Source organism: Mycobacterium sp. IDUB_39 (genome assembly GCF_055419205.1).
Genome location: NZ_JBVAXF010000003.1, coordinates 283,760 through 338,582, shown reverse-complemented (window position 1 = coordinate 338,582; position 54,823 = coordinate 283,760). Strand labels below are relative to the sequence as shown.

The following is a 54,823-nucleotide window of genomic DNA, read 5'->3' as shown; positions in this document are numbered from 1 at the left end:
GGTCCGCGGCTGCGTGACTACGTGCTGGCGGTGAAGGCATGTTTCGCCGCCTTCCGGACCGGCAAACTCGACCATCACGGCGAGTTCTACGACCTCGACTTCATCACTCCCCAGTGGAGTCCCGGGCCCATCGACGCACCCGATCCCAAAGTCGATGTCGCAGCGGTGAATCCATGGATGCTGCGGATGGCAGGTGAGGTTGCCGACGGCGTGCACATTCATCCGATCGGCGAGCCCGGCTACATCGCCCGCCATGTGCTGCCCAACGTCGCCGCAGGTGCGGCCAAGTCGGGCCGCTCCCCCTCCGATATCGCGAAGATCGTTCCCGTCATGACGATCGTCGGCGACAGCGATGAGGAACGCGCCAACGAGCGCGAACTCGTGCGGGCCAGCATGAGCTTCTACGGAAGCACACCGAACTATGCGTTCATCTGGGACGAGGCCGGCTTCGAGGGGACGACGGCCCGTCTGCGAGAGAAGCAGAAGGCAGGTGACTTCACAGGTATGGCATCGCAAATCACGGACGATCACATCGCCACCTTTGCCACCGAATCGACGTGGGATGGCTTGGCGGACGCATTGATCGCCAAGTACGACGGAATCGCCACTCGTATCGTGTTGTACAACGCGGGCAGCGAGACCGAGCGTCTCGACAAGTACGGCGAGATCGCGCGCCTGATAACGGCGCGGCACGCCGCGGCGGGTTGATCGGCCGCTGGTCCCCGACTGCAGGAGCCCCGATGATGCGGTACACCCCGATGGCAACGTCGATGCACACCCAGCGCCTTCGCCTGCAGTTGCGTGACGAGTGCGACGCCGTCTGGAATCACGAACTGCTTGGTGAGCATGAGGGTGGGACGACTGAATCAGTGCAGAATGTCCGACTTCGACTGGCCGAGCAGCGAAAAATGTTCCACGACAGCGGTATCGGACTGTTCACGATCCGCCGCAGGGCCGACGATGAACCCTTGGGGTACTGCGGGCTGATCGTCGGTCGATGCAGCCTTGATGAGCCGGAGATCGCTTGCGAACTGCTGAATCGATTCCACGGCTGCGGTTACGCAACCGAGGCCGCACACGCTGTGATGGATGCGGCACTCACGACAGGCCGCAGCCGAATCTGGTCAACCGTGGGGGCATGGAACGAGCCGTCACTACGGGTCTTGGACAAACTTGGCTTCCAACACCACCACGAGACCATCGACGATCGCGGCCGGCCGCTCATCTACCTGGTGTGGCAAGCCCCAGGACGCGAGTCGGCGAGGTAACGCATCGAAACCGCCACCAAAAGTGCGACAGTTGGCGTGACATCGGTGGTGCACTGGCGCGACGACCGGAGGGGCTTCCTTGTTGGGCTCGGCTGACGGTGGGTTCAGGAGTGCGACCGCACGACGGCACTACCTGGCGGCGTATGAGGACTTGCGCGCATTAAGTCCCCGGCCGGATGTCGTGCACGATGTTCCAACGAAGTTCGGCACCGTCCGGGTTCTTGTCGCGCCCGCGTTCCGTGCGGGCTGGACGTGCCGCGGCGTGGTGGATAGCGGGTCACCCCTGCGAATGCCGCCAGCGTATTTCCCTAGTGATCGTCTGCTGCGTTCGGTACGTCTCCCGGTCCAAGTTCTTTTGGCCGGCAACACTGTTCACGACTCAACAAAAGGGCTTCGGCGGATGCAGTCGGTGGTGCCGACATGGCGGTATCACCTGTGGCCCAACACCTCACATGCCTTGCAGGTCGAGGTTCCTGACGCGGTGAATGCTGCTATCCGTCAGTTCACGATGGAACACCGCAACGGTGCGTAGCCGGTTGCGGTGCTCGCTCTCATCCTCGACAGGCCGAGTTCTTCACGGTTCCCGGCGTTCTGCTGCGGCGACGAGTTTGCGCGACAACGTTCCCAGGACGAACCGCAGGACGAGCCAGTACCCCACACCGATTACCCGCGAACGGGTCTGGTACCCGCCGCGCCACGTCACGAGAGTCCCGTCGGCGTCTTCGGTTAGCGTCACGTCGGCCTGATAGTTCTGGATTGGGCCGTCGGCCAGGATCGTGTAGCCGTGCCGGATTCCGGGTTCGTGGGCGGTTGTCATCTCGCGGGTCTGCCGTCCCTTCGCGCCCACAGCACGAATCGCGCCGACTCCCCCGTCGCCCGCTGGTCCCAATGAGTCCCACGCCGAATAGCTGATCAGCGGTGAGGCCCAGTCCGACCAGTTGGCTCCGTCGGAAACGATGGAGAACAAGACTGCTGGGGACGCCGTGCTATGGCGTCGGATGACACATTCGTACTCACGAGGCATGACCGGCACAATAACAGAACAGTGTTCTATTATCGTGGAATGCCAGGACCGAGTGCACCGCTTCCCTTCGCCCGTGCGCGCACCGAGGCGCAGCGGGAGGAACGCCTGACCCAACTGGCTGCAGTGACCCGTGATCTTCTACAGCGGTCCCGCGCAGCGACGCTGACGTTGGGCGATATCGCGGCGGCAGCCGGCCTGGCGAAGTCGGGCATCCTGCGGTACGTGGGCTCTCGCGAGGCGTTGTTGCTACGGGTGATGTACGACGAGCACCTGCAGTGGATCGACGCGCTGGACCGCGAGCTTCCGGACGTCAGGGCGGCCACGGCAGTGGCCCGCACGCTCGCGGCACGGCCGGTGCTGTGTGATCTGATCGCCGTGTCGCCAGTGCTCCTCGGTCGGCTTGGCCCCGACGAGCAGCGCGTTCTCGCATCGCAGGCGACGGATGCCCAGCAGCGACTCGGCGCGGCGCTGCAGCCATCGCTCCCGCTGACCGATGACCAGCTCAGCGCGCTGACGGCCGCCATCCACGCATTCACCGGGACCGCCTGGGCCTGGGCGACTCCCGACTCCACCAGCAGCAATCCGATGGTCACCGACTTTGAGTCGACCCTGGGCCGCCTTGTCGCCACGTTCATCGCCGGCCTGCAGGCCGAGGGCGGCTGACGTGCGGTCCTCGGGCCATGCCCGGGCAGCTCTATTGCGGGTAGTCCGCCAGGTAGTCGTGGACGGGAATCGGTGTCGTCGCGGCATACCCGACGGGCAGTAGGACGTCACCGGCTGCCGTGCGGTAGTAGATGTCCCACCGGTGATAGCCGGCGAATGCGGCGGGGTCGGCCGCGAGCACGGCTGCGTAGTCGTTGACTCCCTGTACGTACTTGTTCGAGTTGTTGTAGCGGAAGATCGCACCATCGCGGTCAGCGGCGAATCCGTTGGCAGCGAGGTGGCGACCTGCGGCCATGATGCTGTCGTGCAGCGAGTGGATATCGCCACCGTCGCCGTACTCGGCGAACGTCGAGGGTAGGAACTGCATGGGACCCTGGGCGCCGGCCGAGCTCGTGCCAGCAATTCGGCCGAGCCCGGTTTCGATCAGATGGATCGCGGCCAGGTAGTTCCAGCCGACGCCCGTGGCCGCCTCTGCTTGCCGGTAGTAACCCATCAACTCATCGGCCGGTGCCGGTGGGTCGATGCGCCAGGCGGGCAGGGTGTCCTTGATGTCACTCGCGCCCAACACGGTCAACTGCCGGCGCGCGTCGATGTTGCGGTCGTAGACGTCGAGAAGTGCCGCCGGGATCCGTGCGCGGGCAACGGTGTCCCACTCCGGATGCCTGCCGAGGACGCGGTACGCCGCCTGCTGGCCGCGAGCCGCTTCCGCCAGCACGGCTTCCGATGAGGCAGGGTCACGAAGCGCCTGCTCGTCGGCGACCAGGTCGTCGGCGAGCTGTTCGGGACTGGGTGCCAGCCGCGGCTGCGCTGGCGGGCGCGGCAGCGCTGCCGGGGATGGCACGGCGGACGGCGCCTGGGTCGACGTCGGTGCTGTCGATGTCGTCGGTGCTGTCGGTGGCGTCGGCGAATCTGTGCAGGCCACGAGGGCGAGCACGGTCGTGACGATCAGCGTCGTGCAGCGGCGCATCGCACGGCGTCGACAGGCGGAATCGGTTCCGGCGCGCAAGGCCACATATCAAGTAGAGCACGCGAACTATGTCCGGCTACTGACCGGCATCGCCGCGTTCGTCAGACTCGTTATGTCACAGCGCTTTTCCCGACCGTCTCAGGCGTACACCCCAAGCCGAGGTAGATCCACCCGCAGCGCCAAGTGCTCATCGAGTATCCGACGCAGCGCGGCGTCCATCGGATGCGCTGATGTGAGGTCACGGCCGAACCGGCTGTCCACTGCGACTACCGCGTCCTCACGCGGATCGGCGGTGTCCACCTGATCGACGAACGCATCGAACAACGCGGGTGGCGTGGCCAGGTAGTACAGCGCCCGGTGTGACTCGTTCAATCCGGCGGCGTATATCAGTCCGTGTTGGGTGATGACGATGGCTTCCGAGGTGATCCTGGCGTTCGGGTTCTCTGCTTTGCCCCACGTCACTGCTGCGCGCCGGGTCTCTGTCAAATGATCCGGGATTTCGTCAGTCAGCGTGAACAACCTTTTCACGAGGACTCCACCCATTTGCGGATAGGCGTCGATGGCGGATCTGAAGTACCGCTGGAGGATCTCGCCGAAGAAGTCGTACAGTTGCTCGCTCATCGCGGCTCCCCAGGTTTCGGACGGACACCACAATTGTGCGCCCGACGCAGCAGCTGAGCACGAGTTTGTCTGAGCCGGCAACCGTGTTGATATCGATGTCAACAGCCCCGACGGGTAACACAAGCGTCTTTTGCCGTCATCTACGACTAGATCGAGCCCGCCGAACTGACGTCGCACCGCCCCACCAGGAGAAACCAGGCCTCGGGGCTGCGAACGGCCTCCCTCGTCGGGTCTGACACCCCGTTGACAAGTGTTCTGTTGTAGAGAACACTTGGGCCGGTGTTCATTCGTTCCGAACAAATGGAGGATGCGTCGTGGCATCGCGGATAGCTGTTCTTGTCGCCGACTACTTCGAGGAGTCGGAGGTGTTGTACCCGATTCACCGGCTGGCTGAGGATGGACACACCGTGGTCCTCGCCTCACCAGGTGCAACACCGGTGAAGGGCAAGAACGGTTTCGGGCCGCTGCCGGTGGATGCTGACGTCAAGGACATCGACGCCGCTGAACTGGACGGGCTTCTGGTTCCGGGCGGCTTCGCACCCGACCTGTTGCGCCGCCATGACAGTGTGCTCGACCTCGTCAGGGCAGTTGACACGGCGGCCAAACCGCTCGGCTTCATCTGCCACGGCGGGTGGGTCGGAATCTCGGCGGGAGTGCTGTCCGGCCGGCGAGCGACCAGCGTGCCCGCCATCCGCGTCGACATGGAGAACGCGGGAGTGAACTGGGTCGACTCGGGCGTGGTCGTAGACAACCACCTCGTGACCGCTCAAGTACCCAACGACCTCGGCGCCTGGCTGCGAGCATTTCTCGCCGCGCTGTCCAAGTAGACCACCAACCTCGACGAGAAACGACAGGACCTTTGATGACCGCCTTGCCCGTTGATATCGAGAAGTTCGCTGCCTCGAATACCGATACGGCCCATGCACTTTCGCTCCCCCCGGAGGTGTACACCTCCCCCGAGTTCTTCGACTTCGAGATGGAGGCCATCTTCGCCCACGAATGGGTGTGTGTCGGCCGGGTCAGTGACATCCCCAAGACCGGTGACTACTTCACCACCGCAATCGGCAAAGACCCCATCATCATCCTGCGCGGGCGCGACGGCCAGGTCCATGCCTACGCCAACGTCTGTCAGCACCGGGCGATGCCGTTGGTGGAGGGGTCCGGGAACACCCGCAGGTTCCGCTGCCCCTATCACTCCTGGGTGTACGGGCTCGACGGTTGCCTGCAGTCGGCTCCCGATCTGAACGACGCGGACTACTTCGACAAGTCCGAGATCAAACTGCCCGAGGTACGTGTCGATGAGTGGCTCGGCTTCGTCTTCGTCACCTTCGATGACACCCTGCCGCCGGTATCACAGCGGCTGGGACGTCTGGCTGAACAATTGGCGCCCTGGAACATTGGCGAGCTGGAACCGGCCGGACCTTTGACGTTCGACGAGTACGACTTCAACTGGAAGCTGCTAGGCGACGAGTGCTACCACTGCGCTCACCTCCATTCCCAGTCCTGGGTGCCGATGTATCCCACATCCAGTGAGCGCATCGACTTCCAGACCGACTTCAACGACGAACCCAACGGTGTGGTTGCCTACGAGCTGATCAGCGTTGAGGAAGGCGCATCGCCGACCAAGACGGGCAGAGTCCTGCAGCCCTACCTGCCGGGTCTGAACAGCCTGCAGCGCTCGCGGCTGGTCTACGTCACAGTCGCGCCCAACATGCTGATCATCGCGATGCCCGACAAGGTGAAGTACTTCCTGTGGCTACCCGACGCGCACAACAAGACACGGTTCGCCGCAACGTGGATGTACCCGCGCAGCACCCTGGACCTGCCGAACTTCGAAGCGGAGTGGAAGCAGGAACTCGAGGATCTGGCACAGGTCATGCGCGAGGACGAACAGGCCTGGAACGGGTGCCAGCGCGGTATGGCGTCGCGCTTCGCACCGCGCGGACGCTACGCGCCCAGCGAGGAGGTCCTTGTCCGCCTCAACCGGTGGCTGATTCAGAAGTACACCACAGAGCAGGGCCGCCGGGTATGACAGCGGTCTTGACCAGCCAGGCTGAATCAACCGCCCACGTGGACGATCTCACTCTCACCGTCGTCGATCGAACCGACCTCGCCGAGCGCGTCATCGGTGTCACGTTCGAGTCACCCGACGGATCGGCGCTCCCGGAATGGGAGCCGGGTGCGCACATCGACATCACCGTCGTCGACGACGGCGAGCGATATGTGCGGAACTACTCACTGTGCGGGGACCCGACTGATAGTCATTGCTACCAGATCGCCGTCCTGCGTTGCGTCGACGGGCGTGGTGGGTCAGAAGCCGTCCATCGCCGTCTGGGACCCGGAAGCGTCGTCACGGTGAGCCGACCGCGCAACCTGTTCGAGTTCCGGCCCGACGTCACCAAGCCGGTGTTCTTCATCGCCGGGGGTATCGGGATCACCCCCATGCTTCCGATGGTGAGGCAGGCCAGCCAGCACAACATGAACTGGCAGGCACTCTATCTCGGCCGCAACTCCTCGACGATGGCACTCAGCGAGGAGCTCTGCGCCCTCGGCGAGCAACCCCAGCAGGTTCGTCTCCACCACAGTGAGGACAACGGGATCCTCGACCTGGCGCAGCTGACAGCGCAGTTCCCGGTCGGGACACAGGTTTACGCGTGTGGCCCGGAGCCGCTGCTCGCCACGCTCACAGAACTCCACGCCAAGACCTCGGCGTGGGATCTGCAGCTGGAGCGATTCGCAGCCCCCATCACCGAGACAGTGGACACGGCGTTTGAGGTCGTCGTCGACAGCACCGGTGACGCCTACGAGATCAAGGCGGGCTGCAGCATTCTGTCAGTGCTGCGCGAGAAGGGTTTCAACGTCGACTTCTCCTGCGCGACAGGTGTTTGCGGAACCTGCGAAACGAGCGTGCTCGATGGAGAACCCGAGCATCGCGACGCGGTACTCACCGATGAGGAACGCGAATCCAACGAGACCATGATGATCTGCGTGTCACGGGCGAAGTCCGCGCGAATCGTCCTTGACATCTAACAAACACGTGAAGGTACTTCAATGACAATCAAGAAAGTAGTGGTGACCGGAGGGTCGGGCCGGGTCGGCCGAAGTGTGGTCGCAGAACTGGCCTCAGGGTTCGACGTCACCGTTGCCGATCTCGCCGCCGGTGAGGCTGACGTGGAGTTCGTGCAGGCCGACGTCATGGATCTGGACTCGGTGCGACGTGTTCTCAAGGGGGCCGACGCGGTCGTGCATCTGGCTGCGTTGGACTACGACTGGAACGCTGCGCCGGAGGAATACATCCGAGTCAACACCTTGGGCAGCTGGCACGTGCTGCAGGCAGCTGCGGAGAACAACCTGCAGAAGGTCGCGTTGTGCTCCAGTATCTCGGCGTGCGGACTCTCTGAGATGCGGCCCGACTGGACCCCGCAGACCCTTCAGGTCGATGAACAACACGAGCTTCGACCTGTGCAGGCCTACAGCGTCAGCAAACAGATCATCGAGACGATGGGGCGCAGCTTCGCCACCGGCACGAACATGGATGTGCTGTGCCTTCGTCCGCTCGCGGTCGTGCTGCCCGAAACCTTTGGCGAATACCTAGAATTCGTCGAGGACCCGCAGCGGCACTGGCTGTTCTACTACGTCGCGGCACACGATGTCGCCACTGCCTTCCGCGCGGCGGTGGAGTCGGAGGGGTTGAAGTACGGCACGTTCTTCCTCAGCGCCGATGACACGTCACGGCCCGAACCGACGCTCGAGTGGTACCGCGACCGCATCGGCGACCTACCCGAGATCCACAACCCGCGAATGTTCCGGTCCAACCCGCGTGCGTCGATCTTCAGTAACCAGAAGGCACGTGACCTTCTCGGCTGGGAACCGACGACGAACTTCATCGAGATGCGCGATCAGCACCACGCCAACGTTGTTCGCTGATCGCGTCAATCCTAATACCGACAATTCGAAACTGAAAGAGGAATACGTTGACCGAAACCGTTCGCCCCGGCCAAGTGGACTGGACCGGCGATAACCCGTTCGTCTACCTCAAGACCGATCCCGAGGCCGACTGGTCCTCGCTGTCGCTCTTCTTCCGCATCACGGCCTCGATCCACGGCCGAGGCCATCTCATCCTGGTCGTCGACGATCCATACGGTGACAGCAGCGAAACTGCAGTGCGCGTCGCCTTCACTGACAACGCTCCCCTGGCTCGTTTCCTAATCGACGACTTCGCTAGCAAGTTCGCGTTGTTCCGTCCGTCCAAGGTGATGGGTGACATCGAACTCATCGAGGGCGCGGAGTTCTACCAAGAGGTCAACGGCGACACCTCATGGGTCGAGGCGTGCCGCGTCGGGGGTCGCTCCGCCGAGATGCGTTGGGAGAACATCGGACGCGCATTCGCCGTCGACCAGCCGCCCCACGAGTCGGGCACCGGAAAGCACGAGATGTTCAGTGTGTTCCGGCCGGCCGACTCGGCATCGGTGAGCGTTGACGGCAGGGCACTGTCCGGGACGACCGTCGAACGGGCGTTCTTCGGTGGCATCGCCCAGAGCGCAGCGCTGGCGTTGTCTGAGACCTGGGTTCGGGAATGACGTCAGAGGCTGCCGATATCGAAGCCGGCCGGCGGGTCGCTGCGGTCGTGCCGATCTGGGATGGCCAGGTGCGCGCACGCGAGCTGCTCGGTGACCGTCGTGTGGTTCTGCACGCCGGACCGCCCTTCTCGAGTTGGGCAGACGTACCGCAACCCGTACGGAACTCCCTCGTATTCGGTGTGATGTACGAGGGCTGGGCGACCAGTTCCAGCGACGCCGAACAGCTCCTGAGCTCTGGGGACGTCTCTTTTGAAGCCGCCCAGGACCACGACATCGTCATACCGTTGTCGGGGGTATGTGCACCTTCGATGGCCCTGCACCGGATCAGTGACCGAAACAATCCGGTCGCGGTGAAATACGCCGTGATCAACGAGGGCATGAAGCACATGACCCGGGTCGGAATTGTCGACGATCAGTTGTTTGACCACCACAGGTGGCTCAACGGTCACTTATCCGAACGCCTCGCCCGAATCTGTGACCAACCACTTGAGTTGCTGCCGATGATGGAGGACTCCCTCTCCCGCGGCGACGACTGCCACGCCGCGACCGCGGCCGGTTCACGGGCAGTCGGTGAGGCCGCCAAGGTTCGGTGTGCCCTCGACGACGCAAGCGCGCAGTTTCTCGACGAGTCGCCGGCATTCGCCCTGAACCTTTGGATGGCGGCATCCGCTCTACGTCTCGCCGCCGCTGAGGGTGTGTCGGGCTCGAGTTTCGTCACGCGCGCCGCAGGCAACGGGCACCACTTCGGTGTCCAACTAGCTGCCCGCCCCGGTGTGTGGCACACGGTGCGTGCCACACCTCCCGTTGGAACACCCGATGCCGGGCAGGAGGGCTTCGTGCCCACCGGGGCATTGGGAGACAGTGCTGTAGTTGAATTCGCCGGTTATGGCGGCATGGCAATCGATGTCGTCCCCGAACGTGCGGCTGCATTGAAGGACAACCTGCCGCACGGTGCAGTCACCAGGGCGTCGACGTTGCATGCGGCGGCATTCGGCGACGCCATTCCGGTGCGATCAGGTTTGACCGCGGCATCAGTGGTGAGAACTGGTGTGCAGCCCTATGTGCTTCTCGGCATGATCGAGTCCACCGGCGCGCGGGGACGTATCGGCGGCGGCGTGTTCGAAGTACCAGCCGAGCTGTTCTCCTCGGCGGTTCTCTCAGACGCCGCTGCCTCTGGAGTCGTGACCTGACGTCCCGAGCCCCTTCGGAGGATTTGTGGTCGCGCCCCGGCATGTCTGACATGCCGGGGCGTTTCCGTGTCACGGGCGGTGTCGCAGTGTCGCTCCCCTACCGGCGACACCGACGACATCGACACGTCAACGACGAATGCGCCAAACGGGGTGTGGTGCTCCCCATTTGGCGCATTCGTTGACAACAGCAGCGCCGGCTAGCCGCTTTTACGTTGGGTCTGGCGAAGGTGTTGTGCCCGAAGTTCCTTGAGTTCCTCGCGCGAGTACCGGCTCGGATCGCGGTAGAGGATCACAGTGCCCGTGAGCCCGACGACGGTGAGGATGGCGACATAGACCGGGTACGCCATCGCGGTGTGGAATCGGTCGTTGAGCCAGATGGCGATATAGGGAGCAAAGCCCGCCAGGATGGTCGCCAGGTTGTAGGGAAGGGCACCGGCGGTCGCGCGCACCCGCGCCGGGAACAGCTCGGGCAGCGAGGTGAGGACGGGTGCGCCGATGAATGCGATGGCCAACGAGAACAATCCGCTGCCCAGCATGGCCGCCCACATCGTTCCGAACTGCGTCGGAAGCCAGAACATCGGGAAGATGGTGGCGCCCAGCAGGAGGTGGCCGATGATGAGGGTGGGCTTGCGGCCGATCCGGTCAGAGACCGGACCGAACACCAGGACACCGCCTGTCATCAGCGCCAACCCAACAAGGTTGGCGTTCAACGCTTGGCTGGGTGAGTAGCCATGATGAATCAGGAACGTGACATACAGCGCAGCGTTGGTGTAGACGCCGGTGATGTAGGTGATGGTGATGACGAACAAGGTCAACATCGTCCGGTGGTACTGCCCGAATGCCTCTCGCAGTGGCGAGGATTTCTCCGCGAGCTGTTCCTTCTCGCGCTGCACAGCCAGGAAGGCCGGGGACTCGTCGACTCGGCTGCGGATGTAGAGGCCGACAGCGCCCAGCGGCAGTGCCGCCAGGAAGAGGATGCGCCATCCCCAGGACTGGAAGGCGTCCTGTCCCAGAGTGAGGGCGAGGATCGAGCCAAAGCCGACACCGCCGAGCAGTCCCGGGTAGGTCGACGCGGCGAGGTAGGAGATCCAGCGTGCGCGTTTGGTCGACGGCGAGTGCTCGAACACAAAGGACACTGCAGACGACCACTCGCCGCCGGCGGCCGCGCCCTGGAGCAGGCGCAGGGTCAGCAGCAGCAGTGGGGCGGCAATGCCTATCGCGGCGTAGCTCGGCAACACACCGATACCGAAGGTCGTCAGCGACATCGCCACGATGCAGAACGACATGACGGCCTTGCGGCCCAGAGTGTCGCCGAACCGGGAGATGATGATTCCGCCGATCGGGCGCGCGACGAAGGCGAGCCCGAAGACGGCGTAGACGCCGAGTAGAGCGGCCACCGGGTCATCGGGAGAGAAGAACTCCCGAGCCACGAATGCCGCCACCACACCGTAGGCGGCGAACTCGTACCACTCGACGAAGTTTCCGGCCAACGCAGCGAGGACGACCTTGCGGCGAGTGTCGGCTGACACGGAGTCGCCATGGTCACCATGTCGATTCCTCCGAGTGTCAACCTTTCCGCTGGCCAGCAGCGGTAATCCCGTCTCAGCACACTCCTGTGGCTGAGCCGGGTTTGACGCGATTGCCCTCATCATTCTTCTTTCAGTCGACCATGGATCTGCAGCCGAAGCTCGGCGAGCTCCAAACGGCACCGGGCGCGCGTGACCCCGGATCACAATGTGTTCTGTGACAACGACCACATGTTTACACCCGGCGAACAGATGTGGTCAAGACAAAGATGCGGGACTTGTGCGATTTCACGAGACATTGGCCGCACGGCGACCCCTCTACGGGCGTTCACAGAACCTGTCTTGACATGTGTAGATGTGGGTTTGGCGGCGCGGCCATGCACCGCACGCAGTGGCTTGGCGGGCTGGCGCGTTGACTCTCGTCCGCCAGTGCTGTTTTCTGTTACAGAACACATGTCCTGGCCCCACGACGATCGAGGAAACAATGCCGACCTCCGCGTACTCCGACGTCTCGGCGGAGTACGCCCTGCTGTCCACGCTCGCCGAGTTGAGAGCGGGTGAGGTGTCCGCTCGGCAATGCGTCGAAGCCGCTATCGCGCGGGCCGCACTCGTCGACGGCGATGTGCACGCCTGGGTGGTCCTCGACGCAGCCGGTGCGCGATCGCAGGCCGATGCGCTCGACCGCCTTCCCGCGGGTCGACGTGGACCTCTTCATGGTCTTCCTGTCGGGGTCAAGGACATCGTTGATGTGCGCGGCCTTCCGACTCGCTGCGGGTCATCGGCAACCGCCGACAACATCGCCACGTCCGACGCCGTCGTGGTCCGCGCATTGCGGGAGGCCGGCGCGGTGATCCTGGGCAAGACGGTCACCACCGAATTCGCCTATTTCACCCCCGGGCCCACCAGCAATCCGCGGCGTCTCACCCACACGCCCGGCGGGTCGAGTTCGGGCTCGGCGGCCGCCGTGGCCGCCGGTATGGTGCCGCTGGCCATTGGGACGCAGACCGCGGCCTCGGTGACACGTCCCGCGGCGTACTGTGGCGTCTTCTCTGTCGTTGTTCCGCACGGCGTGCTGGCAACCGCCGGAATCGCGGGACTGGCCGAATCTCTCGACGCACCGGGATTTCTCGGCAGCGATGCACTCGGCCTTGCCGCCGTTCTCGACGCAGTCCTGCCGCCGGCCTTGAAAGACACTCCGGTCCGGCCGATTTCAAAGCTGTTGGTCTGGCGCCCAGGGCCCCAGTTCGAGGTGGCGGCCGACATGCTCGATGCGGTTGACCGCATCGCTGAGCGCGCCGGAGATATCGGGTTGGTCGTCGAACTCCTTGACTACGACGCGACGGCAATCGACCTAGTAGCGGCGCACGGCCGCATCATGGCCTTCGAGGCGGCCCGGCACAGCACAGCGGCCACCATGCCTCGGGACAGGCTGAGCCCGGCACTGCTCGACTTACTGGACACCGGAGCCGCAGTCGACGACGAGGCCTATCGGGCATCGCTGCGGCGGGTAGGCGTCATCAGGACCGAGCTACACGGTCTGCTTGACGACCCGGAGGCGGCGATCCTCGCCCCGGCCGCCCAGGGTGCCGCCCCCCAGGGGCTCGCCGCCACGGGTAATCCCGTCATGAGCAGGCCCTGGCAGGCGCTCGGGTTGGCAACCGTCACCTTCCCCGCCGACACCGACAGGGAGGGGCTGCCGCTGTCGACCCAGCTCGTCGGTTGCGGCGATGGCCGTGCGCTGCTGGAACTCGCCGCGATCCTGTCCGCGGCGAGGGAGCGTCGATAGTTCTCTGGCAGAGAACACGCCAGCCTCGTATCGAACCGCGACTCGCGCCAGTCACATACACTCGGCTTCGTGACAGAATCGCAGGTCCGCGCGACAGACAACGGTCTGAATCCTCCGTGGGGGGCCCGTCTGCGCGAGGCCCGGCAGGCGCGCCAGATGTCCTTGCGTGAGCTGTCCCGGCGTCTGAACGTGTCCGCCGGCCATCTCTCGCAAGTCGAACGCGACATCGTCGCCCCATCGCTCAGCCTGCTGTACGCAATAACGTCCGAACTGCAGGTTTCGATGGACTCACTGTTCAGCGACGGTGACCGACCGGAGCCCTCAACACCGCAGTCGGACGCCCCGCTGACAGCGCCACGAACCGAGGGCGAAGCCAGGTACGTGCTCAGGGCCGACGAGCGCCAGGTGATCGAAGCCAGCCCTGGCGTGCGCTGGGAACTACTCACACCGTCGACTGCCACCCCGATCGACTTTCGTGAAATCGTCTATGCCCCAAGCACCAGATCCCCGAACAACGATGCGTTCATCCGCCATGAGGGTCTCGAGTTCGGTCTGATCCTCGAGGGACGGCTCCACGTTCAGGTGGAGTTCGACACATACGTGCTGGGAATCGGTGACACGATTACCTTCGAATCCTCTCGACCTCACCGCTTTTGGAACGAGGGGCCAGGCCCAGCCCGCGCCGCGTGGGTATCGAACGTCTCTCAGTAGTATGGAGAACGCCGAACCCAGTCGGACAGCGCTCGCTACTGCCTATGCCCGTGCCTATCACCAGTACGCCGACCGGCCGCCGATCTTCGCCGATCCCCTGGCAATGCGCATGCTCGGCGTGACTGCCGATGAGCTGGCCGACTTGAGCACGCGCACAACCGATCACCCAGGTGCCACGGCAATCGATCGGCCCCGGCGGCTCTTCTTCGCGGCGCGCGCCCGCTTCGCCGAGGACGCCGTGGCCGCGGCGGTGGCCACCGGTGTGCGGCAGCTCGTGATCCTCGGCGCCGGACTGGACACGTTCGCCTACCGCAACCCGCACCCGGAACTGCGCGTCTTCGAGGTCGATCACCCTGCCACCCAGGCGTGGAAGCGCGAACGCCTCGCCACGGCCGGGATTGATCACCCAGAGACGCTGACACTCGTGCCGGTCGACTTCGAAACACAAGTGCTGGCAGCAGAATTGGAATCCACCTCGTTCACGCGCACGGAACCGGCGATATTCGTGTGGCTCGGCGTCGTCTTCTATCTGACTCCGAGCGCCGCCCACAGCACCCTCGAGTACATCGCCGGACAGGCCGAACCCGTCGAGGTCGTCTTTGACTACCTGCAGCCTGCGGACACCGACGAGGATCGCGCGCACCTGCGGGCCCGAGCTGAACGCCTCGCCAGCGCCGGCGAGCCCTTCTTCAGCTACTTCACACCTGACGACATCGCCGGGCAGTTACGCGCCCTCGGCTTCACCGCGGTCGAGGACCACACGGCCCGAGACATCATCGGTAGGTATCTCGATGAATCCCCAGGTTTCGATGAGGACCCGCCCCGCGCACTTCGTGCAAGCCGCATCGTGCGGGCGAGCCGCTGAACCATGACACAACCGGGATATGACGTGCTCGCCGAGCGCTACGCCGCGATGTTCCCCGGCCCCTATCAGTCGCCCATCGAACAGCACGCCGTTGCCGCCTTCGTGGAGAAGATCCACACCGCGGGTGTCGTTGTCGATGTGGGGTGCGGCATCGGACACGTCACCGCCGACCTCACTCGTCGCGGACTCAATGTCATTGGATGTGACCCCAGTCCGGCGATGCTCGCCATCGCCCGCACCACCTACCCGCACCTGACCTTCATCGAAACCGACGCAACTCTGACAGATGTAACCGAACCCATATCGGCGGTCCTCGCCCGGTTCAGTCTGATACACGTCCCGCCTGATGAACTAAACACCATCCTTGGGCTGTGGGCAGATCGACTTCGCCCCGAAACACCGGTACTGATCGCTTCTCAGTCATCCGACATGCCAGGCCCCGCAACACCGTTCGACCACGCCGTAGCCCCGGCTTGGCGCTGGCACCCCGACGAGTTGAGCCGCGTCCTCGCTGACAGCGGCTTCGTTGAGGACTGGCGGATCGTCAACCGCCCCGACACCGTCCACCGCTTCCCCGGAGTCCATCTGCTCGCACACCGCCGCTGATTGCGCAGTTACCAGCGCGACGCCCGGTGATTGAAACTCTGCGATATATTGGGCCCAGGCGAGCGTCTTGAAGGCCTGAGCTGCACTGCGGACGCCATCCCGCCAGGTCGCGCTCAGCGCGGCCCGCGAATCGCATCTCCCCATCCCGGTAGTTCCCTGATGCCCGACATGTCGTCGCCCTCTCGCGATCGATCGCGGCACCGTCGCCTCGTGCCATTCACCACGACCCACGCAGTCAAACAGCGCCCACGGCGCACAACAGAGTGGAGTGAAAACTGATGAGTACCAACCGCACAACCACCGGCACCGAGCGGGCCGTCATCGAGAACATGCTCGACGGCAACCGCGAAGCTCTCATCGAGACCGTGCGCGGTTTGTCTAACGCCGACGCCCGCCGGCGACTCGTTGCGTCGCTGACGACACCGATCTCCTTGATCAAGCACGCCGCTGCCGCGGAAAGGATCTGGTTTCAACGATTCTGGGCGGGACTCGACGAATCCGAATGCGATGGATACTCGCGCCGCGACGAGGGCACCTTCGTCGTCACGGCCGACGAGTCGCTGGCAGACGTTATCGCCGAGTTCGAGCGTGCCAGTCAACGGTCGCGTGCGATCGCCTCCCGCTTCGACCTCGACGACATCAAGGTCAATCCACGCGAGGGAACGGTCAGCATGCGGTGGACCCTCCTCGCCATGATCCAGGAGTTCGCAAGGCATGCAGGTCACGGCGACATCCTCCGCGAACAGATCGACTCCCCCCGCAGTGTCACAAAACGCGCCATTGATCGGTCCTACCTGTAGACGGAGCCCAAACCGTCCAATTTTCGCAACGCCTTTGGTTAAGGCGCTCAGGAGGAGAAGAACATGAGCTTGGACACCACCTCACACATCGTCACGCCCGACGAGTTGGTTCCGTCGCGCTACGCGCTGCGAGTCGGCGATATCGACGTCATGGTGATCAGCGACGGGGTGCTACCGATAACCACCGGCACGTTGGCCACCAACGTCGCTCCTGCCGACCTGTCAGCCTGGCTCACGGACATGTACCTGCCGCAGGAGGTGCTGGACTGGCCGTTGAATGTGGCCGTGGTGCGCAGCGGTGGCAAGACCATCCTCATCGATTCCGGGCTGGGCACAGAGTTCCCGGATTTCCCGCGGGCCGGGCAGCTGGCGATGCGCCTCGTCGCCGCCGGGATCGATCCGTCCTCGGTGACCGACGTGGTGCTCACGCACCTGCACATGGACCATATCGGTGGGCTACTGGTCGACGGGCTCAGGAATCAGTTGCGCCCGGACCTGCGGGTGCACCTGGCGGCGGCCGAGGCCGAGTTCTGGGAAGCGCCTGACTTCTCCCGGACCGTCATGCCCGGACCGATTCCGGACGTGCTTCGGCGGACTGCCACGCAGTTCCTCGACGTGTACCGCAGCCAGCTGCGGCCGTTCGAGAGCGAGCACGAGGTGGCACCCGGTGTGTTGCTTCGCCGCACCGGCGGTCACACTCCCGGTCACAGCATCGTTCGCATCGAGTCCGGCGGCGAGGCACTGACGTTCGCCGGTGACGCCGTGTTCCAGGTCGGATTCGACAACCCCGAGTGGCAAAACGGATTCGAACACGACCCCGAGGAATCCACCCGAGTCCGGATCCGCCTGCTGCAGGAGCTTGCGGCCAGCGGCGAGGCGCTAGTGGCCACCCACCTGCCGTTCCCGTCGGTGTGCCACGTGGCGGCCGCCGGCGACGCCTTTCGCTTCATACCGGCCAACTGGGACTACTGACCGCCTGGTGGAAGGGCCGGCTCAGACTTCGGCCCTTTCACCGCGGCTCTCTCCGGTCGGTCCTGAACCAACCCGATCAACGAGCCGTCCCGCGGCAAGGACCGCGTACCGCGGCTGTAGCGTGGCAACCGTGAACTCCTCTCGCGTGTCCTCCTCCGTTGCGATCGCGGCCTGTGCCGCGTCGCTCGTCATGGCGCTCGCCGCGTGCGGCTCCGATACGGATACCTCATCGGCAAGCTCGTCGCCCGTCTCCGACGTGTTCACGCCGCCAAGCATCACGGAGACGGCAACCGAGGCCAGCACCTGCCCAACGGCAGCACCGGCGGACGGCGCCGCGCCCGAGTGGACGCTGCCGGGAGCCACTGGCAGCGTTGCAGTCAGCGGATCCACGGATACGGCAGCGCCGAACGTCAAGGTCACTGCACCCTTCAGCGTGACCGAGACCCAGGTGCACACGCTGCAGGCCGGTGACGGTCCAGTCGTCGCCGACACTGCCACGGTTTCGGTCTGCTACATGGGCGTGAACGGCCGTGACGGATCTGTGTTCGACAGCAGCTACCAGCGCGGCGAGCCGGTTGAGTTCCCACTGAACGGAGTCGTGCCGGGCTTCCAGAAGGCCATCGCAGGACAGACGGTCGGGTCCACGGTCGGTGTCGCGGTGGTCTCTGCCGACGGTTACCCCGACGGTCAGCCCGCCGCCGGAATCGAGCCGGGTGACACCCTCATCTTCGCGATCAAGATCCTCGACGCAACCAGCTGAGTTCGGGGTCCGAGCCGGGAGCCTGAACTCACTCAGCAGTCCCACAGCGCCAGCAGATGGTGATCTGAATCAGTCAGGGTCCCGCCACGGCGCACCGTCACCAGGCGAGGGTCCCTGACCTTCGACAGGATCATGATGGCACTCCTTCTGCTCGCGTCCGCCCAACCCGTCAGGCGGCGTCGATACGCACCTTGTAACTCTGCGGCCATTCCTTACCGCTGATCAGGAACTCCTGGCCGGTGATGTGGGCGATGCCGCTGACTACCTGGCGAGCCGTGCGTTCACTCGGGTTCCACAGGCCGGACGTGTCCACCACCAGGTCAACCACGCCGGTCGCGGGGTCCACGCGAAGGAACTGGTCGTTGGGCCACGCTGCAGCCCAGACGCGGCCGTCCACACAGTCGAGCTCGTTGAGCCCGCTGACAGGCTGGCCGTCGCGCGTCACGGTGATCCCGCCGGTCACGGCGAAGGTGTTGACATCGTGAAACGACAACCGGCCGGTGCCGTCGCTGCTGATGAGCCGATCACCGTCGAAGCACAGCCCCCACCCGCCGACATCGATGGGAACTTCGCGAATCGGAGTGAATGTGGCCTTGTCCCATTCGATCGCCACATTGTTCTGATAGGTCAACTGCCAAATGCGGTCACCGACAACGGCAATGCCCTCGCCGAAGTACGTCGGGGGTAGATCGACGGATCGAAGCACCCGACCGGTCGCCGGATCAACCTCGCGCAGTTGAGATTTCGTCTCCTCCCCTGTGGCCTCGTACAGGGCGCCTCCATCGAAGTCGAGCCCCTCGCTATAGGCGGCGGGATCGTGTGGGATGGCGTCGATGACTGCCGGCGTGACGACTGGAACCGGTCCGACGACTGGAACCGGCGCGACCGCCGCATCCTTCGGCACCAACAACACCGCCGCCGCTACGATCAGCGCCGCCCCGCCGATCGCCGCGGCCGTCAATCCCACGAACACTCTGCGAGGCCACATCACTTCGTTGTACATGAACGGTCACGGCGTGATCCTGTCGAGGACGCCGATCAGCCCGAGACGGATCGAATCACGGTCGTCGGTATCCAATCCGTGGGTGACCTCATACCATGGGCCGATCTGGTGCCAGGAAAGCGCACGATCGCGCTGTTCGCCGGTCACGCCGTAGGTCGACGCCAGTGCCTCGGCGAACGCCGCTGGGGTGCCGTGCAGTGCCCAGGCGAGGTCGAGCGCCGCGTCGTCGCATCCGAGGTCCCCGAAGTCGATCACGCCCGTGGGGCCATCTCCCGTCGTGAGGACGTGTTCTGGCCCGAGGTCTCCGTGCACGATCGTGTCGGCGGGGTAGCTCAGGACATTGTCGAGCAACGCCAGTGCCGACGCGGCCCGTGCCTTCGGCAACAACGGCACGACCTCAGCCCGAAAGCGGTTCACCGTGTCGCCACGCTCTGCGATGGTGTCTGCGGCGGTGGGGAGGCCGCGCTCGATCGCCTCTGTCACCGGACACCCGTGTAGTGCGCGCAGGAACATTCCAAGGGTCCGGCCCGCCGTCGCGTCTAGAACTGTCATTGGCACACCGGGAACGAGTTCGTGGCGCAGGACCAGCGGCGCGTTGCTGACTACTTTGGGTTCGGGCACTCGAAGCGGCAAACGTGGCGCCAGCCACGGCATCAACGCCGCCTCCCGGCGAAGCTGATTCGCGACCTCGGGCCGCCTGGGCGTGCGCTCGATCCAGCGTCCGTCGACCAACCTCGCTCTGCAGTCCCACCCTCCGTCGAGATCCACGGCTCAGAATCCTAGGGTCCGCACGTGGCGCGGCGCATCCGACATTTTTAGGGCGCACAGATCTGCTGCGGTAGACGCGGTGCTCGCCGATGTAGCGTTCGGTATGGCTGAAAGTACGGTCGACACCCGGGCGCAGCGTCGACGGATGCGCACGACCGGTCCGATCATGGACGCCGCGGAACGGCTCTTCGCCGTCAAGGGGCTGGTGAGAACCACCGTTGACGAGATCGCCGCCGAGGCCGATGTTTCGGTCGGGACCGTCTACTTTCACTTCGAGTCGAAGGACGGGTTGTATCTCGCGCTCGTCGAGCGTGCGCTCGACGTCAACGAGGAGTACATGGCTCGGATCGATCGGGACCGTGGGCCGTTCGATCGCGTGCTGCAATCCGGCGACTGCTACCTACGCTTCTTCCTCGACCATCCCGACAAGTTCAGGCTCGTGGTCCTGCGCGTGCTGGAGCCCTCGAGCGGCGAGACGCTCAAGGACGCCGAGCATCGAATCGCACCTCGCGTCAAGGCAATCGTCGGCCGCATCGAGGCTGACCTCGCCGAGGCACGTGCGGACGGGCAGATCCGCGACGTCGACGTGCCCGCCACCATGCGATTTCTCTGGGGAGCCTGGAACGGTGTGATCGCGCTGGCGCTGCGTCAGGACGATCTCGTCATCAGCTCCGCAGAACTCGAGCACTGCCTCGAGGTGGGGCGCAGCCTATTGCGGGATGCCCTGCAGGCGTGAGATCCGTTTCGGCGCATACGGACCGAACTCACGCGCCTGCCACATGGCGCCGATACCAGCGCCTGCCATGCAGGCGTTGATAGTGCCAGGTCGCACTCGCCAGGGCACCGCGCGAATGCAGCCAGTAGCGTTCGGGAGGCTCGAGTGAGGGAGGGCGACGGCCGATCTCGACCTCGCCGAGGACGATGCCCTCGCCCTCGTCTGCTCGACGCTCGGCGAGGATCGTGCCGTGTGCGTCGGTGATCAGGGTCGAACCCTCGAAATGGCCTCGGTACTGGACGGGCAACCACGGCATCGCGCACGTCAAGTCGCCGGCGTGCGCGGCGTGAAGGACTGGTGCCCCCACATATTTCGCGAATGAGGCCGCAGCGGTTCGGGCCGTCGCGGCGTTGCGGTGTTCCCACCGATCGAACACGGCGTGAGGATGCCACTGCGGAACCGACCACCACCCCGATCCGGTCATCATCAGATCGACGCGCGACCGTAGACGCCGAACGGTGGCGGTGCGCATCAACTCCCAGCACACGGCGGCGCCGACCTGGTAGTCGCCACTGCGAAAGACTCCGTCGTCCTGCCCGCCGATGTAGAAGGCGTTCTCCCACATGGTCGGCAGATCCTTGTCGTGGCGCCCGACCACGCCGTCAGGTCCGGCCGCGATGTAGGCGTTGCGCACCTGTCCATCAGGGTCGCGGCACAGAAATGAGCCACCCACCAGTGCCTGATGTCGACGGGCGAGCGTGGTGAGCAACGCGGTGGCCGCGCCATCAGGCGGCAGCGCGGCGTCCCTCAACGCGTCATCGAAGCCGATCCCGGTCGAGAAGAACTCGGGTAGCGCGATGATCCGCGCTCCCGCACGGCCTGCCTCGTCGGCGAGCCGTTCGCTCGCCGCGAGATTGCCGGGAACGTCGCCGAGTACCGCCTCGAGTTGAATCGCCGCTACGAGCGTCATTTCAGAAGGATAACTGAACGCAACTACAAAAACTGAGGGTTTGTGCAACACTCGGGTATGGTCGGTCAGCCGCTGGAGTTAGCCTGCGGGCAGACACTGGCAAACCGGCTGATGAAGGCGGGGCTCAGCGAGCAGCTCAGCGATCGCGAGCACGCACCGACGCAGGCGCTCGAACAGCTCTACGACCGCTGGGGGCGTGGCGGCTGCGGACTGATCATCACCGGCAACGTGACCGTGGATCGCCGGCACATGGCCGAGCCGCGCAACGTCGCCATCGAGGATGACCGCGATCGTGACCGCCTGAACCGCTGGGCCCGGGCGGGCCAACGTGGCGGCAAGCGTATCTGGGTGCAACTCAATCACCCAGGGCGCCAGGCCAATCCGCTCGCCGGACGCACGCGCCCGGTCGCGCCAAGTGCGGTTGGGCTCGACGTGCCGGGTGCACCGCGTCCACGCGCGCTGACGGCGGGCGAGATTGAGGCGATCGTCGAACGCTTCGCGACGGCTGCGGCGATCGTCAAGGACGCCGGCTTCGACGGTGTCCAGGTGCACGGCGCCCACGGCTACCTCATCTCACAGTTCCTCTCACCGCTGGCCAATCTGCGCGACGACGACTGGGGTGGCGACCTGGACCGCCGGATGCGTTTCCCCGTGGAGGTGCTGCGCGCCGTGCGTGCCGCCGTCGGCGACGGGTTCGCCGTGGGGATCAAGCTCAACTCGGCCGATTTCCAACGCGGGGGCTTCACCGAGGACGAGTCCGAACAAGTGGTCGCTCGCCTCGCCGGTGAGCGGATCGACCTCGTCGAGATCAGTGGCGGCACGTTCGAGCAGCCCGCGATGATGGGCTCCGTCGCACGGCAGAGCACACGCGACCGGGAGGCCTACTTCCTCTCCTACGCCGAGCGGGTTCGCGTGCACGCCGGCACGGTGCCGCTCGCCGTCACCGGCGGATTCCGTTCACGAAGTGCCATGGATCAAGCGCTGGCAGATGGCGCGTGCGATGTGATCGGCATGGGCCGCCCGCTGTGCATCGACCCCGAGGCGGCCCACCGGCTGCTCAGCGACGCCGGCCACTACGCCGCGGCGGGGACTCCGCGCGTGTCGGCGCGTTCGCTGCTCGGCCGTGTGATCGACCTGCACGCGGCCGACGCGCTGCTCGACGTGCAATGGCACACCGACCAGATCCACCGGATCGCGGCCGGGCGCGACCCCGACCCGGCCCGTCCGTGGTGGCGGACCATCGCCACCACCGCGCATCGCAATGGCCTCGCGGCCCTCTCCCGTCCGCGGCGCGCGATCAGGTGACGGAGTCGGGGATCCGCGTCGTCTCAACTTTCGCCGTGTGAGCCATCGTCGGGCACACAAGGCTCACTCGGGTTTGCCCACGCCCAAGCCAGTGCCAGTTCCGGCGGCGATCTCCTAATCCCTGCCACCCGAGCAGATCTCGACGCCCGCAACCGACGACTGCGCGAGGTGGCGTCCTGAGCGCTTTCCCTGATACACCGGCCTAGCGGTTGGCGAGGCCGTCGATCATCAGGTCGAGGGTGAAGTCGAAGCGGTCATGACCCTGGCCAGCGGTGAGTTCGGTTGCGTAACGGACAGTGTGAGGGAAGGCCTCGGCGGGCAGTGCGGTCAGTCGACGTCGGAGCTCGTCGGTGTCGAGGACCCACTCCGCGTCGTCGTGGACCCTGCGCTGCTCCATGATGGACATCTCCAGGCAGTAGGCGGCCACGTACAGCAGGAGCGCGTCGATGGCCCAGGCGGCGACCTGCGGGGTCACGCCGCCTGCGAGCAGGAGTGCCAGCATTCCCTCGCTCACGCGCACGATCTCGCGGTCGGTGGGGGCCATCGCGTATGCGGCGCGGGAGATTCCGGGGTACTTCAAGTACTGGTCGCGCATCTGGGTGCACACACCGCGGAGTTGGTCCCTCCACGCCGTGGGATCGGGCTCCGACGACCGCTGGATTGGTGGCTCCGCTGAGCAGTGGATCGAGGAATTGACATCAGCGGTATTCGATTACGGCGCAGCAGGTCTGATCTACCTGCCCCTCAGACAGCCCGAGTCGGCGGTCCATCGCTGGATGCACGAGATCGTCCCCGGAGTACGGCGCGCCATTGCCGAGTCAAGTCCGTAACGCGGCCGCTGAGCGATGGCGCCGAGAAGCAGGTCGGCGATACTCTGGCCACGGCATGTTCTTCGACAGCGACGCCTATGAACGATTCATGGGCCGGTGGAGTCGCCGTCTGGCGCCACTGCTGATCGACTTCGCAGAGGTCGGCATGGGTCAGGCGGTACTCGACGTCGGCTCGGGAACCGGCGCGTTGACATTCGCGGCCGCAGCAATACCTGACTCCCGGGTGACCGGCGTCGACCCCGCGCAGCAGTACATCGAGTACGCGCAAGAGCGCGCCGACGGTGCGAACGTGCGGTTCGAACTCGCCGACGCGCAGGCGCTGCCGTTTTCCGACGGCACATTCGACCGCGCACTCGCGCTGCTCTCGCTCAACTTCGTCCCCGATCCCGGCCGTGCCTTGGATGAGATGATTCGCGTGACTCGGACGGGAGGTGTTGTCGCTGCGGCAGTTTGGGACTATGGCGACAGTATGGAGATGCTCAGGGCGTTCTGGGACGAGGCCGTCGCACTGGATCCAGACGCCCCCGACGAACGTCGGATGCCGCTGTCGCGGTGTGGTGAACTGGCCGCGTTGTGGCGTGTGCATCGGCTCGAGAGCGTCGAGGAGACGCAGTTGGTGATCGAGACGACGTTCACCTCATTCGACGACTACTGGCGGGGATTCCTGGGCGGGCAGGGACCTGCGGGGGCATACACCGCCACGTTGACGGAATCGCAGCGAGCCGCGCTCCGGTCCCGGCTCCACGACCGCTTGGCGCCATCGGGCGGGGGTTTCACGCTTCGCGCATGCGCCTGGGGCGCACGCGGCGTGGTCACCGCAGAGACTGCCAAATTGACATCAGCTTGGTAGCGCGCAATCGAACGACGCAACTGACAAGGGCACCACGTGACCAACACGGTCAACGCGGGGGCACCGTGTGATCGGTAGTGCGCCGCGGCAGCAAGGTGGCGTCCAGTACGTGGTGTTGCGGCTCGAATGAGTCGTTGGAGCCGAGTTGCCCCAGCAATACCTGCACGGCGGTCCGACCCATTTGCTGAATGTCCTGCGCGACGGTCGTGAGCCGAAGTATTGCCGACGAGGCGAGGTCGGAGTTGTCGAACCCGGCCACCGCTATGTCCTCGGGCACCCGCAGTCCTCGGTCGAGGATCGCCTCCAACGCGCCCAGGGCAACGTTGTCGTTGACCCCGATCGCCGCAGTCAGCGGGAAACCCTGGTCGAGCCAACCCCCAACAGCCTCGAGACCGGTCTTCTTGGAGAACGGCCCAACCGAGACAAGCGCGGTGGCGTCCGGGTGATCTCGCAGCGCGGCGTGAAAGCCGGCAAGCCGTTCGGCGGCATTGGTGGCGAACTGCGGGCCGCTCACAAACCCGATGTGCCGGTGGCCGAGACTCAAGAGGTGACGGGTCAATTCCATTGAACCGTGGTAGTTGTCAGAGACGACGTAGCTGCATGACTCGACGGTGGGTCGCCGGTTCGCGAAGACGACTCGCCGACGGTCGCCGAGGAGACTGAGCAGGCGTTCCTCGTTGCCGCAGCCGGAGGCGTAGATCACCCCGTCCAGCCCCTGCATCAGCAACCGCTCCAGCGAGCGGAAGGCGTGCTCGTCGTCATCATCCGTATTGCAGATGATCAGCGAGTAACCGGCTTCGCTGGCCTCGCGCTCGGCGGCCTTGGCGAGCTGAGGGTAGAAGGGGTTGCTCAGGTCACTGACCAGAAGTGCCAACACCCGGGTCTCCCCTGACACCAGTGCACGGGCGATCGCCGACGGCCGGTAACCGAGTTCGTCCACAACCCGCTGAACGCGCTCGCGGGTTGCCTCACTGACGTCGCCGCCGTGCCGCATCACGCGCGATACCGTTGAGATCGAGACCCCTGCGCGCGCGGCGACGTCATTGATGGTCGGGGCCCTGTTGCCGTCTGGTCGAGTCACCGGACCAACGCCTGGATGTCGCCCGCGGCAAAGAGCCGCATGTCGTGTGACGGGATCACCGGAGCGCCGAGGGACTCCAACCTGCGTCGGGAACGCTCGGCGGCAACCAGGTCCGTGTGCAGTCCCACCGGGGTCATCTCGTTCATGTTCTCGGCCACCATCACAAGATCACCAGCGAAGCACATTGGGCCGCCTGATGTCTCGAACAACACGCCCTGCGATCCGGGTGTGTGACCCGGTAATGCGAGCAACTCGAGTCCAGGCAACAACGTCTGGTCCCCATCGACCGGCGTCACGTCGTCCACCTCGAACTGGGCGGGGAACCCACAGCACGGAGTGAAATACTCCCTGCGCATGAGGGGCACTGTGGGGTTCGCGAAGAAGTCGAGTTCGGCGGCTTGGGCCAGTTTGGTGGCGCGCGGGAAGAGGTGATTGTTGCCGACATGGTCGTAGTGCAGATGGGTGTGCACAACCAAATCCACATCCCCCGGAGCTACTCCCAGCTCGGCCAGGAGTGAGGTCGGCTGTTCAGATTCACTGCGCCACAGGTCTTGTGGATAGTTGGATACGATCTCGGTGGGTGAGCCGAACCCAGTGTCGATGAGCACCGTCGACTCCCCCTGGAGCAGGATCATGATGTGCGGGATCACTACTTCTTGACCAGCGCCATCGAGGTAGGTGAGCATTGACTGCTCGGCGCGGCTGTTTCCAGTGCGTAGCGCCCAGGCCTTCCAAGTGCCCATGGCCCCCTCCTCGTTGATCGATGTATTTCTGGCTTAGTAACGGGCGCTCATTGAGCGGTGTAGCCGCCGTCGACGAGCAGAGCATGTCCGGTGACGTAACTGGCGTCATCGGAGGCGAGGTAGTAGACGGCAGCGGCGATGTCCTCGGGTTGCCCGATGCCGAGGGGGTGCACCTTCTCGTCCATACGGCGCGCCTCATCAGGGTCCTCGGTGGCTTCGAAGAACTCCCGAAGCAGCGGGGTCTCGATCGAGCCGGGACACACGGCATTGACGCGGATTCCGGCGGCCGCGTGGTCAATCGCCATCGATCGAGTGAGGTTGACGACCGCTGCCTTCGACGCGGAGTACGCGGCGTAGTCCACGAAGCCGACCATGCCGGCCTCGGACGCGATGTTAACGATGGCACCGCCGCCGGACTGGACCATCGCCGGCAGAGCCGCCTTGCAGGCGAGGAACACCGACCGCACATTGGTACGAAACACCAGGTCCCACTCCTCGAGGGTGGTCTCCAGGATGCTGCCCATTCGAGCGATCCCGACACTGTTGACCAACACCCCCGCCGGTCCTATGGCAGCGGTGGCATCCTCGACGAAGCGCGACGCCGTCTCGTCCTCTCCCAGGTCACCTGCGTGCGTGAAGACGGGTACGCCGAACTCCTCGGACAGGCTGCGCTGCGCGTGGTCGAGGCGATCGGGATTGAGATCGGCGAGCGCCAGCGAAGCTCCCTCTGAGGCGAAACGGCGTGCAGTTGCGAGTCCGATACCGGATGCGGCCCCTGTCACGTAGACGGTCCGTGTCATCGCTGGACCTCCGCTAACGAAGCCACCTCGGCCAGCGCGGCGTCGTAACCCTCACAGACGAGGCTCACTTGTTCCTCGGTTAGCGCAGTGGAGAGGTTGAGCATCCCGCGCGGAGCGGTGTAGACGCCGCGAATCAGGAGCGCGAGGTGCAAGGCCTGGTTGTGAGGGTGGCGTCCGTTCGAGGCGTCCGCAGCGTTGCGCGGGGCCGCGGCGAGGAAGTGCACGTGCATGATCGAACCCGCGCGGGTGACTGTCAGTGGAAGTTCGTCTCGGCTGGCCGCCATCTCAATCGCGCTGGCGACTCGAGCGGCCCGCTGGTTGAGTTCGGTGATTGCGTCACGGTCAAGAAGCGACATCGCCAAGACACCGGCCTCCATTGCCACGACGTTGCCGTTGAAGGTGCCCGAGTGCGCCAGCCGTTCTCCGGCGCCCGAGGACAGAGTGTCCAGTAGATCGGCACGGCCGCCCACCGCGCCGATCGGCAAGCCGCCACCGATGATCTTGCCCATCAGCACCAGATCTGGCTGGAGGCCGAGGAATCCGTGGACACCCTCGTGGGCATTGCGGAGGCCTTGGATCTCGTCGAGCACGAATAGCGCGCCTTCGCGGGAGGCTGCCGTTTGAGCGGCCACCAGGAACTCGGGTTCTGCGGGTACGACACCGGCACTGCCGAGAAACGGTTCGAGGATGACGCCAGCGACGGTCTCGTCGACGGCGTGTTCAAGCGCGGATGAATCGTTGTAGGGCACCCGTACAACGTCCGGGTGAGCATCGGCGAAGAAGGTCCCGGTTCCGTGGTAACCACCCTCTGCGAGAACCAACTTCCGACGACCCGTCACGTGTCGTGCCAATCGGGCAGCCAGGATCGCGGCCTCCGAGCCGGAGTTGGTGAAGCGGATCCGATGTACGCCCGGAAGCCGTTCGATCAGGTGCTCGGCCAATTCGGCCTGAGACACATGGGGTGCGGGATGCACCGTCCCAGTCCGGGCGGCGCGCACCAGGGCGTCGGTGATCTGCGGGTGAGCGTGGCCATGAATCAGAGACGTGTAGTTGTTCAGGACGTCCACGTAAGCGTTGCCGTCAACGTCACGCACGCACGCGCCGGAACCGGACTCGAGCACGACCGGGTAGGGCTCGTAGAACGCCACCGAACGCGTCTCCCCACCAGGCAGCGAGGCCAGGAATCGTTCGCGCAGTGCAGCGGACCCCTGGGTCATCTGCCGGTACCTATCCTGCACAATTGCCTCCTTGAGCGATGCCGGTAACGCTTTCAGCCACGATAGAACGTGACCTGGAGCACTGTCAATTGATCAAAATCCAAGCGAAACGTCGTTCAGAACTCGCTCTTCGGCTGCTATTGACACCGATTCAGCCACCTGCTTAGGTTCGAAAAAGCGCTTTCGGTAGCGCTTTCAGACGTCGGTAGTTTCCCGTCGAATCCATTGCCACTCAGGAGAGATGACCCGCCCATGCCAACGGCCAACACGCTCTCGTCCACTGTCTCGCTACGGGGTGTCTCCAAGCGCTACCGCGAGCACGTCGCACTCCAGCCGACTGACCTGGAGATACGGGAGGGCGAGTTTCTCTGTCTCTTGGGGCCTTCGGGCTGCGGGAAGACGACGCTGCTGAGCCTCATCGGTGGCTTCATCCGCCCGACCGAAGGCACCGTGCACATCGCCGACAAGCGCGTCGATCAGCTGCCACCCAACCGCCGCGACGTGAACACCGTGTTCCAGTCCTACGCGCTCTTCCCGCACATGACCGTCGCGGCCAACGTCGCCTTCGGCCTGAAGATGGCCGGGGTTGCGAAGCCTGAGATCGGTACCAGGGTCGCCGAGGCGTTGGACATGGTGGGACTCGCCGACAAGGGTGCGCGCCTGCCGACAGCCCTCTCCGGTGGACAGCAACAGCGCGTCGCACTAGCCCGCGCGTTGGTGCGTCGACCCTCGGTCCTCGCCCTCGACGAACCGTTCGGCGCCCTCGATCTCAACCTGCGTAAGCGCCTGCAGCTCGAACTCAAGCAGCTCCACAGGGAGCTCGGGATCACTTTCGTCTTCGTGACCCACGATCAGGACGAGGCCATGGTGATGTCGGACCGCGTGGCGATCATGTCGGAGGGCCGAATCGAGCAACTCGCGCCTCCGACCGAGGTGTACCTGCGGCCCCGTAACCGGTTCGTCGCCGAGTTTGTGGGTGAGTCCAACATCTTCGATCTGCACCGCCGATCTGGAGCCGTCACCCTTGCCTCCTCCGTCCGCGTTCCCGACCAACTGGTGCCCAGGGATCTCCCTGACGGCAGCCATCAGGTGATGGTCAGGCCGGAATTCATTGCACTGCATGCCGAACCGGGACAAGGCCGGCTCCCGGTGCAGCTCCTGGAGACGCACTTCCTCGGACAGTCCGTGCGCGCTGACCTTCAGGTGCAAGGTACTGACATCACGCTCACGGCGAGGCTGTCGGGGACTCCGTCCGAACAGTTGCTCGGGCCGGAACACAGCGGTACGTATTTCGTCGAATGGGACCCCATGCGGGCCGTGGTCCTCGATCCGAATCAACACTGAAACCCATTAGGAGAGAACCATGTCCAAGTCTTTGCACAGTCTCGGTCGCCGCGACTTCCTCGGCCTCAGCGTCGCTGCCGGCCTCACGGTCGCAGCCAGCTCCGCACTCGCCGGATGCGCGTCCGGCTCGAGCGGTAGCGGTCAGTTCAACTGGTTGACCTGGCCCAATCACTTTGAGTCCGCACAGGTCCGGTCTGCCAGTGACCGCCTCGGTTACACACTCAACCCAGTGCTCTTCGAAGACAACGCCATTGGATACCAGAAGGTGAGCAGCGCGGGCTCCGACTTCCAAAGCGCCTCGGCCGACGGACTCTGGGCCGCGAAGTACCACAAGGACGGTCTCATCGACCCGTTCGACATCACCGCGGTCGAGGCCGCCCGTGACCTGTACCCGGTTGCCCGGGAGTACGACTTCTGGACAACCTCCGACGGCTACATGGCCTACCCGAATGCCTGGTCGATGTCGATCGTGTTCTACAACCCGAAGTACGTGACGCAGGCACCGGACTCCTGGCACGCGCTGCTCAAGCCGGAGTACCGAGGCAAGATCGTGGTGCCGAACGCTCCGTCCTCGGTCCTGGCCAACGCCGGCGTGGCAGTTGGAGCGAAGGACCCGACGAATATGAGCGCGGCAGAACTGGCCGAGGCCAAGAGCTATCTTCAGCAACTCAAACCGAACATCCTCAAGCTCGCCGCCCAGGACTCCGACGTGATCCGAGCACTGGCCGACGAGTCCGCGTGGATCGGGATTCAGTGGTTGGGCACCGAATTTCGAGTCAAGGATGCAGGCGGCCCCGTCGTCAAGGGTGTCGTGCCCAACGAGGGGACCACGGGGTGGATCGATGGCGAGATGTCGGTGCGCAAGACGGGCGACCTCCAACGGTTCGATGCCTTCCTGAACGCCATGAAGACGCCGGAGAACGACGCGGAGCTCTTCTTGAAGAACGGTAACCCCTACCTCAACGAGGCTGCCTACAAACTGCTGGTCAACCAGGGCAAGAAGGAGCTCGCCGACCTGTCGCTGTTCAATCAGCCGGACAAGGTCCTGGAGATGAAGTTGTGGGGCCCGTCCGCCAATGACCAGGCCTACACCGATACCTTCAACGAGGTCTTCGGGGCATGAGTCCGGAGAAACGGCGCTCCTGGCAGTGGTTGGGATTCGTGCCGTCGGCACTACTATTCGGCCTCTTTCTCGGCGCTCCGCTTGTCCTCGTCGTGCTTTACAGCGTCTGGACGGTGGTCGACTATCGCGTCGTCCATGACTGGACGCTCGACAACTACCAATACCTGCTCACCACCGGGGTGTATCTCAAAGTCGCGATCCGCACCCTGGTTGTGGCGCTGGTGAGCACCGCGTTGGCAATCGCGATAGCGTTCCCGTTCGTCTTCTGGCTCTCCCGCCATGTGCGCCCCTCCTGGCGGCGACCACTGTTGGTGCTCGTGATCCTGCCCTTCGGAACAAGCTATCTACTAAGGGTTTATGCGTGGTTGGCGATTCTGGGTGATCGCGGGCTGATCAACCAGACGCTGCAGAGCGTCGGTCTCACCGACGACCCGGTGCGACTGCTCTACAACAGCCCGGCTGTGATCGCCGTGCTGGTGTATCTGTACCTGCCGTTCGCGATCTTGACCATGTTCACCGCACTCGAACGGTTCGACTGGAACCAGCTCAAGGCAGCGCAGGATCTGGGTGCCAGACCACTACGCGCGATACGCCTGGTGCTGCTCCCCCAGATGCGAACCGGAATCGTCACCGCCGTGATCTTCGTGTTCATCCCCATTCTCGGTGAGTACCTCGCACCGCAGATCGTTGGCGGGACTGAGGGCGCAATGATCGGCAACACCATCGTGAACTTCTTCCAAAGTTCGCAGTACACCCGGGGGGCCGCGCTCGGGATCCTGATCATGGCGGTGGTGGCGGCGCTACTAATCCCCGCTCGCCGTTACCTCAACGTCGGGAGCATCGTCAATGGCCGATAGCTACGAGGCCGTCTCCACTGCTGACCGGGCATCCCGAATTCTGCAGTACCTCTTCGCCGCTGGCGTGTTTCTCTTCATGTTTCTACCGCTCTGCGTGCTGGTGCTGTTCAGCTTCAACGCAAACCAGTTCGGCACCTTCCCGATCACCGGGTTCACCTTGCGGTGGTATGAGGACGTCTTCGCCAATAGCCAGATCCAGGACGCGCTGCTGACGAGCCTGCAGATCTCCGCGCAGGTCACCGTGCTCGCCGTAGTGATCGGCACCGCGGCGGCATTTCCGTTGTCTCGCATAAAGTTCCGCTATACGAGTTGGCTCAGGCTCGGATACACGCTTCCGCTGATGATCCCGGGTCTGATCATCGGGGTCAGTCTGCTGATCCTGTTCACGCAGGTATTCGGCATGCAACTGTCCCCCACCACCGCGATGGTGGGCCAGACGGTGTTCACCACCCCGTTCGTGGTGCTGATCGTGGCTGCCCAGTTGGACGGTATCGACCCCGCGTTGGAATTGGCGGCGAGTGACCTTGGGGCCTCTCGGCTTCGTACACTCCGCCACGTGACGCTGCCGTTGTTAGCGTCGGCGATCCTGTCCGGAGCGCTGTTCGCCTTCACGTTGGCAATGGATGAGTTCATAATCACGATGTTCCTCATCGGCAACGACAACACGCTGCCGATCTACATCTACACCCAGGTCCGGTTCGGCATCACCCCCGAGGTGAACGCACTGGCTTCCCTGCTCCTGCTCGGCGCCGTCCTCCTACTGGCGTTGAGTGTCGCCCTCCCCGTTGCCCTCCGCGGGCTGCGCAAGAGGATGCAAGTCCGATCCGTCGCATGCTCCGAGTCGCAGACGGCCCTGTCACTGATGTCCCACGATCCCAGCAAGGAGAGCCCACTACATGGATGACAAGGTGATCATCACCTGCGCACTGACCGGGGGCATGACCGTCCCCGGGCAAAGCCCCGCCATTCCGATCACAGTCGCCCAGATCGTCGAGGAGGGTGTGCGGGCGGCCGAGGCCGGCGCGTCCGTCCTGCACCTACATGTGCGCGAAGAGGCAACTGGCAAACCGGTAACCGATCTCGAACTCTTCGCAACCCTACTCTCGGAACTTCGGGAACGGACCGATGCCGTGCTGCAACCCACTACCGGAGGCGGCCGTGGGATGACCATTGAGCAGCGTGGTTCGGTACTCGGCTTCCGGCCAGAGATGGCTACCTTCAACGCCGGCAGTTTCAATTTCGGCATCTTCCCCGTAGCCCAGCGGGGGCTGCCGTTGGAGGACTGGGAACGTGACTACGTCGACGGCACAAGGGACTACATCTTCAAGAACACCTTCGCCGACATGACCTACATGGGTCGTTTGATGTCAGAGTCCGAAACGCGACCTGAAATCGAGATCTACGACGTCGGACAGCTCTTCAATTTGCGCCAGCTGATCAAGGATGGCGTGCTGCAGGCACCGTTCAACCTTCAGTTTGTGCTTGGTGTGCTCGGTGCCAACGCCGCCGAGCCTGACCAACTGATCCACATGCTGCGCACTGCCGAGCGACTGTTCGGCCAGGGACAGTTCACCTGGTCGGCGGCCGGCGTCGGCTACCCGGGTGAGTTCAACCTGGTTGCCATGGCGCTGATGCTCGGCGGCAATGTGCGTGTCGGGCTGGAGGACAACCTACGCGTCACTCGCACCCGGCAGGCCACCTCAAACGCAGATCTGGTGACCAAGGCGGTCTCGCTGGCGACACATTTCGACCGCACTCCCGCGACACCCGCGGAGGCTCGCGAGCGACTCGGACTCAAGGGCGCCCATGCCGTGTCCTTCTGACCTTCACGCGACACACGCACGATGACCCGGATTCTGGTCGCGCCCGACAAGTTCAAGGGATCGCTTCCTGCCGATGAGGTCGCCGCAGCGATATCCCGTGGGCTGCGGCGGACCTTACCCACGAAAGATGTGGTTCGACACCCCATCGCTGACGGTGGCGAGGGCACCGTTGATGTCCTACTCGCGCAGGGCTTCACGGCTGTCACGTGCCCTGTGCGGACCCTGCTCGGAGGGCGATTGGCTGAGGCCCGCTATGCGATTCGGCGCGATGAGGCCGTGATCGAAATCGCCGAGGGCATCGGTCTTGCGCGCCTCCCCGGTGCTCCGTCGTCCAGCACCGCGCTCGCAGCCTCGTCATACGCAGTCGGAGAACTACTACTGGACGCGATTGGAAAGGGCGCGCGGCGGGTCGTGATCGGCGTCGGGGGCTCAGCCAGTTCCGACGGCGGAGTTGGCGCACTGCAAGCATTGGGGGCGCTTGTCTTGGATGGGCACGGGCGAGCCGTCGAACCTGGCGGGGCAGCCGTCCGAGACGTCGCCGAGCTCCACCTGGACGGGGCTGTCGAAGCGATCCGCGATGTCGAGGTAGTGGTTGCCTGCGATGTCGACAACCCGTTGCTCGGACCTACGGGCGCCGCGGCCGTGTACGGACCGCAGAAGGGAGCCTGCGCAGCCGACGTCCGCATGCTGGAGAACTCGCTCGATAGGTGGGCGGCACTCGTGGCAGACACAACCGGTACGGACCGAAGTGGACAGCCCGGAATGGGCGCAGCCGGCGGGCTGGGCTTCGGTCTCGCGACCATTGGGGCACGGCTGGAGTCCGGAATCGACCTGGTTCTCGATCTCACCGGCTTCGACGACCAACTCGCTGAAGCGGACTGCGTGATTGTCGGAGAAGGAGCTCTCGACACTCAAAGTCTGCACGGGAAGGGCCCGATTGGCATTGCGAGGCGCGCGTGCCGCGCTGGCGTCGCAGTGATAGCTGTCGCCGGGCACTGCACTCTGACCGCAGACCAGCTGCGTGAGGTCGGCGTGAGCACGAGTTACGCGCTCACCGATCTGGAACCGGATGTGGAGGTCTGTATGCAACAGGCCGCGCCTCTGCTGGAGCAGGTCGGGGAGCAGATCGCTCGGGACTGGACCACCTAGTTCACCAGGGGTGATGCCCTTCCGCGGAAGGCCGCGCAGCGATTGCAGCGTGGGTGATGTCAGCGCTACACTTGCTACATGAGCGCTGCAGAATCCGCCTACGAGGTCGCCGAACGGGCCGACCACCTCGAGGTGCGCGGAGTGAGCCGCCGCGATGTCGAGGAGGGGCTCGAGCTCATTGGCAGAGTCCGCGTCCTGCAGGCCGACCACGTTGCGGCAACGCGCACCGATCTCCTTCGCGCCCTGATGTCACGCAATGTCACGCTGACGCCACCAGCCACCCTGGCCCAAGCCCAACGGCTGGCCACCCACCGTGACGGGCTGTTGGCGACGCCGGTGTTCACCCATGAAACCCTGAGGGCGTTGCGCGGTGACGCGAAAACCTCCAGCACCCGAACCTGGCTGACCCGCCGTCGCGACAACCACGAGGTGTTCACGGTGACGCACAACGGCCGCACCCTGATCCCGGCGTTTCAGCTCGACGAGGTGGGCCAGCCCCGCCCCGAACTGCAACCCGTGCTCGAGGCGCTGGCCGGTGCGGGTGTCGCCGGATGGCCACTGTGGACCTGGCTGACCAGCCCCGCCGCTCTGCTGTCCGGTGAGATCCCCGAGGAGCTCGCCCGCCGAGCACCGGCCCGGGTGCTCCGAGCCGCGCGCAGATTCGCGTCCACCGCAGCCGCATAACGCGGCGGATGACAGTCCCGCCAGCAGATCTCGACTGCCCCGATCCCGATGGGTGCCCCGTCGCACCAGCACTGCCTCGGCTGCGAACCACGACCCTGCCCGCGGGCTCTCCGCTCTATCGGGTGTACGACGCCACCTGGGGTTACGACGAACACAATCCCGGATACGGGGATGCCCGCTTCTCCCCCATCGACGACCCCGCCACCGCAGACCGCCTGCCCAGCATGTATCTCGCGGCGACCCCGGCGGCCGCGCTGCTCGAGACCATCTTCCACGACGTCCACCAGCTCGGCGGGCGCATCATCTACGAGCGTGACCTACGCGGGAAACTGTTGGCCCACTTGCGAGTACCGGCCGCTGCCATCCTCGGCGATCTACGCGACCCCGAACTCGAGCGGCTGGGTCTGTCCCGTCCGCAGGTGGTGTCCAGCCCGGCCGAGCACTACCCGTGCACGCGTCGACTGGCCGGCGCGGCGCTCAACAAGACCCCGCGCGGACGGGCCCTGGCTGGGCTCATCTGGCACTCCCGACAGACCGAGCTCGCCGAAACCGAACGCGTGGAGGTCATCGTGCTCTTCGGGGACCCGCGCTACGCCTCTGGGCGCGGCAGCTGGCCGCTCTTCGGGCCCGGCGCCTCGTCACTCTACGACGGCCCCGGACGGCTCCTCGTCGAGGAGATCGCCGAAAACCTCGGCGCGATAATCGAACTCGATGGCTCTGAGGCTGTCAAATGATCGCAGCGGGAGGTGGTCTCGGCAAATCGCCGCGCCGAACGTCAGCCCTCGGTCGTCGAGCGGCTAACCTGGGGATGATGACGAGCAACGGTCGGCCGAAGGTCCTGATCATCGGTGGCGGTTTCGGTGGACTGTTCTGTGCCCGCAGGCTCGGTGACGTCGACGTCGAGGTCACGCTGCTTGACCGTGCCGCGTGCCACGTGTTCCAGCCGCTGCTCTATCAATGTGCCACCGGGACACTGAGTATTGGTCAGATCAGCCGTTCGCTGCGGGAGGAACTCGCGCGACACCGGAACGTCACCACACTGCTCGGCGAAGCGTTCGACCTCGACGCGGACGCGCGTCGGGTCACTGCTCGCCGCCCAGATGACACCACCTTCACGATCGACTACGACGTGTTGATCGTCGCTGTCGGGATGAGGCAGGCATATTTCGGACACGAGGAGTTCGCCCAGTGGGCACCGGGGATGAAAACCCTGGACGACGCACTGAGCGTTCGTCGGCGGCTGTTCGGTGCGTTTGAGATGGCCGAAACGCTGCCCCCGGGGCCCGAACGAGACGCTTGGCTCACCTTCGCAATCGCGGGCGGCGGACCCACCGGTGTGGAGTTGGCAGGGCAGATTCGAGAAATGGCCACTCGCGCCCTGGCCAAGGAATTCCACAGCATCCAGCCCGAGGATGCGCGCGTAATGCTGTTCGATGGCGGCGACCGTGTTCTCGACAGCTTCACCCCGGACCTCACTCAAAAGGCCACCCGAATACTGCAGAAGCTAGGTGTTGAACTGCACCTGGGTGTGCATGTCACCGACGTTCGTCGTGACGGAATCACCGTCACACCAAAGGCCGGCGGCCCTTCCGACGAGTACGCGGCGCGAACCATCCTCTGGACTGCCGGTGTCGAGGCCGTGCCCTTCGCGCGGCGCGTAGCAGAGGTCATGGGTGCATCCTCCGACCGCGCCGGGCGGATCGCGGTGGAACCCGACCTCTCCGTGGCCGGCCATCCGGAGGTCTTCATCGTCGGCGACCTCGTCGGCCGCGACCACTTGCCGGGCGTTGCCGAGAACGCGATGCAGGGTGGTATCCACGTCGCCGCCTGCGTGCGTCGCGACCTCGCAGGCAAGGCCCGTCGACCGTACCGCTACCGCGACCTTGGGTCGGCGGCCTACATCAGCCGAGGCCACGCGCTGTTGCAGGTAGGTCCCGTCAAACTTGCCGGTTTTGTCGGCTGGCTGGCCTGGGGATTCATCCACATCGCCTTCCTGACCGGCATTGAGAACCGCATCAGTACCGTCGCATCCTGGCTGGCCACGATTGCCCGCGCCCGCCGTACCGACCGAACGTTCATCCTGGGGAGCACGACATCACCTGAGCATCCGTACACCTGGTTGAAGTTGGTGCATCCCAACATGATTCGCCAGAAGGAAGGCTCGGGGGAAACGGAGTCTGTGCCGTAGGGGCATCTGCACTGAGCCAGCGAGCCACTGGAGTCCCCCGTAGCAGCGACTTACGGGTTGGAGGCTCGCGACCGCAGTAGACCTGCGCGAGTGGCCGGAACGCCGCTGCGACCATGTTCATCGCATTTGACAGCCAGTATCTGATTGATCCCGAGCCGGTTGGCGGTGAATCCAAGCGCCGACCCGGCCATGTAGAGCCGCCATATCCTCGCGCGCCCCGCGCTGCTGCGCGTCACCGCCTCGTCCCAGTTGTCCTCGAGATTCCCCACCCACGCTCGCAGTGTCAATGCGTAGTGCTCGCGCAGCGACTCGACGTCGCGCACCTCGAAGCCGGCTCCTTCGAGTGCATCGATCACTGTTGCCATCGGTTCAATCTCCCCATCGGGAAAGACGTAGCGATCGATGAATGAGGTCTTGGAAAACGCGGCCGGCTTGCTCGGTCTGTGGGAGATGGCGTGATTGAGCAATCGACCCTGGGCACGTAAGAGCTCATACAGGTGGGTGGCATACACGGGCAGCAAGGCCGCACCGACATGTTCTGCCATTCCGATACTCGAGACTGCGTCAAAGGGTCCGTCGGAGACGTCGCGGTAGTCCTGGACGCGGATTTCGACCAACTCGCCCACACCCCCGTCGACCATCCGTTTGGCTGCATAGTCCGCCTGCTCACGCGACAGGGTGACGCCGACGACACGCACGCCGTAGTTGCGAGCCGCGTGCAGGGCGAAAGTTCCCCACCCGCAGCCGACGTCGAGCACCCGCATGCCGGGGGTCAGGCCAAGCTTGCGGGCCACCAGATCGCATTTGGCGAACTGTGCCGCGGTCAGGCCCTCCTCTGGTTGCGCCCAGTACCCACATGAGTACGTCATCGACTCGCCCAGTACGAGGCGGTAGAAGTCATTGCCGACGTCGTAGTGGTGACTCACCGCTGCCTCGTCTCGAGACTTGTCGTGCCGGTGTCCGCGGGCGGTTCTCGCTTCCTCATCCGGCGGTCTAGGTGGCGGGCCAATGATTCCAAGCCGCAGCGCCGCCTTCATCACGGCCTTCTTGGTCTCGTTATCGATGTGCACACCCGGACCGCGTGTCGGGTTCGACAGCTGCTCTAGGACTTCCATGCCCGCGAGCAGGTCCCCCTCGATTTCGATATCGCCGGCCACGTAGGCGCGGGCGAAGCCGAGTTCGTTGGGGGCCCACAGCAGGCGCCTCAGACCCCTGCGGTTGTTGAACTTGATTGTCCACTCTGTGTTCGACGGCCCGGTCCGGCTTCCATCCCAGCCCCTGATCTCGATTGGAACCTCTGGGCCCACGGCCGCACGAACCAAGGGCAACAACGATTCGGCAACTGTCACCATCGCACCTCCGTCCAACGTCGGTTCATCACGCTCTGAGGTGAGGCCGTACCGCCGTGTTCATCGGCGAAGCGGCCCAAATTCGGTCCATCGGATCTGGGAGGACACAAACCAAGTGAGGATTACTGCGCCCAAGGCGTTTAGCCGATCGAGCGAGCCCTCGCCGAGACCCATTCGTTCGTGCTCGATGCTGGCGAGTAGTTCAGCGATCTCGTTCGTGGATGCACCCGTGCTGAGCACGGCGACAATCTGAGGGCAGTAAGAGTCGTATTCGTCAGCGGCATAGGGAAATGCGCCCGACACACCGATGGGATCCCACTTCCAGTGGAGGATCTGGCGCAACTCGTAGTCGCCAGTCTCCCTGAACCAGCGGGTGAATTCTTCAACACCGAGCTGCGTGGCCTCGCTCACCATGTCGCCAGCGTACGACTGCTAACGACTAGCGACACGGATACGCCAGATTCGCTTGGCCGGCTTACTGATTCACCTGGCCGCCGAACCACCACCGCCGCCGCCGGCCACATCGGGGTCAAGAATGTACAGGCCGGCTATCGTTCGATCGTCACGGAAGGTGATGCGAGCGACGAAATCGCCAGCCTCGAAGCTCAGTGGCGTGTTGGTAGTGGTGAAGTCGCCGGCGCGCACGGCGTCAGTGTCTCCGTGGTCCTCGTATGCCCCAGCCAACCCCACAATGTGAGCCCACGCCTCGGCAAGCCCTTCCTCCGTGAGCCGGTCACGCATCGTGGCATCGAAGCGAGCGCTGACATCAGCCCACCGGGCATGTGCAAGATCAGCGATGACCTTCGTGGCCAGCTCGTCGGCCTCAGGAAGTGCGCTGGTATTCATGAGTCCTCCGGTTCGCGGATCAATCGGCCTGCCGTAACGCTGGAAAGCGGCCTGACGCGATACACCGAGTACCTCGCCGATCTCCTGCCACGTTCGGCCCGCCTCTCGCGCATCCTCCACGGCCGTTGCCATCAACACCTCGGCCCGTTCCTGAACCTCGTGCGCCGCACGCACGAACTCGAGCGGATCGTCCTCGCCACGCAGAACCGGGGCGGCGAGAATCTGGCCGAGCTGGCGGTGAAGCTGCTGACCAGTCGCAGTGAACGAACCAGGCATATGTCAATGTTCAATTGACATATGCCAATCTGTCAAGCAATTCTTGACATCATCCGCGGCTGTGGTGGCCGCTGCATCCCTATTCACGAGGTGACCAGTGAGGCGCAGGCGTCACCTGGGGCGTGGGTGATCGAGTGGCTCACACGAGCGGTCCCGACACGCGATCCCCGCGCCTGCGATGGCGCGGCCGTCGCCTATGTTGGACGGTCCGAGGATCAAGACAGGGGGTTTGGTGGACGACAACACGACGACGTCGGCCGTCGACCTCCTCGACCTCAACCGTGACATTCAGGGCTCCCCCGCGATCCGCCTGCTGGCCACGCTCAACCTGGGCGTTTACGCCACTCTGATGGAGCGCCACCTCAGCGGTGGCGTCATCGCCGAGACCGAGCTGGTGGTCCGGCTCGAGCGTGATCTCGACGAGTTGGGTCGCCCCGGCGGCGAGCAGTCCGGCCTGGCGCTGATCAAGTCATGGGCCAGCCAGGGCTGGTTGCACCGAGTCGCCGACCAGCGGGCCGGCGTCGAGCGCAACCTCTGCTATCTGACACAGGACGCACGCCGGGCGCTGGACTTCCTGCGTGGCATGCGGCGACAGGACACCATCGCGACCGGCGGCTCCATCAACGGCATCGCGTCACGGCTCAAGCAGATAGCCCTACGCGTGGGCAATGACCCGGATCGCATCCGTGCTGGTATCGAGGCCGAGATCGCGGCGCTGCACGCCGAACTCGATGCGCTGGACAGAGCCCAGGATGACCTCGATGACGACGATCTCTCACGTCCAGAACCCGATCTGACCGACTCCTACGACGAGGCCCGCGCCATCGCCCTGCAGATGGAACGGCTGATCACCGACATCGGCCAGTACGGCACGATGATCGAGCAGGCCACCGCCGCGCTCGATGAGCCAATCGACACCAACGTCGAGTACCGCGACCGGCAGCGCCAGATGTACGCCGACTACCAGGCCGCGTGGGACTCCCAGGGACGCGACTCGCACCGCGCCTTCCTGCGCATGATCAACGACCCCGATCAGCGCGCCGAGTTCGAGGCCGATGTGGCCGCGGTCGCCGAGGCGCTACCGGCACTCGACCCGGCGCTGCGCAAGATCATGGCCGGGTTCTTCGAACTGGTCGGTCATCAGATCGACGAGGTGGAGCGTATCCAGCAGCGCTGTGCCCAGCGCGTCAAACGCTTCACCGCGTTCGGCACCCTGGAACAGAGCCGCGGGGTGGCCCGACAGCTCAACGAGGCCATCGGCACCGCTCGCGCCCTGCTGAAGACATCGTTGACCGACTCGCGGCTGGACATCGAACTCCCGCTGGCCCGGCACGCCATCAGCTCGGTCGGCGCTCTGAGCTTCCGGATCGGCGACCTGTCGAACCCAAAACCCGCCCACGCCGCCGACGGCGACGTCGACCTGTCCAGCTTCGCCGCGCTGACCACTCAGGTCGACGCATCCGCAATGTCGGAGATGATCAACACCGCGATCACTGCGGGCACCCAGCTCTCCCTGCCGGAGGCGGTGCAGATGCTCTCCGCCGACGGACAGGGGGCGTACCTGGGTCACGTCATCGTGCTGTGGTCCTGGGCGCTCAAACAGGCCGTCCACCCCGACAACGCGGCGCAGGCATCCGAGTCGGTCACGATCCGTTTTCAATCCCTGGACGGGCGCGACCGTGAGATGGAGCTTCCACAACTGATGTTCACCGAACCGATCTCGAGCCTCCTGGGAGCCAGTGCGTGAAATCCCCCCAGCCGACCGCCGACGCCGACATCGACTTCTCCTCACTGCCCCAGGTCGACCAGACCGGCCGCAATCCGCACCAGCGGCGGCCCCGGTTCGACGGCGATGTCAGCGAACTCCCCGACCGCGCGTGCTGGGCGCTGCAACACCTTCTGACGCGGCGCTACATCAGCGCGGAATCCGAGCGCGATCTCTACACGTGGGTGCTGGAGTACCGGGCGGCACTGACCGTGCGGCTCTCCGAACTGGACCTTCTGTTGCGCATCGTGGAGGGTGCTGACGTCGCGTTCGTCGAACAGGCCCGTTACGAATCAGCCAGGGGCGTCAAGCTTCTGCGCCGCGAACCGCTCGGCACATACGACTCGATCCTGGCGCTGCATCTGGCGCAGATGATGCGTGCCTCCGGCGACCAGGCCGTGCTCATCAGCCGCGACGAAGTCCACGGCTTGTTCACCGGAGTCCTCAATGACACCGACCGCGACGTTGTCACGTTCACCTCGCGCATCGACGCGGCGATCGCCCGGCTGACCTCACTGGAGATTCTGCGCAAGAGCCGCGACGACGAGGACAGCTACACCGTCAGCCCGGTGATCAACGCCATCATGACGGCGTCGGTCATCACCGAGTTGCAACGGCAGTTCGAGCTGCTGCTCACCGGTGGGGCTCCGCAGGAGCAGGAGGAGGCAGAGCAAGATGGCTGAACAGTTCCACCTGTCGCGCCTGCAGGTCATCAACTGGGGTGTGTTCGACGGCTATCACTCCATTCCGTTCAGCGAGGGTGGGGCCCTGATCGCCGGCGCCTCCGGCAGCGGTAAATCCTCACTCTTGGATGCAATCTCGCTCGGATTCCTGCCGTTCAACCGGCGCAACTTCAACGCCTCCGGCGACAACTCGGCGGCCGGTTCCAGCGCGGGCCGTCGTACCGTCGACAAGTACGTCCGCGGCGCGTGGGGACAGCGCAGCGACGCCGGCGCCAGCAAGGTCATGTACCTGCGCGGCGACGGGACCGCGTGGGCGGCGGTCGCCGTCACCTACACCAGCAACACCGGCCGCACGATCACCGGCCTGGTGCTCAAATGGCTCACCGGAGAATCACGTTCGGACTCCTCGAGCAGGTTCGTCCTGGCGGACGGGGACCGCGACATCGAGGGCATCTGCAACCGATGGGCCGCAGGCCGTTTCGATGGCAGTGTCTTCAAGGACGACGACTGGCGGTTCTCCACCAAGGTCGAGTCGCAGTACCTCGCCCAGCTGTACGCGACGATCGGCATCCGCGCCTCAGACGCCGCCCAGCAGCTGCTCGGAAAGGCCAAGTCGCTGAAGAGCGTTGGCGGCCTGGAGCAGTTCGTCCGGGAGTTCATGCTCGACGAGCCCAGTAGTCTGACTCGACTGCCCGAGGCACTCAAACAGATCGACCCGCTGGTGGAGGCGCGCGAACTGCTGGCCGTCGCGCAGCGCAAGCGCAAGATCCTCGGTGACATCGAGAAGATTCAGCAGCGCTACGGCTCGGAGTCCTCGGATCTGGGCATCATCGATCTGGTGGATCAGCCGATGGTCCGTGCCTACACCGACCACATCCGCCTTGCACAGTGCCCGGCGCAGATCGACTCGCTGGACTCCACGATCGACCAGCTCGGCAACGAGTACGAGGACGTCACCCGTCAGCTCAATCTCGCGAAGGCCGAGGGTGACTCGCTCAACGCGCAGATCAGCGGATCGAGCGCGAGTATCGGGCCGCTGCAGTCGCAGGTGGCCGGTGCCGAGGCTCAAGCCGAGGAGGTGTCGCGTCGGCACGCTGCATACGAATCGCTGCTCATGGCGCAGGGGCTGGACACTCCAGACACTGCGGACGAGTTCTGGAACCTGCGTGAGGAACTCACCACCCAGGTCACCGAGCTGCTGGCCAAACTCGACCGCGGCCGCGAGGCATCCACCGATGCCGAGTACGCGCAGAAGTCGGCCCGCATGGTCCGCGATGACGCCACCAAGGAGCTGAAGCGCGTCGAGCACGTGGGCTCAGCGCTGCCCGAGTTCGCCATCACGATGCGTGAACACATCTGCGCCGCAGTGGGCGTCGATCCGAGCGAGCTGCCCTATATCGCCGAGCTCATGGACCTGCGGCCCGAGCAGAGCCGCTGGCGCATGGCGGTTGAGAAGGTGCTTCGCGGTGTGGGCCTGCGGCTGCTGGTGCCCGACCGGCACTACGCGGCGGTCCTGCGGTTCGTCAACGAGACCAACATGCACGGACGACTTCAGCTGCACCATGTCCGCGCCTCGGCAAGCGGTCGAGAGGCTGAGCCGAACACGTTGGCCGGCAAGCTGTTCGTCGTCGACCCGACCCATGTGTGCGCCGCCGAGGCCGCCGACGTCATCGCCGCCGCAGGCGACCACATCTGCGTCGACAGCCCCGACCTGTTCCCCCGGTTCCGCCGCGCTGTCACCGACACCGGCCTGTACAAGGACTCCGACCGGTTGGCGATCAAGGACGATCGGCGCCCACTGAAGCAGTCCGAGTACATCTTCCAAGGTGATGTCGCCGCCAAGATCGATGCGCTGACTGTCGATCTCGCCAACGCCGAGGAGGCCTATCAGGCTGCCCGACGCTCTGCCGACGATATCGCCACCGAGCGTCAGCAGTGGCGAGACCGGGCTGCGGCCTGCAAGGCCATCTGCGAGCAGTTCCCACAGTGGAACCACATCGACACCGAGTCCGCGGACGGGCACGCCGAGAGGTTGCGCGAGCAGTACGAGCTGCTGCTGGCCGACCATCCCGACATCGAGGCACTCAATGCCCGCGCCGATCAGTGCTGGGAGGAGATCCAGACACTGATGACGCGACGCGGGGCGATCCAGACCCGCCGCGACGACCTCGACGGCCGACGGACCCAACTGCTCGAGCTCCAGGAACGGCTGACACCGGCATTCGTGTCCGAGCCGCTGACCGAGCTGCTGAACCGCTATGCCGGAGACGTTCCGGTGACGTTGGAGCTGCTCAATCCCGAGCCGCATCGCGATGCCGTGTTCACCGCGATCCGCCGCGAACGTGAGCAGTTGCGCGAGAGCCGCAGGCGTTCCTACGACGAGCTCGCCCGCATCCTCAACACATTCGACACGGCGTTCCCTGACGCGATTCCCAACGACAGCGACGTCTTCGACGAGCGCGTGCACGACTACGTCGCGCTGTGCCGGCACATCGACGAGCGCGAGCTACCCGAGGCCTACGAGCGGATGATGCGCCTGGTCACCGAGCAGGCACCCGATGCGATTCTGACGCTGCACAGGGTGGCCGAACAGGAGACCCGGCGCATCAGCGACCAGATCGACCGCGTCAACACAGGTTTGGGCGCCGTCGAGTTCAACCGCGGCACCAGGCTGACGTTGCGGGCGACTCCGCGCAACCTGACCGCGGTGGCCGAGCTGACCGATATCGTCAAGGCCATCTCACGCCGTATCGCCGAGGTTGGCCTGGGCGACAAGCAGGCGATTCTGGATCAGTACGCAGACATCCTGCGGCTGCGCAATCGGCTGGCCTCGGTGGCACCGGAGGACAAGGCATGGACCAGAGATGCGCTCGATGTCCGTAACCGGTTCACCTTCGACTGCGCGGAATGGGATGTCAGCACCGAGGAGCTGATTCGCACGCACAGCAATGCCGGTGACAATTCCGGTGGCGAGCAGGAGAAGCTGATGGCGTTCTGCCTTGCGGGTGCCTTGAGCTTCAACCTGGCCAACCCCGAAAGCGGCGACAACAAGCCTGTTTTCGCACAGCTGATGCTCGATGAGGCGTTTTCGAAGTCCGATCCGCAGTTCGCGCAGCAGGCGCTGCAGGCGTTCCGCAAGTTTGGCTTCCAGCTCGTCATCGTGGCCACGGTGCAGAACGCCACCACCATCCAGCCCTACATCGACGGCGTGGTGATGGTGTCCAAGACCGAGGCCACCGGACGCAATGCACGCCCGGTGGCCACTGTCTCGACGAAGACGATCAGCGATTTCACCGCGCTGCGACAGGAGATGAGCGCTACCGCGGCCGTCGCCAGGGTGCCCGCCGGGGTGTGACGCGCACCGATTCCCGGGTTATCGCCGCCAGAACAGGTGGTGCGTCACGCCGCTCGGACTCGGTACGACGTCGTGGTGGAACCGGTCGTTCAGCTCGTCGGGCGACTCCCACAGCCGCACTCCGGACCCGAGTTCCACGTCGGCTACCGCGACGTGGAGGGTGTCGACGAGGTCAGCGTCGAGGAACTCCCGGATGATGGTCGCCCCGCCGCCGAGCCTGACGTCCTTGCCATGCGCCGCCTCCCGCGCCCGCTCGAGGACTGCGGCCGGATCGTCATTCACGAAGTGGAACGTGGTGTCCGACAGCGTGAACGACGGGCGCTCATGGTGTGTGACAACGAAGACCGGCGTGTGAAACGGCGGCTCGTCACCCCACCAGCCCTGCCACTCGTGGTCCAGCCAGGCGCCGCGGTGCGGACTGAACTTGTTGCGGCCCATGATCTCGGCGCCGATGTTGTGGGCGAAGTCCCGCGTGAAGTAGTCGTCGAGTCCGCGACTCCCACCAGGATCTGTGCGGTTGGGCCAGCCCGCCGTCGCGCCAGCCCATGACATCAACGCGCCGGGGTCGGCGTGACCGAACGGACGCTCGAAGCTCTGGTTCTCACCAGCGCCGAAGCCGTCCCGCGACACGGTGAAGTTCTGGACTCTGAGCAGTTGCACTACGGGTTCCTCCTGGGTTGTGAACAGACAATGATTGGACCACTGGGGTCGGCCAAACTCATCGCGCGGGGCCGTCCTCGCTCAAGGACCGCACACCGGCGATGTCGTACTCGGCAACCGACGCCGAGAGCATCGCCGCACTCTGGTCATCGCTCGGGCCGCTGCCGCGGAAGTCCTCGACGGCCTCTCGCGACTCCCAGCGCTCGTAGATGTTGACGCGGCCAGGGTCGATCAGGTCGGCGGTGATGGTGAAGTCGAGGCAGCCGGCCCTCCCCCGAGCCTGGTCGACGACGTTCACGCAGCCCGCGAGGTAGGACGCGCGCTGCTGGGGCTCGACAGTGACGTGTCCTGCGACGATGACCATGGCGAGTTCCTCCTGAGGCATTCGTGTCGTGCCATCCGGCACCGTGCTTCTCCATGTAGACACCAGGAGTGCGGAAAACTCATCGGTCGTTCAATCCCTCTTGAGGGCTGCCTTGCGGAACGTCGGGGCGGCCGGTCGCCACATCACCATCTTGGCAGCCGCACTCACGGCACAGCGCTGGAATGGCTCGGCGAGGCGCTGCGAAAACCGTTGGACCGCCGAGCACCCCATGCGCAACGCTGTCACCATGCTTGATGCAGCGGGGTTCGCGGAGAACGGCGTCCTCAAGCTCGACGAGGCGGCACCCCGGGAGATCGCCGACGCGGCACGCGACCTGCTGTGGGCCCAGATTGGGTTGTCTCCCGACGATCCTGAATCGTGGACCAAGCCGGTGGCGTGGACCGCCGACCTGACCGGTGGAGGCCCCTTCGGCGTGCTGGCGCGGAGCCGCAGGCTCTCTGATGCCCTCGATGTGGTGTGGGGGCCCGGCGGGTGGCAGCCGCGGGGTGCGCTTGGCAACGTCCCTGTGCGGTTCCCGGTGCGGCCCACAGACGACGACCGCGGTTGGCACATCGACAACAACACCCCGCGGTCAGATGGCACATGGGCGGTCAGCGGCCGCCCTCACACGCTGTTGCTGCTGACGATTCTGTCCGAGGTGGGCCCCGATGACGCACCGACGCGGATCCGGGTCGGCTCTCATCGAGACGTCGCCGCCGTGTTGGGCGAGGATCTGATCGACGCGCACGAGTGCGGGCCGTTGGTGGACGCCGCCAGCGCCGGCCGCGATGTCATACCGGCCACCGGCGTTCCCGGCGAGATGTATGTCGTGCATCCGTTCACGGTGCACGCCGCCGATGAGCATCGCGGCCGAACCCCGCGGTTCATGGCGCAGGCGCCGGTGCTGCTCGCTGCCCCACTCACTCCGCAGACCGGATCGCTGCTGGGATTGGCGTGGCACCGCTGACTCAGCGAATTGGCAGTCAATCGACATTGATCAGCCAGCTTCGCACCCATTCTTGGAATGCGCTGTTAGATTTCCACTGTGCATATAAGAATTTCTCAGAAAACCCATCATGAACTGCGCTTATAGCGCGCATTAATGAATTCTAAATGAACGGGTGGGCTATCTCACGAATCGCGAAATGGCTGAACTAAACGCGAGCTTTACCCCGTTCAATGTGCATGACCAATACAACAGATTCACCATTCACGCGCACCATCCCCGAACATCGCACGGGTGCTCCCCGCATCTCGGGCACGGGGGTGGCCCTGACACCGCACCGATACTCCCAAGAACAGGTGGTCGGCGAGCTCACGTCGATCATCGAGCCGGGGTTCGCGCGCTTTGCACGTACCAGCGGCGTCGAGCATCGCAGTCTCGCAATGACTCTCGATCGCTACCCCACCCTGACCGGGTTCACCGAGGCGAACTCCACCTACCTCGAGGTGGCCACCGACCTCGGTGAGCAGGCTGTGCGCTCGGCTCTGGACGCTGCCAAGCTCGAGCCCTCCGACGTCGACGTCATCGTGACGGTGTCGAGCACGGGTGTTGCCGTGCCGACGATCGACGCCCGGATCTTCTCGCGACTGGGATTGCGGCCCGACGTCAAACGCGTGCCGCTCTTCGGGTTGGGCTGCGTCGCTGGTGCCGCGGGACTGGCGCGAGTTCACGACTACCTTCGCGGGTTCCCCGACCATGTCGCAGTGCTCCTGTCGGTGGAACTGTGTTCGTTGACGTTGCAACGTGACGACACCTCAATACCGGCACTGATCGGGGTGTGCCTCTTCGGTGACGGCGCCGCCGCAGTCGTCGCCAGTGGTGCGGATCGAGTTCCACACGGCCCGAACATGATTGATGAGCCACGTGTACTCGCGACACGCAGCAGGATCATCCCCGGCACCGTCGACGTGATGGGTTGGAACGTCACCGCCCGCGGATTCGGACTGGTGATGTCGCGGGACGTGCCGCGAATGGCGGAGGACTACCTGGGCGACGAGGTCACCGACTTCCTCGCCGATCACGGCCTCACCACCCGCGACGTGTCGGCGTGGATCTGTCACCCCGGGGGTCCCAAGGTCCTCGAGGCGGTCGGACAGGCACTCGACGTGTCCACGGCGGAGTTCCGGCACAGCTGGGAGTCGATGCGGGACAACGGCAACATCTCCTCCGCCTCGGTCCTTGACGTGCTCAATCGAACCCTGGCCGATCCTCCACCTGCGGGGTCGATCGGCCTGATGCTGGCGATGGGCCCCGGCTTCAGCTTCGAACTGCTCCTCCTGGGCTGGTAGGGGAACGACGATGTACTACCTGTTCATTGCGTTGATCGGCGCCGAACGCCTTGTCGAGCTGGGGTTCGCGCAGCGCAACGCCACATGGTCGTTCGCCCACGGCGGCAAGGAGTTCGGGCGCGGGCACTACCCGGTGATGGTGGGCATGCACGTGGCTCTGCTCCTGTCGTGCATGGCAGAGGTCGCGTTCCTGCACCGGCCGTTCATTCCCGTGCTGGGCTGGACCATGGTCGCGGTGGTGGCCGCCAGCACCGTGGTCCGATGGTGGTGTGTGTCGGTCCTCGGCAGGCACTGGAACCCGCGGGTTATCGTCGTCCCGGGAGCTCCCCTGGTACGGAGCGGCCCCTACCGATGGGCGCATCACCCGAACTACACCGCGGTCGCGGCGGAGGTGGTAGCACTGCCCCTGGTGCACTCGGCGTGGGTGACCGCCATCGTGTTCAGCATCGCGAATGCCCTGGTGCTGAGGGTTCGGATCAGGACCGAGGATGCCGCGCTGGGGTACGCCTGACTCCGCTTCCACAGTGGAGTCGTGGCAGTCCATCATGGACGTCATGGAATCGTCCCGTGTGGATCGGTGGTTGTGGGCGGTCCGGCTGACGAAGACGCGGCCGGACGCCGCCGAAGCGTGTCGCGGCGGGCATGTGCGGGTCAACGATCGACCGGCAAAGCCTGCGACGATGGTGGTGCCCGGCGACCAGGTACGCGCCCGGGTTGGCGACACGACGCGGATCGTCGAGGTGGTACGGGTTATTCAGAAGCGTGTCGGTGCGGCCGATGCCGTGACGTGCTATCTGGATCGAACGCCCGCGCCGCCACCGACATCCTCGGTTCCGGTGGCGGCCCGAGATCGGGGCGCGGGTCGGCCCACCAAACGGGATCGTCGGCTTCTGGACAAGTGGCGCGCAGGTCAGGGCTGAAACGTCACGGTGCGTCCCCTGATGCAGCGAACTGGCCGGGCAAGTCCGATGGTCTGTACGTGCCAGGTGTCGCTGTGGCAGCCGCCGCTGCGCAGCCGCCTGCCACGAGGAAGCACGCCGCGACGTACCAGAGATTCCCGATGGGATCACCGTTCGCGGTGATGCCATCCACCGCGCCGAAGTAGGCCGGCAGCGAGGCCAACCACAGAACCACCATGACCGCGAGATAGGCAACGCTGTAACGGATTACGAGTGGGCTCGTATGGCGCTCCGCTGTGACGGCACTGGTCCGTAGCCGCCGCCACTGGCTGACCATCACCGGAACCGCGACACAGGTGATCGCCACGAGTTCGGCGGCATACACGATGCCCATCAGAGTGGTGCTGGTGAGCGCACCAATGAGCGTCGCCGGCAGCGGCAGGATCGCGGTTCCAAGCGAGGCAAGCACGCCCACGACGACGGTCCGCCACAGCACCTGCACACCGGTGAAGCGCGCACCGCGGTCGACGTGTCGGCCCACGAAGAACTGGACGCACAGGGCCAACGACATCGGCCACAGCGCGGCGAACACGACAACGCTGGGCAGTGGCACGGCGTCGAACATCGGCTGATTCATCGGATTGTCGACCGACCACTCCCACCAACGCAGTTGAGGGCCCAGGTGATCGAAGATCTCGTAGAAGGCGTGGTGCACGAACCCCACACACACTGCCCCGATGAACGTCCCGTAGCGCCGGAACACCCCGAGGACCCTGACGATCTCGAAGGCGACCGTCGCCATCATCGGATAGATCGCGATGATGTAGAGAGGCAGTCTCCCCCAGAGGAAGTCGACGCTGAAGACGTTGTGGGCGAACATCGTGTCGACATGCTCGTCGATGCCGAATGCCGCCGGGAAGTACAGCGGCGGTTCGATGATCAGGAGATAGGCGATCGCGCCGAACCACAGTGCGAGATTGGTCGCGTCACCGTGGCGTCGGTATCGGCTGATGGCGTAGACCAGGGTGAGGATCGCTCCCACGATGACCGTCAGTTCGAGAACTGGCAGTGTCCAGTTCTCCAGGGCCAGCGGGTTGCGGAACTCGACCAGGCCGCCGGCTTCCTCGCAGGAGAATCCAAGTGCTCTCGCGAGTTGCTCGAACGTCGGTGCGCACAGATCAGACATCGGCTTCCCTCTTAGCTCCGGCGGTGTACCAGTTCGTCACGTCGTAGCCGGCGTCGTAGCGATCGAACCACTCCCCAGCCAGCGCCGGCAGCTTTTCGTGTGCGGGTTTGTGGTTCGGCATCTGGCTGCGCACGATGCCTGCCAGTGCCCGCAGCTGCTGGCCGGCAGGCAGATGCGCGAACGCGTTCTGCACGGGGCCGTTGTCGGTCTTGGTGCCGAACGGGAGCCGCCGACGGATCTCTTGTTTGTACCGGTGGGTGACGAAGGTCGACAGTGCGTCGACTCGGCGTTCCTCCACCGCGACGTGCTTGTTGAATCCCTCTGCGGCCATGCGCACGACGGCCATCACGTGTTTGAAGATCGACGGGGCTACCCGGACTCGATAGATCGGGTCGGCCACCACGTGGTCGTAGATGATGAGCGCGGAGCTTCGATGCTCGACCTCCTCGACGAAGTGCCACAGAAACAGGGACGCCACCCGATCGTCGCCGGGCGCGAACAGCGTGTCGTCGTTGTCGAGCATCAGCTTGAACACCGGCGTGAACGTCGCCTCGAGGTCGGCGGTGTACGCCAGGCGGTAGGCCAGCGACGTGTTCGCCGTCAGGTCGTCGAATGCCGCGATGACCTCATCGAGCGTTTCCTTCAGCGCCGGATGGCTTTTGATCAGCCCCTTCACGTGTTGACGATGAGCCATCGAGTGCTGTCCCTCTTGCCGCACGAAGGCATCGGCCTCCTCGGCGACCGCCGGATCGGTGATCAGCGGCATCGCCTCGGGGATCATCGCGCCGATCATCTTCTCGAATGCGACGGCCAGGAAAGAGACCGCGTTGGCCATGCACGAGAACGCGGGATTGGCCTCGTTCCACAGGAACGGCACGTCGTAATCGGCGAAGCCGAAGCGCATCTTGCGTACTTGAAGATCTGTCATCAGCTGGCACCTCGTGACTTGGGCGCTCGGCTGATCCCCCGCAGCGCGTTTCCTTTGAACATACGACCATACGCTTTACCGTGTGGTCGTATGATAGGTATGCCTCGGTGCGGCGTCAAGACACGCGTCGGGCCGCCTTTTCCCAGGCCAGCGGGGGTGTCGTGCTATGGTCTCGTCGCTGCCGGCGTGGCGCCGGAATGTTCACTTAGACAGCGTCGGCCGAGGAACGGACATGGCACGCAGGCGTGGGTGGGGTGGGCATCCGCCCAGTAGCGACGACGAGGCCGCGGAACGTGTCGTCTCCGCTGCGGTTGCGCTGATCGCCGAAACCGGTTCCGCCATCACCATCGCCGACGTCGCATCCTCGCTGGGCGTCATCCGCCAGACCGTCTATCGGTATTTTCCGACTGCTGAGGCATTGATGCACGCGGCAGCGGTCTCGTTGGTGGACGGCTTTCTCGATCGACTTGAGGAGCATGTCCGCGGGATTGCAGACCCGGCCGTGGCGATGACCGAGGGAACGATCTACTCGCTCGAAACTATCAGGAATACACCAGGTTTCGGCATTCTGATTACGGGAACCTTCACTCAGAATTTCGTTGAGAATCTCGCCTCCGACGAAGCGCGCGCATTCGGTATGCGCATGATCAACAGGTTCGACGTCGACTGGCAGGCTCACGGCTACGACGAGGTCAGCCTGCGCGAACTGGTTGAGTTCACCTTGCGCACCATGCTCTCGTTCGTGGTGGCGCCGAACGACCCGACTCGCTCCCAGGACGATCTGCGACGGTATCTACGCAGGTGGCTCGGCGGCGCGATCGAGGCGCAGGGTAGGTCCGGGTTGGCCACGCCGCCGTGACTCGGATCATTCACCTCGTGACGTGGCTGGCCGTCATCGCCGTACCGGCGGCCGGCTGGTTCGTGAGGGATTGGTCGGCCGGCACAACGCTGGTCGTCTACTGGTTCGAAACCGCCGCGGTGTGCCTGTTCATCGCCGCTCGGATCCTCGTTCACCAGTACTGGAATCCTCGCCGCGGACACTTCAGGTACGCGGCGCCGAGTACGGATCGACGTAACTCCTACCCGTCCTTCGTCAAGGGCTTCGTCATCACCACCACCGCCTTCTGTATTGCCCATGGCGCGGTTCTCGGCGCCATGGTGCTGGTGCTCAACCGCGGCGGAGCACAGCCGATCGTTGACATCGACTGGCACAGTGTGGGATCCGGCTGCCTCAGCGTGCTGATTCTCCTCGCCATCGACTTCGTCGTGGATCTGTTCAGCCTTCGGCAACGGTCCTTCCTCGACATCGAGCAGCTCGCCAATCGAGGCACCAGTCGCATAGTGCTCGTTCATCTCGTCCTTCTCGTCGGCTTCCTCGGCATCGTCCTGACCGGTGCGCCGTCGGCGCTGTTCGGAGCCTTCGTCGTCCTCAAGACCTTGTTTGCACTGAGCAGTGCCCTGCCGCAGTGGGAGCCCGTCGCAGCCCCGGCGGGGCTCAGCCGCGTGATGAACCGACTAGTCCGCGGTCGCCCCGGCCTGAGCTTCGCTGAACAGTGGGACAAGGACCGCGCCGACGAAGCTCAACGGCGCGACAGAAACGAGCAGCCCTGGGTCGCCCCTCGCACCGGCACGAATTTGGCATAGCGCCAGTAATCGGCAGCAACCAATTCTGTCTCCTGCGATCGTTTCAACGACAACCACTCGTCCTGCGGGCGCGAAGTTTTGTTCGTTGAAACCTCACCACAAGAGGATGATTCGATCTTGATGCGCGGACACCGCGCTCCGCGGGGGGCTCTGCGCCGAAGTGGAGGAGGAAGCGAAATGAAATATGTCGTTGCGATGAACTTCAGGATGGGCGGTTCGGCGTCCGAGAACGACGCAGCCGTCAAGCGCATGCTTGAGCTGTACTCCAAGTGGTCACCGCCCAAGGGCACGACGTTCCATCAGTTCCTCGGCAGACTCGACGGTGGCGGAACATTCGCCGTAGTCGAGACCGACGATCCGGCGGAGATCGCGGAGACCACCAGCCAGTTCGGCCCATATGTCGAGTACCAGCTCTATCCGGTCCTTGACATCGAGGACACGGTCGGCGCCGCGCAGAAGGGCGTTGCGTTCCGGGAGTCGGTCGGCTGACCCACCCGCCATCCGGGCGTGTCAGGTGGGCGTGAGGATCACGAGTCGCTGGGTCGCACGGGTCATCGCCACATAGCGGTCGACCCCGCCTTCGACACCGCTGCCGAACGCCTCGGGATCGACGAGGATGACGAGATCGAACTCGAGCCCCTTCACCAGCTCGGGCGGCAGGGACTGCACCCGGGATGTCGGCTCGAACGTCGGATCACCGATGACACAGGCGGTTCCGTCGTCATGCGAGGCGAGCCAGTCGTCGAGGACGGCGGTGAGCTCCGACACTGATCGGTGTTCGACGGGG

General features: G+C 64.7%; 59 protein-coding genes and 1 pseudogene (2 of these 60 cut by a window edge). 38 read left to right on the top strand and 22 right to left on the bottom strand.

All coding sequences use genetic code 11. The features are described 5' to 3' along the window. Positions 1-708 carry the 3' portion of a TIGR03617 family F420-dependent LLM class oxidoreductase gene (locus ACZY0X_RS13585; protein WP_463771105.1) on the top strand. The gene continues 324 nt to the left of window position 1, outside the view, so only the last 708 of its 1,032 coding nucleotides appear in the window; its start codon lies off the left edge, out of view; it ends in the stop codon at positions 706-708. A gap of 32 nt (positions 709-740) precedes the next feature. After that, positions 741-1,268, top strand: a complete 528-nt coding sequence (locus ACZY0X_RS13580; protein ID WP_463771103.1) for a GNAT family N-acetyltransferase — start codon at positions 741-743, stop codon at positions 1,266-1,268. 574 nt (positions 1,269-1,842) lie between these two features. Here the strand turns inward: ACZY0X_RS13580 and ACZY0X_RS13575 are convergent. Further along, a complete protein-coding gene (locus tag ACZY0X_RS13575; RefSeq protein ID WP_463771101.1) occupies positions 1,843-2,292 on the bottom strand; it encodes an SRPBCC family protein in 450 nt (149 codons plus the stop codon). A 39-nt stretch (positions 2,293-2,331) separates the two neighbouring features. Here ACZY0X_RS13575 and ACZY0X_RS13570 point away from each other — a divergent pair, with 39 nt between their 5' ends. Further along, positions 2,332-2,955, top strand: coding sequence for a TetR/AcrR family transcriptional regulator (locus ACZY0X_RS13570; RefSeq protein WP_463771099.1), 624 nt, complete (start codon positions 2,332-2,334; stop codon positions 2,953-2,955). 31 nt (positions 2,956-2,986) lie between these two features. Here ACZY0X_RS13570 and ACZY0X_RS13565 read toward each other — a convergent pair whose 3' ends face one another. Then, complete coding sequence (locus ACZY0X_RS13565) at positions 2,987-3,922, bottom strand: lytic transglycosylase domain-containing protein (RefSeq protein ID WP_463771098.1); 936 nt, start codon at positions 3,920-3,922, stop codon at positions 2,987-2,989. A 138-nt stretch (positions 3,923-4,060) separates the two neighbouring features. Then, positions 4,061-4,543: a glucose-6-phosphate dehydrogenase gene (locus tag ACZY0X_RS13560; protein WP_463771096.1), complete on the bottom strand. Its 483-nt coding sequence runs from the start codon at positions 4,541-4,543 to the stop codon at positions 4,061-4,063. 314 nt (positions 4,544-4,857) lie between these two features. On the opposite strand from ACZY0X_RS13560, the gene ACZY0X_RS13555 reads away from it, so the two are divergent. Genes ACZY0X_RS13555 through ACZY0X_RS13530 form a run of 6 tightly spaced genes read left to right on the top strand, consistent with a single transcriptional unit; the run spans position 4,858 to position 10,313 of the window. Then, entirely contained in the window at positions 4,858-5,370 is a 513-nt protein-coding gene (locus ACZY0X_RS13555; RefSeq protein WP_463771094.1) for a type 1 glutamine amidotransferase domain-containing protein, read from the top strand. A 35-nt stretch (positions 5,371-5,405) separates the two neighbouring features. After that, complete coding sequence (locus ACZY0X_RS13550; protein ID WP_463771092.1) at positions 5,406-6,575, top strand: aromatic ring-hydroxylating oxygenase subunit alpha; 1,170 nt, start codon at positions 5,406-5,408, stop codon at positions 6,573-6,575. Beyond that, a complete protein-coding gene (locus ACZY0X_RS13545; protein WP_463771091.1) occupies positions 6,572-7,573 on the top strand; it encodes a PDR/VanB family oxidoreductase in 1,002 nt (333 codons plus the stop codon). Before ACZY0X_RS13550 ends, ACZY0X_RS13545 begins: the two co-directional genes overlap by 4 nt. A gap of 21 nt (positions 7,574-7,594) precedes the next feature. Beyond that, positions 7,595-8,470, top strand: coding sequence for an NAD-dependent epimerase/dehydratase family protein (locus ACZY0X_RS13540; RefSeq protein WP_463771089.1), 876 nt, complete (start codon positions 7,595-7,597; stop codon positions 8,468-8,470). Positions 8,471-8,517: 47 nt separating this feature from the next. Beyond that, positions 8,518-9,123: a hypothetical protein gene (locus ACZY0X_RS13535; RefSeq protein WP_463771087.1), complete on the top strand. Its 606-nt coding sequence runs from the start codon at positions 8,518-8,520 to the stop codon at positions 9,121-9,123. Next, positions 9,120-10,313 (top strand): oxamate carbamoyltransferase subunit AllG family protein, encoded by a 1,194-nt coding sequence (locus ACZY0X_RS13530; RefSeq protein WP_463771085.1) that lies wholly within the window; start codon positions 9,120-9,122, stop codon positions 10,311-10,313. Before ACZY0X_RS13535 ends, ACZY0X_RS13530 begins: the two co-directional genes overlap by 4 nt. A 197-nt stretch (positions 10,314-10,510) precedes the next feature. Here the strand turns inward: ACZY0X_RS13530 and ACZY0X_RS13525 are convergent, their stop codons facing one another. After that, positions 10,511-11,842 carry an MFS transporter gene (locus ACZY0X_RS13525; RefSeq protein ID WP_463771084.1) on the bottom strand — a complete coding sequence of 444 codons (1,332 nt, stop codon included), beginning with the start codon at positions 11,840-11,842 and terminating at the stop codon, positions 10,511-10,513. Positions 11,843-12,323: 481 nt separating this feature from the next. Here ACZY0X_RS13525 and ACZY0X_RS13520 point away from each other — a divergent pair, with 481 nt between their 5' ends. From ACZY0X_RS13520 to ACZY0X_RS13490, 7 genes are all read left to right on the top strand, one after another. Continuing rightward, the gene (locus ACZY0X_RS13520) at positions 12,324-13,625 is read left to right on the top strand and encodes an amidase (RefSeq protein ID WP_463771083.1); all 1,302 of its coding nucleotides are present in this window, start codon (positions 12,324-12,326) and stop codon (positions 13,623-13,625) included. A 69-nt stretch (positions 13,626-13,694) separates the two neighbouring features. Beyond that, a complete protein-coding gene (locus ACZY0X_RS13515) occupies positions 13,695-14,336 on the top strand; it encodes a helix-turn-helix domain-containing protein (protein WP_463771081.1) in 642 nt (213 codons plus the stop codon). 1 nt (position 14,337) lies between these two features. After that, a complete protein-coding gene (locus ACZY0X_RS13510) occupies positions 14,338-15,201 on the top strand; it encodes a class I SAM-dependent methyltransferase (RefSeq protein ID WP_463771080.1) in 864 nt (287 codons plus the stop codon). Positions 15,202-15,204: 3 nt separating this feature from the next. Beyond that, a complete protein-coding gene (locus ACZY0X_RS13505) occupies positions 15,205-15,807 on the top strand; it encodes a class I SAM-dependent methyltransferase (RefSeq protein ID WP_463771078.1) in 603 nt (200 codons plus the stop codon). Positions 15,808-16,085: 278 nt separating this feature from the next. Beyond that, a complete protein-coding gene (locus tag ACZY0X_RS13500; protein ID WP_463771076.1) occupies positions 16,086-16,607 on the top strand; it encodes a DinB family protein in 522 nt (173 codons plus the stop codon). A gap of 63 nt (positions 16,608-16,670) precedes the next feature. Next, entirely contained in the window at positions 16,671-17,579 is a 909-nt protein-coding gene (locus tag ACZY0X_RS13495; RefSeq protein WP_463771074.1) for an MBL fold metallo-hydrolase, read from the top strand. A gap of 130 nt (positions 17,580-17,709) precedes the next feature. Beyond that, the gene (locus ACZY0X_RS13490; RefSeq protein WP_463771072.1) at positions 17,710-18,339 is read left to right on the top strand and encodes an FKBP-type peptidyl-prolyl cis-trans isomerase; all 630 of its coding nucleotides are present in this window, start codon (positions 17,710-17,712) and stop codon (positions 18,337-18,339) included. Between the two features lie 41 nt (positions 18,340-18,380). Here ACZY0X_RS13490 and ACZY0X_RS13485 read toward each other — a convergent pair. From ACZY0X_RS13485 to ACZY0X_RS13475, 3 genes and pseudogenes are all read right to left on the bottom strand, one after another. Beyond that, positions 18,381-18,473 (bottom strand): annotated as a pseudogene (locus ACZY0X_RS13485) (putative immunity protein); the annotation flags it as partial. A gap of 35 nt (positions 18,474-18,508) precedes the next feature. Further along, positions 18,509-19,327, bottom strand: a complete 819-nt coding sequence (locus ACZY0X_RS13480; RefSeq protein WP_463771071.1) for a glutaminyl-peptide cyclotransferase — start codon at positions 19,325-19,327, stop codon at positions 18,509-18,511. Between the two features lie 21 nt (positions 19,328-19,348). Further along, the gene (locus ACZY0X_RS13475; RefSeq protein WP_463771069.1) at positions 19,349-20,110 is read right to left on the bottom strand and encodes an aminoglycoside phosphotransferase family protein; all 762 of its coding nucleotides are present in this window, start codon (positions 20,108-20,110) and stop codon (positions 19,349-19,351) included. A gap of 103 nt (positions 20,111-20,213) precedes the next feature. Between ACZY0X_RS13475 and ACZY0X_RS13470 the strand changes: the two genes are divergently transcribed. Then, a complete protein-coding gene (locus ACZY0X_RS13470) occupies positions 20,214-20,846 on the top strand; it encodes a TetR/AcrR family transcriptional regulator (RefSeq protein WP_463771068.1) in 633 nt (210 codons plus the stop codon). Positions 20,847-20,874: 28 nt separating this feature from the next. Here ACZY0X_RS13470 and ACZY0X_RS13465 read toward each other — a convergent pair whose 3' ends face one another. After that, positions 20,875-21,795 carry a carbon-nitrogen hydrolase family protein gene (locus ACZY0X_RS13465; RefSeq protein ID WP_463771067.1) on the bottom strand — a complete coding sequence of 307 codons (921 nt, stop codon included), beginning with the start codon at positions 21,793-21,795 and terminating at the stop codon, positions 20,875-20,877. A gap of 42 nt (positions 21,796-21,837) precedes the next feature. Between ACZY0X_RS13465 and ACZY0X_RS13460 the strand changes: the two genes are divergently transcribed. Beyond that, positions 21,838-23,100 carry an NADH:flavin oxidoreductase/NADH oxidase family protein gene (locus ACZY0X_RS13460; RefSeq protein ID WP_463771065.1) on the top strand — a complete coding sequence of 421 codons (1,263 nt, stop codon included), beginning with the start codon at positions 21,838-21,840 and terminating at the stop codon, positions 23,098-23,100. A 202-nt stretch (positions 23,101-23,302) separates the two neighbouring features. Here ACZY0X_RS13460 and ACZY0X_RS13455 read toward each other — a convergent pair whose 3' ends face one another. Beyond that, entirely contained in the window at positions 23,303-23,761 is a 459-nt protein-coding gene (locus ACZY0X_RS13455; RefSeq protein ID WP_463771580.1) for a TetR/AcrR family transcriptional regulator C-terminal domain-containing protein, read from the bottom strand. Positions 23,762-23,985: 224 nt separating this feature from the next. On the opposite strand from ACZY0X_RS13455, the gene ACZY0X_RS13450 reads away from it, so the two are divergent. Beyond that, positions 23,986-24,780, top strand: a complete 795-nt coding sequence (locus tag ACZY0X_RS13450) for a class I SAM-dependent methyltransferase (protein ID WP_463771063.1) — start codon at positions 23,986-23,988, stop codon at positions 24,778-24,780. Between the two features lie 49 nt (positions 24,781-24,829). On the opposite strand, the gene ACZY0X_RS13445 is transcribed toward ACZY0X_RS13450, so the two are convergent. The 4 genes from ACZY0X_RS13445 to ACZY0X_RS13430 are packed head-to-tail and all read right to left on the bottom strand — an operon-like array spanning position 24,830 to position 28,621. Continuing rightward, positions 24,830-25,861 (bottom strand): LacI family DNA-binding transcriptional regulator, encoded by a 1,032-nt coding sequence (locus ACZY0X_RS13445; protein WP_463771061.1) that lies wholly within the window; start codon positions 25,859-25,861, stop codon positions 24,830-24,832. Further along, positions 25,858-26,604, bottom strand: a complete 747-nt coding sequence (locus tag ACZY0X_RS13440) for an N-acyl homoserine lactonase family protein (protein ID WP_463771059.1) — start codon at positions 26,602-26,604, stop codon at positions 25,858-25,860. The genes ACZY0X_RS13445 and ACZY0X_RS13440 overlap by 4 nt, the downstream gene beginning before the upstream one ends. Positions 26,605-26,651: 47 nt before the next feature. Further along, complete coding sequence (locus ACZY0X_RS13435) at positions 26,652-27,404, bottom strand: SDR family NAD(P)-dependent oxidoreductase (RefSeq protein WP_463771057.1); 753 nt, start codon at positions 27,402-27,404, stop codon at positions 26,652-26,654. Then, positions 27,401-28,621: an aspartate aminotransferase family protein gene (locus ACZY0X_RS13430; protein ID WP_463771055.1), complete on the bottom strand. Its 1,221-nt coding sequence runs from the start codon at positions 28,619-28,621 to the stop codon at positions 27,401-27,403. Before ACZY0X_RS13430 ends, ACZY0X_RS13435 begins: the two co-directional genes overlap by 4 nt. Before the next feature lie 252 nt (positions 28,622-28,873). Here ACZY0X_RS13430 and ACZY0X_RS13425 point away from each other — a divergent pair, with 252 nt between their 5' ends. The 8 genes from ACZY0X_RS13425 to ACZY0X_RS13390 all read left to right on the top strand — a co-directional run bounded on the left by ACZY0X_RS13425 (position 28,874) and on the right by ACZY0X_RS13390 (position 36,335). Next, positions 28,874-29,965: an ABC transporter ATP-binding protein gene (locus ACZY0X_RS13425; protein ID WP_463771054.1), complete on the top strand. Its 1,092-nt coding sequence runs from the start codon at positions 28,874-28,876 to the stop codon at positions 29,963-29,965. Positions 29,966-29,984: 19 nt separating this feature from the next. Beyond that, entirely contained in the window at positions 29,985-31,088 is a 1,104-nt protein-coding gene (locus tag ACZY0X_RS13420) for an ABC transporter substrate-binding protein (protein ID WP_463771053.1), read from the top strand. Beyond that, positions 31,085-31,945 (top strand): ABC transporter permease, encoded by an 861-nt coding sequence (locus tag ACZY0X_RS13415; protein ID WP_463771051.1) that lies wholly within the window; start codon positions 31,085-31,087, stop codon positions 31,943-31,945. Before ACZY0X_RS13420 ends, ACZY0X_RS13415 begins: the two co-directional genes overlap by 4 nt. Beyond that, positions 31,935-32,849 carry an ABC transporter permease gene (locus tag ACZY0X_RS13410; RefSeq protein WP_463771049.1) on the top strand — a complete coding sequence of 305 codons (915 nt, stop codon included), beginning with the start codon at positions 31,935-31,937 and terminating at the stop codon, positions 32,847-32,849. The genes ACZY0X_RS13415 and ACZY0X_RS13410 overlap by 11 nt, the downstream gene beginning before the upstream one ends. Further along, positions 32,842-33,768 (top strand): beta-keto acid cleavage family enzyme, encoded by a 927-nt coding sequence (locus ACZY0X_RS13405; protein WP_463771046.1) that lies wholly within the window; start codon positions 32,842-32,844, stop codon positions 33,766-33,768. The genes ACZY0X_RS13410 and ACZY0X_RS13405 overlap by 8 nt, the downstream gene beginning before the upstream one ends. Before the next feature lie 21 nt (positions 33,769-33,789). After that, on the top strand, positions 33,790-34,917 hold the full coding sequence (locus tag ACZY0X_RS13400; RefSeq protein ID WP_463771044.1) for a glycerate kinase: 1,128 nt from the start codon (positions 33,790-33,792) through the stop codon (positions 34,915-34,917). 78 nt (positions 34,918-34,995) lie between these two features. Beyond that, positions 34,996-35,601, top strand: coding sequence for a hypothetical protein (locus ACZY0X_RS13395; RefSeq protein WP_463771042.1), 606 nt, complete (start codon positions 34,996-34,998; stop codon positions 35,599-35,601). 8 nt (positions 35,602-35,609) lie between these two features. Beyond that, the gene (locus tag ACZY0X_RS13390; RefSeq protein WP_463771040.1) at positions 35,610-36,335 is read left to right on the top strand and encodes an RES domain-containing protein; all 726 of its coding nucleotides are present in this window, start codon (positions 35,610-35,612) and stop codon (positions 36,333-36,335) included. A 41-nt stretch (positions 36,336-36,376) separates the two neighbouring features. On the opposite strand, the gene ACZY0X_RS13385 is transcribed toward ACZY0X_RS13390, so the two are convergent. After that, positions 36,377-36,535 (bottom strand): hypothetical protein, encoded by a 159-nt coding sequence (locus ACZY0X_RS13385; protein ID WP_463771621.1) that lies wholly within the window; start codon positions 36,533-36,535, stop codon positions 36,377-36,379. On the opposite strand from ACZY0X_RS13385, the gene ACZY0X_RS13380 reads away from it, so the two are divergent. Next, positions 36,467-37,789, top strand: coding sequence for an NAD(P)/FAD-dependent oxidoreductase (locus ACZY0X_RS13380; RefSeq protein WP_463771578.1), 1,323 nt, complete (start codon positions 36,467-36,469; stop codon positions 37,787-37,789). The two genes, ACZY0X_RS13385 and ACZY0X_RS13380, sit on opposite strands and share 69 nt — an antisense overlap. A 50-nt stretch (positions 37,790-37,839) precedes the next feature. Here the strand turns inward: ACZY0X_RS13380 and ACZY0X_RS13375 are convergent, their stop codons facing one another. The 3 genes from ACZY0X_RS13375 to ACZY0X_RS13365 form a co-directional block, all read right to left on the bottom strand. Next, positions 37,840-39,138 (bottom strand): class I SAM-dependent methyltransferase, encoded by a 1,299-nt coding sequence (locus tag ACZY0X_RS13375; RefSeq protein WP_463771039.1) that lies wholly within the window; start codon positions 39,136-39,138, stop codon positions 37,840-37,842. A gap of 60 nt (positions 39,139-39,198) precedes the next feature. Then, positions 39,199-39,552 carry a hypothetical protein gene (locus ACZY0X_RS13370; protein WP_463771037.1) on the bottom strand — a complete coding sequence of 118 codons (354 nt, stop codon included), beginning with the start codon at positions 39,550-39,552 and terminating at the stop codon, positions 39,199-39,201. Positions 39,553-39,621: 69 nt separating this feature from the next. Continuing rightward, positions 39,622-40,260 carry a DUF3887 domain-containing protein gene (locus ACZY0X_RS13365; RefSeq protein WP_463771036.1) on the bottom strand — a complete coding sequence of 213 codons (639 nt, stop codon included), beginning with the start codon at positions 40,258-40,260 and terminating at the stop codon, positions 39,622-39,624. 196 nt (positions 40,261-40,456) lie between these two features. Between ACZY0X_RS13365 and ACZY0X_RS13360 the strand changes: the two genes are divergently transcribed. Genes ACZY0X_RS13360 through ACZY0X_RS13350 form a run of 3 tightly spaced genes read left to right on the top strand, consistent with a single transcriptional unit; the run spans position 40,457 to position 46,063 of the window. After that, positions 40,457-42,007, top strand: a complete 1,551-nt coding sequence (locus ACZY0X_RS13360; RefSeq protein WP_463771034.1) for a DUF3375 domain-containing protein — start codon at positions 40,457-40,459, stop codon at positions 42,005-42,007. Beyond that, positions 42,004-42,708: a DUF4194 domain-containing protein gene (locus ACZY0X_RS13355; protein WP_463771033.1), complete on the top strand. Its 705-nt coding sequence runs from the start codon at positions 42,004-42,006 to the stop codon at positions 42,706-42,708. Before ACZY0X_RS13360 ends, ACZY0X_RS13355 begins: the two co-directional genes overlap by 4 nt. Further along, positions 42,701-46,063 (top strand): ATP-binding protein, encoded by a 3,363-nt coding sequence (locus tag ACZY0X_RS13350; protein ID WP_463771032.1) that lies wholly within the window; start codon positions 42,701-42,703, stop codon positions 46,061-46,063. Before ACZY0X_RS13355 ends, ACZY0X_RS13350 begins: the two co-directional genes overlap by 8 nt. A gap of 18 nt (positions 46,064-46,081) precedes the next feature. Here the strand turns inward: ACZY0X_RS13350 and ACZY0X_RS13345 are convergent, their stop codons facing one another. Beyond that, positions 46,082-46,723, bottom strand: coding sequence for a dihydrofolate reductase family protein (locus ACZY0X_RS13345; protein ID WP_463771031.1), 642 nt, complete (start codon positions 46,721-46,723; stop codon positions 46,082-46,084). A 58-nt stretch (positions 46,724-46,781) separates the two neighbouring features. Continuing rightward, positions 46,782-47,087 (bottom strand): putative quinol monooxygenase, encoded by a 306-nt coding sequence (locus ACZY0X_RS13340; RefSeq protein ID WP_463771030.1) that lies wholly within the window; start codon positions 47,085-47,087, stop codon positions 46,782-46,784. Between the two features lie 247 nt (positions 47,088-47,334). Here ACZY0X_RS13340 and ACZY0X_RS13335 point away from each other — a divergent pair, with 247 nt between their 5' ends. The 4 genes from ACZY0X_RS13335 to ACZY0X_RS13320 all read left to right on the top strand — a co-directional run bounded on the left by ACZY0X_RS13335 (position 47,335) and on the right by ACZY0X_RS13320 (position 50,299). After that, positions 47,335-48,054 carry a phytanoyl-CoA dioxygenase family protein gene (locus ACZY0X_RS13335; protein WP_463771028.1) on the top strand — a complete coding sequence of 240 codons (720 nt, stop codon included), beginning with the start codon at positions 47,335-47,337 and terminating at the stop codon, positions 48,052-48,054. 218 nt (positions 48,055-48,272) lie between these two features. Next, on the top strand, positions 48,273-49,379 hold the full coding sequence (locus tag ACZY0X_RS13330) for a type III polyketide synthase (protein ID WP_463771027.1): 1,107 nt from the start codon (positions 48,273-48,275) through the stop codon (positions 49,377-49,379). Positions 49,380-49,389: 10 nt separating this feature from the next. Then, positions 49,390-49,890: an isoprenylcysteine carboxyl methyltransferase family protein gene (locus ACZY0X_RS13325; protein ID WP_463771025.1), complete on the top strand. Its 501-nt coding sequence runs from the start codon at positions 49,390-49,392 to the stop codon at positions 49,888-49,890. Positions 49,891-49,933: 43 nt separating this feature from the next. After that, the gene (locus tag ACZY0X_RS13320) at positions 49,934-50,299 is read left to right on the top strand and encodes an RNA-binding S4 domain-containing protein (protein WP_241405289.1); all 366 of its coding nucleotides are present in this window, start codon (positions 49,934-49,936) and stop codon (positions 50,297-50,299) included. A 4-nt stretch (positions 50,300-50,303) separates the two neighbouring features. Here the strand turns inward: ACZY0X_RS13320 and ACZY0X_RS13315 are convergent, their stop codons facing one another. Together ACZY0X_RS13315 and ACZY0X_RS13310 are read right to left on the bottom strand one after the other, a co-directional pair. Further along, positions 50,304-51,464 (bottom strand): hypothetical protein, encoded by a 1,161-nt coding sequence (locus ACZY0X_RS13315; RefSeq protein ID WP_463771024.1) that lies wholly within the window; start codon positions 51,462-51,464, stop codon positions 50,304-50,306. Continuing rightward, entirely contained in the window at positions 51,457-52,392 is a 936-nt protein-coding gene (locus tag ACZY0X_RS13310) for a metal-dependent hydrolase (protein WP_463771023.1), read from the bottom strand. Before ACZY0X_RS13310 ends, ACZY0X_RS13315 begins: the two co-directional genes overlap by 8 nt. A 232-nt stretch (positions 52,393-52,624) precedes the next feature. Here ACZY0X_RS13310 and ACZY0X_RS13305 point away from each other — a divergent pair, with 232 nt between their 5' ends. The 3 genes from ACZY0X_RS13305 (at position 52,625) to ACZY0X_RS13295 (ending at position 54,525) form a co-directional block, all read left to right on the top strand. Further along, positions 52,625-53,251: a TetR/AcrR family transcriptional regulator gene (locus ACZY0X_RS13305; protein WP_463771577.1), complete on the top strand. Its 627-nt coding sequence runs from the start codon at positions 52,625-52,627 to the stop codon at positions 53,249-53,251. Then, on the top strand, positions 53,248-54,036 hold the full coding sequence (locus ACZY0X_RS13300) for a DUF6498-containing protein (RefSeq protein ID WP_463771022.1): 789 nt from the start codon (positions 53,248-53,250) through the stop codon (positions 54,034-54,036). Before ACZY0X_RS13305 ends, ACZY0X_RS13300 begins: the two co-directional genes overlap by 4 nt. 177 nt (positions 54,037-54,213) lie before the next feature. Continuing rightward, positions 54,214-54,525, top strand: a complete 312-nt coding sequence (locus ACZY0X_RS13295; RefSeq protein WP_463771020.1) for a DUF3303 domain-containing protein — start codon at positions 54,214-54,216, stop codon at positions 54,523-54,525. Positions 54,526-54,546: 21 nt separating this feature from the next. On the opposite strand, the gene helR is transcribed toward ACZY0X_RS13295, so the two are convergent. Next, a protein-coding gene (gene helR / locus ACZY0X_RS13290) for an RNA polymerase recycling motor ATPase HelR (protein ID WP_463771018.1) crosses the window boundary here: on the bottom strand, positions 54,547-54,823 show its 3' end. It continues 1,883 nt past the right edge of the window; the window shows 277 of its 2,160 coding nt (coding positions 1,884-2,160); its start codon lies off the right edge, out of view — the gene reads right to left on this strand; it ends in the stop codon at positions 54,547-54,549.

Coding starts and splice junctions, on each gene's coding strand:
- ACZY0X_RS13325 (WP_463771025.1), top strand. CDS start 49,390: ATGTACTACCTGTTCATTGCGTTGATCGGCGCCGAACGCCTTGTCGAG.
- ACZY0X_RS13495 (WP_463771074.1), top strand. CDS start 16,671: ATGAGCTTGGACACCACCTCACACATCGTCACGCCCGACGAGTTGGTT.
- ACZY0X_RS13440 (WP_463771059.1), bottom strand. CDS start 26,604: ATGGGCACTTGGAAGGCCTGGGCGCTACGCACTGGAAACAGCCGCGCC.
- ACZY0X_RS13365 (WP_463771036.1), bottom strand. CDS start 40,260: ATGCCTGGTTCGTTCACTGCGACTGGTCAGCAGCTTCACCGCCAGCTC.
- ACZY0X_RS13420 (WP_463771053.1), top strand. CDS start 29,985: ATGTCCAAGTCTTTGCACAGTCTCGGTCGCCGCGACTTCCTCGGCCTC.
- ACZY0X_RS13425 (WP_463771054.1), top strand. CDS start 28,874: ATGCCAACGGCCAACACGCTCTCGTCCACTGTCTCGCTACGGGGTGTC.
- ACZY0X_RS13470 (WP_463771068.1), top strand. CDS start 20,214: ATGGCTGAAAGTACGGTCGACACCCGGGCGCAGCGTCGACGGATGCGC.
- ACZY0X_RS13505 (WP_463771078.1), top strand. CDS start 15,205: ATGACACAACCGGGATATGACGTGCTCGCCGAGCGCTACGCCGCGATG.
- ACZY0X_RS13580 (WP_463771103.1), top strand. CDS start 741: ATGATGCGGTACACCCCGATGGCAACGTCGATGCACACCCAGCGCCTT.
- ACZY0X_RS13315 (WP_463771024.1), bottom strand. CDS start 51,464: ATGTCTGATCTGTGCGCACCGACGTTCGAGCAACTCGCGAGAGCACTT.
- ACZY0X_RS13530 (WP_463771085.1), top strand. CDS start 9,120: ATGACGTCAGAGGCTGCCGATATCGAAGCCGGCCGGCGGGTCGCTGCG.
- ACZY0X_RS13305 (WP_463771577.1), top strand. CDS start 52,625: ATGGCACGCAGGCGTGGGTGGGGTGGGCATCCGCCCAGTAGCGACGAC.
- ACZY0X_RS13570 (WP_463771099.1), top strand. CDS start 2,332: ATGCCAGGACCGAGTGCACCGCTTCCCTTCGCCCGTGCGCGCACCGAG.
- ACZY0X_RS13410 (WP_463771049.1), top strand. CDS start 31,935: ATGGCCGATAGCTACGAGGCCGTCTCCACTGCTGACCGGGCATCCCGA.
- ACZY0X_RS13310 (WP_463771023.1), bottom strand. CDS start 52,392: ATGACAGATCTTCAAGTACGCAAGATGCGCTTCGGCTTCGCCGATTAC.
- ACZY0X_RS13550 (WP_463771092.1), top strand. CDS start 5,406: ATGACCGCCTTGCCCGTTGATATCGAGAAGTTCGCTGCCTCGAATACC.
- ACZY0X_RS13540 (WP_463771089.1), top strand. CDS start 7,595: ATGACAATCAAGAAAGTAGTGGTGACCGGAGGGTCGGGCCGGGTCGGC.
- ACZY0X_RS13295 (WP_463771020.1), top strand. CDS start 54,214: ATGAAATATGTCGTTGCGATGAACTTCAGGATGGGCGGTTCGGCGTCC.
- ACZY0X_RS13330 (WP_463771027.1), top strand. CDS start 48,273: ATGACCAATACAACAGATTCACCATTCACGCGCACCATCCCCGAACAT.
- ACZY0X_RS13430 (WP_463771055.1), bottom strand. CDS start 28,621: ATGACCCAGGGGTCCGCTGCACTGCGCGAACGATTCCTGGCCTCGCTG.
- ACZY0X_RS13520 (WP_463771083.1), top strand. CDS start 12,324: ATGCCGACCTCCGCGTACTCCGACGTCTCGGCGGAGTACGCCCTGCTG.
- ACZY0X_RS13400 (WP_463771044.1), top strand. CDS start 33,790: ATGACCCGGATTCTGGTCGCGCCCGACAAGTTCAAGGGATCGCTTCCT.
- ACZY0X_RS13510 (WP_463771080.1), top strand. CDS start 14,338: ATGGAGAACGCCGAACCCAGTCGGACAGCGCTCGCTACTGCCTATGCC.
- ACZY0X_RS13335 (WP_463771028.1), top strand. CDS start 47,335: ATGCTTGATGCAGCGGGGTTCGCGGAGAACGGCGTCCTCAAGCTCGAC.
- ACZY0X_RS13465 (WP_463771067.1), bottom strand. CDS start 21,795: ATGACGCTCGTAGCGGCGATTCAACTCGAGGCGGTACTCGGCGACGTT.
- ACZY0X_RS13560 (WP_463771096.1), bottom strand. CDS start 4,543: ATGAGCGAGCAACTGTACGACTTCTTCGGCGAGATCCTCCAGCGGTAC.
- ACZY0X_RS13450 (WP_463771063.1), top strand. CDS start 23,986: ATGTTCTTCGACAGCGACGCCTATGAACGATTCATGGGCCGGTGGAGT.
- ACZY0X_RS13350 (WP_463771032.1), top strand. CDS start 42,701: ATGGCTGAACAGTTCCACCTGTCGCGCCTGCAGGTCATCAACTGGGGT.
- ACZY0X_RS13480 (WP_463771071.1), bottom strand. CDS start 19,327: ATGTGGCCTCGCAGAGTGTTCGTGGGATTGACGGCCGCGGCGATCGGC.
- ACZY0X_RS13370 (WP_463771037.1), bottom strand. CDS start 39,552: ATGGTGAGCGAGGCCACGCAGCTCGGTGTTGAAGAATTCACCCGCTGG.
- ACZY0X_RS13320 (WP_241405289.1), top strand. CDS start 49,934: ATGGAATCGTCCCGTGTGGATCGGTGGTTGTGGGCGGTCCGGCTGACG.
- ACZY0X_RS13500 (WP_463771076.1), top strand. CDS start 16,086: ATGAGTACCAACCGCACAACCACCGGCACCGAGCGGGCCGTCATCGAG.
- ACZY0X_RS13405 (WP_463771046.1), top strand. CDS start 32,842: ATGGATGACAAGGTGATCATCACCTGCGCACTGACCGGGGGCATGACC.
- ACZY0X_RS13415 (WP_463771051.1), top strand. CDS start 31,085: ATGAGTCCGGAGAAACGGCGCTCCTGGCAGTGGTTGGGATTCGTGCCG.
- ACZY0X_RS13435 (WP_463771057.1), bottom strand. CDS start 27,404: ATGACACGGACCGTCTACGTGACAGGGGCCGCATCCGGTATCGGACTC.
- ACZY0X_RS13390 (WP_463771040.1), top strand. CDS start 35,610: ATGACAGTCCCGCCAGCAGATCTCGACTGCCCCGATCCCGATGGGTGC.
- ACZY0X_RS13575 (WP_463771101.1), bottom strand. CDS start 2,292: ATGCCTCGTGAGTACGAATGTGTCATCCGACGCCATAGCACGGCGTCC.
- ACZY0X_RS13340 (WP_463771030.1), bottom strand. CDS start 47,087: ATGGTCATCGTCGCAGGACACGTCACTGTCGAGCCCCAGCAGCGCGCG.
- ACZY0X_RS13545 (WP_463771091.1), top strand. CDS start 6,572: ATGACAGCGGTCTTGACCAGCCAGGCTGAATCAACCGCCCACGTGGAC.
- ACZY0X_RS13395 (WP_463771042.1), top strand. CDS start 34,996: ATGAGCGCTGCAGAATCCGCCTACGAGGTCGCCGAACGGGCCGACCAC.
- ACZY0X_RS13360 (WP_463771034.1), top strand. CDS start 40,457: ATGTTGGACGGTCCGAGGATCAAGACAGGGGGTTTGGTGGACGACAAC.
- ACZY0X_RS13565 (WP_463771098.1), bottom strand. CDS start 3,922: ATGCGCCGCTGCACGACGCTGATCGTCACGACCGTGCTCGCCCTCGTG.